The 41,589-nt window shown below is 62.5% G+C and carries 38 protein-coding genes and 1 pseudogene (1 of these 39 only partly in view); 14 read left to right on the top strand and 25 right to left on the bottom strand.

Annotated elements, in window-relative coordinates; genetic code table 11:
* Together KZZ07_RS20295 and KZZ07_RS20300 are read right to left on the bottom strand one after the other, a co-directional pair.
* Positions 1-2,182, bottom strand: the 5' portion of a protein-coding gene (locus KZZ07_RS20295; protein ID WP_255564483.1) for an ATP-binding protein. The gene continues 317 nt to the left of window position 1, outside the view; the window shows 2,182 of its 2,499 coding nt (coding positions 1-2,182); the start codon lies at positions 2,180-2,182; the stop codon falls past the left edge of the window.
* 34 nt (positions 2,183-2,216) lie between these two features.
* Entirely contained in the window at positions 2,217-2,738 is a 522-nt protein-coding gene (locus KZZ07_RS20300; RefSeq protein ID WP_370631210.1) for a putative pterin-binding protein, read from the bottom strand.
* 247 nt (positions 2,739-2,985) lie between these two features.
* Here KZZ07_RS20300 and KZZ07_RS20305 point away from each other — a divergent pair, with 247 nt between their 5' ends.
* Positions 2,986-3,600 (top strand): response regulator transcription factor, encoded by a 615-nt coding sequence (locus KZZ07_RS20305; protein WP_219516756.1) that lies wholly within the window; start codon positions 2,986-2,988, stop codon positions 3,598-3,600.
* Here KZZ07_RS20305 and KZZ07_RS20310 read toward each other — a convergent pair.
* Positions 3,597-4,583 (bottom strand): catalase, encoded by a 987-nt coding sequence (locus KZZ07_RS20310; protein ID WP_219516757.1) that lies wholly within the window; start codon positions 4,581-4,583, stop codon positions 3,597-3,599. The genes KZZ07_RS20305 and KZZ07_RS20310 overlap by 4 nt on opposite strands.
* Before the next feature lie 11 nt (positions 4,584-4,594).
* On the bottom strand, positions 4,595-5,980 hold the full coding sequence (locus tag KZZ07_RS20315) for a c-type cytochrome (RefSeq protein WP_219516758.1): 1,386 nt from the start codon (positions 5,978-5,980) through the stop codon (positions 4,595-4,597).
* 94 nt (positions 5,981-6,074) lie between these two features.
* Between KZZ07_RS20315 and KZZ07_RS20320 the strand changes: the two genes are divergently transcribed.
* Positions 6,075-8,207 (top strand): peroxidase family protein, encoded by a 2,133-nt coding sequence (locus tag KZZ07_RS20320; protein WP_219516759.1) that lies wholly within the window; start codon positions 6,075-6,077, stop codon positions 8,205-8,207.
* A 102-nt stretch (positions 8,208-8,309) separates the two neighbouring features.
* Here the strand turns inward: KZZ07_RS20320 and KZZ07_RS20325 are convergent, their stop codons facing one another.
* Genes KZZ07_RS20325 through ectA form a run of 4 tightly spaced genes read right to left on the bottom strand, consistent with a single transcriptional unit; the run spans position 8,310 to position 12,020 of the window.
* On the bottom strand, positions 8,310-9,743 hold the full coding sequence (locus tag KZZ07_RS20325) for an aspartate kinase (protein WP_219516760.1): 1,434 nt from the start codon (positions 9,741-9,743) through the stop codon (positions 8,310-8,312).
* Positions 9,744-9,747: 4 nt separating this feature from the next.
* Positions 9,748-10,149: an ectoine synthase gene (locus tag KZZ07_RS20330; RefSeq protein WP_219516761.1), complete on the bottom strand. Its 402-nt coding sequence runs from the start codon at positions 10,147-10,149 to the stop codon at positions 9,748-9,750.
* Between the two features lie 5 nt (positions 10,150-10,154).
* Positions 10,155-11,441 (bottom strand): diaminobutyrate--2-oxoglutarate transaminase, encoded by a 1,287-nt coding sequence (ectB, locus tag KZZ07_RS20335; protein WP_219516762.1) that lies wholly within the window; start codon positions 11,439-11,441, stop codon positions 10,155-10,157.
* Positions 11,442-11,489: 48 nt separating this feature from the next.
* Entirely contained in the window at positions 11,490-12,020 is a 531-nt protein-coding gene (ectA, locus tag KZZ07_RS20340; RefSeq protein ID WP_219516763.1) for a diaminobutyrate acetyltransferase, read from the bottom strand.
* A 211-nt stretch (positions 12,021-12,231) separates the two neighbouring features.
* Between ectA and KZZ07_RS20345 the strand changes: the two genes are divergently transcribed.
* Positions 12,232-12,714 carry a MarR family winged helix-turn-helix transcriptional regulator gene (locus KZZ07_RS20345; protein WP_219516765.1) on the top strand — a complete coding sequence of 161 codons (483 nt, stop codon included), beginning with the start codon at positions 12,232-12,234 and terminating at the stop codon, positions 12,712-12,714.
* Between the two features lie 22 nt (positions 12,715-12,736).
* Here the strand turns inward: KZZ07_RS20345 and KZZ07_RS20350 are convergent, their stop codons facing one another.
* Positions 12,737-13,210, bottom strand: a complete 474-nt coding sequence (locus KZZ07_RS20350) for an RrF2 family transcriptional regulator (RefSeq protein ID WP_219516766.1) — start codon at positions 13,208-13,210, stop codon at positions 12,737-12,739.
* A 123-nt stretch (positions 13,211-13,333) separates the two neighbouring features.
* Here KZZ07_RS20350 and KZZ07_RS20355 point away from each other — a divergent pair, with 123 nt between their 5' ends.
* The 9 genes from KZZ07_RS20355 to KZZ07_RS20395 all read left to right on the top strand — a co-directional run bounded on the left by KZZ07_RS20355 (position 13,334) and on the right by KZZ07_RS20395 (position 22,575).
* On the top strand, positions 13,334-14,962 hold the full coding sequence (locus KZZ07_RS20355; protein WP_219516767.1) for an ABC transporter ATP-binding protein/permease: 1,629 nt from the start codon (positions 13,334-13,336) through the stop codon (positions 14,960-14,962).
* Positions 14,959-16,605, top strand: a complete 1,647-nt coding sequence (gene cydC, locus KZZ07_RS20360; RefSeq protein ID WP_219516768.1) for a thiol reductant ABC exporter subunit CydC — start codon at positions 14,959-14,961, stop codon at positions 16,603-16,605. Before KZZ07_RS20355 ends, cydC begins: the two co-directional genes overlap by 4 nt.
* A gap of 156 nt (positions 16,606-16,761) precedes the next feature.
* Entirely contained in the window at positions 16,762-18,375 is a 1,614-nt protein-coding gene (locus KZZ07_RS20365) for a cytochrome ubiquinol oxidase subunit I (RefSeq protein WP_219516769.1), read from the top strand.
* 5 nt (positions 18,376-18,380) lie between these two features.
* Entirely contained in the window at positions 18,381-19,544 is a 1,164-nt protein-coding gene (gene cydB, locus KZZ07_RS20370; RefSeq protein WP_219516770.1) for a cytochrome d ubiquinol oxidase subunit II, read from the top strand.
* A 16-nt stretch (positions 19,545-19,560) separates the two neighbouring features.
* A complete protein-coding gene (locus tag KZZ07_RS20375) occupies positions 19,561-20,022 on the top strand; it encodes a DsrE family protein (protein WP_219516771.1) in 462 nt (153 codons plus the stop codon).
* A gap of 13 nt (positions 20,023-20,035) precedes the next feature.
* Positions 20,036-20,173 (top strand): cytochrome bd-I oxidase subunit CydX, encoded by a 138-nt coding sequence (gene cydX, locus KZZ07_RS20380; protein ID WP_043143396.1) that lies wholly within the window; start codon positions 20,036-20,038, stop codon positions 20,171-20,173.
* Positions 20,174-20,278: 105 nt separating this feature from the next.
* Positions 20,279-20,719 (top strand): DsrE family protein, encoded by a 441-nt coding sequence (locus KZZ07_RS20385; protein ID WP_219516772.1) that lies wholly within the window; start codon positions 20,279-20,281, stop codon positions 20,717-20,719.
* Positions 20,720-20,883: 164 nt separating this feature from the next.
* Positions 20,884-22,203 (top strand): NAD(P)/FAD-dependent oxidoreductase, encoded by a 1,320-nt coding sequence (locus KZZ07_RS20390; RefSeq protein ID WP_255564484.1) that lies wholly within the window; start codon positions 20,884-20,886, stop codon positions 22,201-22,203.
* 12 nt (positions 22,204-22,215) lie between these two features.
* Positions 22,216-22,575, top strand: a complete 360-nt coding sequence (locus KZZ07_RS20395; protein WP_219516775.1) for a DUF5368 domain-containing protein — start codon at positions 22,216-22,218, stop codon at positions 22,573-22,575.
* 475 nt (positions 22,576-23,050) lie between these two features.
* Here the strand turns inward: KZZ07_RS20395 and KZZ07_RS27805 are convergent, their stop codons facing one another.
* The 13 genes from KZZ07_RS27805 to KZZ07_RS20460 form a co-directional block, all read right to left on the bottom strand.
* Positions 23,051-23,365 carry a GDP-mannose 4,6-dehydratase gene (locus KZZ07_RS27805; protein WP_255564489.1) on the bottom strand — a complete coding sequence of 105 codons (315 nt, stop codon included), beginning with the start codon at positions 23,363-23,365 and terminating at the stop codon, positions 23,051-23,053.
* Positions 23,362-24,336: a sensor histidine kinase gene (locus KZZ07_RS20405; RefSeq protein ID WP_219516776.1), complete on the bottom strand. Its 975-nt coding sequence runs from the start codon at positions 24,334-24,336 to the stop codon at positions 23,362-23,364. The genes KZZ07_RS27805 and KZZ07_RS20405 overlap by 4 nt, the downstream gene beginning before the upstream one ends.
* Positions 24,333-25,007, bottom strand: coding sequence for a response regulator transcription factor (locus tag KZZ07_RS20410; protein ID WP_219516777.1), 675 nt, complete (start codon positions 25,005-25,007; stop codon positions 24,333-24,335). The genes KZZ07_RS20405 and KZZ07_RS20410 overlap by 4 nt, the downstream gene beginning before the upstream one ends.
* Entirely contained in the window at positions 25,007-26,482 is a 1,476-nt protein-coding gene (locus tag KZZ07_RS20415; protein WP_219516778.1) for a DUF4153 domain-containing protein, read from the bottom strand. The genes KZZ07_RS20410 and KZZ07_RS20415 overlap by 1 nt, the downstream gene beginning before the upstream one ends.
* A gap of 505 nt (positions 26,483-26,987) precedes the next feature.
* Positions 26,988-27,587 (bottom strand): ANTAR domain-containing response regulator, encoded by a 600-nt coding sequence (locus KZZ07_RS20420; RefSeq protein WP_255564485.1) that lies wholly within the window; start codon positions 27,585-27,587, stop codon positions 26,988-26,990.
* Positions 27,580-28,740, bottom strand: coding sequence for a transporter substrate-binding domain-containing protein (locus KZZ07_RS20425; protein WP_219516779.1), 1,161 nt, complete (start codon positions 28,738-28,740; stop codon positions 27,580-27,582). Before KZZ07_RS20425 ends, KZZ07_RS20420 begins: the two co-directional genes overlap by 8 nt.
* A 15-nt stretch (positions 28,741-28,755) precedes the next feature.
* Entirely contained in the window at positions 28,756-29,889 is a 1,134-nt protein-coding gene (locus tag KZZ07_RS20430; RefSeq protein ID WP_219516780.1) for an AAA family ATPase, read from the bottom strand.
* A gap of 65 nt (positions 29,890-29,954) precedes the next feature.
* Complete coding sequence (locus tag KZZ07_RS20435; protein WP_219516782.1) at positions 29,955-30,998, bottom strand: aliphatic amidase; 1,044 nt, start codon at positions 30,996-30,998, stop codon at positions 29,955-29,957.
* 45 nt (positions 30,999-31,043) lie between these two features.
* Positions 31,044-31,745 carry an urea ABC transporter ATP-binding subunit UrtE gene (gene urtE, locus KZZ07_RS20440; RefSeq protein WP_219516784.1) on the bottom strand — a complete coding sequence of 234 codons (702 nt, stop codon included), beginning with the start codon at positions 31,743-31,745 and terminating at the stop codon, positions 31,044-31,046.
* Positions 31,746-31,747: 2 nt separating this feature from the next.
* A complete protein-coding gene (locus tag KZZ07_RS20445) occupies positions 31,748-32,476 on the bottom strand; it encodes an ABC transporter ATP-binding protein (RefSeq protein ID WP_219516786.1) in 729 nt (242 codons plus the stop codon).
* Positions 32,477-32,478: 2 nt separating this feature from the next.
* On the bottom strand, positions 32,479-33,585 hold the full coding sequence (gene urtC, locus KZZ07_RS20450; protein ID WP_219516788.1) for an urea ABC transporter permease subunit UrtC: 1,107 nt from the start codon (positions 33,583-33,585) through the stop codon (positions 32,479-32,481).
* Between the two features lie 10 nt (positions 33,586-33,595).
* Positions 33,596-34,465, bottom strand: a complete 870-nt coding sequence (gene urtB / locus KZZ07_RS20455) for an urea ABC transporter permease subunit UrtB (protein WP_219516790.1) — start codon at positions 34,463-34,465, stop codon at positions 33,596-33,598.
* Positions 34,466-34,543: 78 nt separating this feature from the next.
* Positions 34,544-35,779: a transporter substrate-binding domain-containing protein gene (locus KZZ07_RS20460; RefSeq protein WP_219516791.1), complete on the bottom strand. Its 1,236-nt coding sequence runs from the start codon at positions 35,777-35,779 to the stop codon at positions 34,544-34,546.
* A gap of 884 nt (positions 35,780-36,663) precedes the next feature.
* Here KZZ07_RS20460 and KZZ07_RS20465 point away from each other — a divergent pair.
* Both KZZ07_RS20465 and KZZ07_RS20470 read left to right on the top strand, forming a co-directional pair.
* On the top strand, positions 36,664-37,992 hold the full coding sequence (locus KZZ07_RS20465) for a purine-cytosine permease family protein (RefSeq protein WP_219516794.1): 1,329 nt from the start codon (positions 36,664-36,666) through the stop codon (positions 37,990-37,992).
* 73 nt (positions 37,993-38,065) lie between these two features.
* The gene (locus KZZ07_RS20470; RefSeq protein ID WP_219516796.1) at positions 38,066-39,085 is read left to right on the top strand and encodes an alpha/beta fold hydrolase; all 1,020 of its coding nucleotides are present in this window, start codon (positions 38,066-38,068) and stop codon (positions 39,083-39,085) included.
* Positions 39,086-39,642: 557 nt separating this feature from the next.
* Here the strand turns inward: KZZ07_RS20470 and KZZ07_RS20475 are convergent.
* The 3 genes and pseudogenes from KZZ07_RS20475 to KZZ07_RS20485 all read right to left on the bottom strand — a co-directional run.
* Positions 39,643-40,340: pseudogene (locus tag KZZ07_RS20475) on the bottom strand (transposase); the annotation flags it as partial.
* A gap of 91 nt (positions 40,341-40,431) precedes the next feature.
* Positions 40,432-40,839 (bottom strand): hypothetical protein, encoded by a 408-nt coding sequence (locus KZZ07_RS20480; RefSeq protein WP_219516797.1) that lies wholly within the window; start codon positions 40,837-40,839, stop codon positions 40,432-40,434.
* 204 nt (positions 40,840-41,043) lie between these two features.
* A partial coding sequence (locus KZZ07_RS20485) for a hypothetical protein (protein WP_219516799.1) occupies positions 41,044-41,589 on the bottom strand: 546 nt, incomplete at its 5' end.

Below are 41,589 nucleotides of genomic sequence, written 5' to 3' on the forward strand. Positions count from 1 at the left end.
AGCAGAAGCGGGCAATGACCTGCGCCAGCTCCTTTTTCATCAGCGGCTTGCCCAGGAAATCCGACATCCCACCCGCGATAAACCGGTCCTTGGCCTCGGGCAGGACATTGGCCGAGAGCGCCACGATGGGCGCGTCACGGTTCGGCCCCTGCCCGTCCCGGATCGCCCGGGTCGCGGCCAGCCCGTCCATCACCGGCATCCGGATGTCCATCAGGATCAGGTCGAAACACCGCGCCCCTGCGGCCACCACCGCCTCTTGCCCGTTGCGGGCGACGCTGACGTCATGCCCCATCAGGCTCAGCATGTCGCGCGCCAGGTCCAGATTGATCTCGTTGTCCTCGACCAGGAGAATGCTGCAAGGTCCCGCCGGGGCGCACCCCGTTCCGGTCCGGTCCGCGTTATGCGGGGCCCGGGCGGCCCGCACCGGCAGACGCAGCCAGAACACGCTGCCTTCGCCCAGGGTGCTTTCGGCACCGATCTCCCCCTGCATCGCACGCACAAAGCGCCGCGCGATCCCCAGCCCCAGCCCCGTGCCCGGAAGACCCTTGTCCTGCGTGCATCCGCTGGTCTGGAAATCCTCGAAAACCCTGTCGAGATCCGCCTCGGCAATGCCGATGCCGGTGTCGATGATTCGGATCTCCAGCCAGAGCCCCGCCTCGGCCCCTGGCTGGTCCAAAGGTTTGACCTGCTCGATCTCGACCTGGACATGGCCGTCGCGGGTGAACTTGATCGCGTTGCCGATGAGGTTGACCAGCACCTGCTGCAGGCGCGAGGCATCGACACGGATCCAGTCCGCCGGCGCCCCGGTCCAGGCCCAGTCCAGCGTGTTGCCATTGGCCTCGGCCGCGCTGGTCTGGCTGTCGATGATGTCCTGGACCAACCGGCCCGGATCGACGACCTCGGCCCGCAGGGCGGTCGCCCCGGATTCGAACCGCGCGATGTCCAGAACCGCATCCACATGCGACATCAACAGCTTGCCGGAGACGGCCATGTTGTGAACATAGCGCGCCTGCGCCGGGGTCAGGTCGGTTTCCTCCAGCAGCGAGAGATTGCCCAGAACGCCGTTCAGCGGTGTGCGGATCTCATGCGTCATCATCGCCAGAAAGTCCGCCTTGGCCTTTTCGCCGGCCAGCGCCTTGTCCCGTGCCTCGACCAGCTCGTTCTCGGATGAGACGCGGTGCGAGATGTCGCGCAGGAACCCGACGATGATCTCTTCGCTGCCGGTCCGGGCGGTCTCCAGCGCCAGTTCCGCCGGGAACACCTCTCCGGTGCTGCGCATCGCGTCCAGCCGAACGCGCCCGCGCCCGACCACTCGCCGTTCGCCCCCCGCGCGCATCCGCGCCATGCCTGCCTCATGCGCGTCGCGCAGGTGGTCAGGCACGATCAGCCCGCCGATGTTGCGGCCGACGACCTGCTGCGCATCATACTTGAAAATCCGCTCGGCGGCCGGGTTGAACTGCTGGATCTTGCCGCTCAGATCGGCCACCAGCACCGCGTCCAGCGAGGTGTCGAGAATGGTGTTCAGCCGGGAGTAGGCGGCGGCCAGCTCATGCCCCCGCCGTTCGGTCTGGCGCGAGGCGTTCTGCGCGTGGCGCAGAAGAAAGATCAGCACCATGACCAGGACCGCCGTCAGCAAACCCAGCCGCATCAGCGTGACGGCGACCGAAATCCGCTGGAAATCGGACTGCCGCGCGAAATGGTAGAGGCCGGAGGTGGCGAGATCCCGCAGGTCGGCGCGGCTTTGGCCAAAGGCGGATTCGATCCGCGGCAGGCCCGCGGCCAGCTCGGCCCGGGGTCCGTCGATCAGCGGCACCAGGTCGTCCAGGGTCCGCCGGATGCGCTGCATCGGCTCCGCGAACTCCGGAAGGTCGCGCAGCGATTCATACAAGGCGCCGGTTTCCAGCGTTGAGATCCGGCTGTAGAAAATATCGAACTCTTCGATCAGCCGGTCGAGGTCGGGCTCTGGCTGGCGCCGGGCGGTGTCCAGCGCATGGCGCATTTCCAGAAATTCGACCTCTGCCTGGGACAGGGTCCATTGCACGTTGTCGGAATTGGCAGAGTTCAGCAGACGCAGGTCGCGGACGATTTCGACCGCCAGAAAGCCGATGGCGACCATGCAGATCAGCGCGACCCCGAAAAAGATCGCACGCCCGCCCCGCAGGAAACGGTTGCGCCTGCTCATGCCCGGTCCGACAGCGCGCCCATCCCCGTCCCGATCAGTCCAGGACGGTCATGCGGTCAAGCTGCCAGATGCTGCGGGCATAGATGACCTCTGTCCGGTAGGTGCTGGAAGAGGCATAGGGATAGATCAGCCAGAGCGGCCCCTTGTCCCGGCGCGACATGGTCTTGCCGTCCATTGCATAGGCCAGGATCGGCCCGCCCTCGACCGCGTCCGCAATGGGCACGGTGACCGCGTAGTCGTTGATGGCCCGGGCGTCGATTTCCTGGCCCTCGGCGCCAAGGTAGTCCAGCAGGTCATCCAGCGCGACACCCGTGAATTCCGAGGTGCCGGCCGTCCAGATCGTGTCCGTCGTGATGGTGGTTTCGCCGATGTCGCGCAGCATCTGCAGATCCAGACGCGCCCGACCTTCGCCATTGGTGCGGGCAATCGTGCCCTCCACCGTCAGGATGACAGGGCCATGGGGTTCGGGCAGATGTTCGGCCGGTGCGGCGCCTGCCAGGGTAAAGGTCAGGAAAAGAGCGGCGCTGGCGGACTGCACATTAGGAAACGTCATCATGAATCGGGTCCCTCGGGGTTTGAAATGGATCTTGGCACAGACCCTTTAACAGAGCATGTGTGTTTTGGGATGTGTGGACTATCCATCGGGATAGGCAATTGTCGGGCCCCTGTGCTGTTGCAGGGGCCTCCTGCCCAAAGGCGTCGGGCCGCCTCCTTTCGTTCAAAGTTCCGGCAGGGCGCGGCGCTTAACTCCGCACTTACGGGCCTGCCCTATCGTGGCACTTCACGCTGCAAGGACTCAGCCCATGCGAATACTGATTGCCGACGATCACGACCTCTTGCGCGACACGCTGGTGGCCTTCCTGGGCGCGACCGACGGGTTCGAGATCGGCACCGCCGCCAGCTTTCCCGAGGCATGCGCCCGCATCCGCGAAGACGAGGTCTATGACCTCGTGCTGCTGGACTACAAGATGCCCGGAATGCAGGGGCTGGACAGCCTGCGCGAGGCGATGGACATGGCGGGCGGCCAGCGCGTCGCCCTGATCTCGGGCCAGGCCACGCGCGAGATCGCGGAGCAGGCGCTGGAACTGGGCGCGGCAGGGTTCGTGCCCAAGACATTGCCGGCGAAATCGCTGGTCAACGCGGTCCGCTTCATGGCGATGGGTGAGAAATACGCCCCCATCGACTTCATGACGCAGGCCGACAACAGCATCAGCCCGGCCCTGGCGCTCAAGCTGACCCCGCGCGAACTGGACGTGCTCAAGGGGCTGGGACAGGGGTTGTCAAACAAGGAAATCGCCCGCGACCTGGGACTGACGGAACCGACAATCAAGCTGCATATGAAGACCCTGTACCGCAAGCTGGAGGTGAACAATCGCACGCAGGCGGCGCTGGCCGCACGCGAGGCGGGGGTGTTCTAGGCCCGTGGCCCGCGCGCCTCTGCCATGACGCGGTAGACCTCGCGCCGCGCACGGTTGATCGCCCCCAGCGGGCGATGCGCGGGCAGGCTCATCCAGGGCGAAAACCGCATGGCCTCGACCCGGGCGTTCCGGTCGGCGCTGTTCTCTTGCCGGGGCAGCACGATCTCGGCCAAAGGCACGAAATCCGCGCCGGCGGCCTCCCAGTCGACGCGCGCGTCCTCGACGGGCTGGCGGGCGGGATCGTCCTGCACCACCACGCCAAAGGTAAAGCGTGCCTCTCCCTCGCCCATCGCCTGCCAGAGCCGGGTGCCCAACCCGTCCGGGGTCTGCGCGGGTTCGGCAGATGCGCCCTGCCCCACGGCCTTGTATTTCACCACCAGTTCGCCCAGCCGGTAGGGCGTCGTGCTGTGATAGGTCAGTGCCAGCAGCGATCCGGCGCGCCGCCCGGCAAAACCGCGCGCCGCCCGCAGAATGCGCCGCTGAAAGAGGCCCAGCATGACCAGCCCCCGCACAGCGCGCAGCAGACGCAGGGGACTGGCCCCCTTGCTGCGCAGCGCCTGCACCGGCAGGAAATGGCGATTGAAGGGCATGTAGTCCTGCATGTCCTTGCAGAAGTAGACCGGGTGATCGACCAGCACAAAGTCCTGTTCCCTCACATGTCCCTGCCCCGGCTGCAGTTTCATCCCCGGTATATCCAGCAGCTTGATCGCCATGCCGCGCACGTCGCGCGCCCGGTCGTCCTGTTGGCCGCCGTTGGACAACCGCACCAGGCAGGGGTGGTCGGCGCCCGGCTGGAACACCCCCTGCGCCAGCGATGACGGCAGATCCGTCCGCACCCGGAACCGCCCGTGCAGCAATCCGTGGTGCTTGGCATGCTGGCCGCGTTTCACCACGCCATCCCGCCGCCAGAGCGTCTGCAGGTTGGCGCGTGTCAGGCGCAGGATCTGCGCCGCTTCGCCGTTCGGAATGCGCTCTGGTCCCATCCCCCGCCCCTTCAGAGCGACTTGAGATAGTCGAGCAGCAGCGCCTTTTCCGCCTCGGGCAGCGCAGTCCCCCAAAGATGCCCGCCATTGCCGTTGCCGGTCAGCGTCGTGTCCAGTTCGACCCCGGTTTCGCAGGTGAAGCCAACCCTCTCCGGGTCCAGAACGGTGCAACCCCGAAAGAAGGTGACGGGCCGCGCCTCGGGCGGAGACAGCAGGTCGGCCAGCGTCGGGACAGAACCGTTGTGCAGATAGGGCGCGCGCATCCAGATCCCGTCCAGCGGCATGTTCGCGTAGCCGTCCGTGGCGCGGTAGTTGTGGAATCGCCATGAATACTTTTGGCCTACGCGGCTGAAATAGCTGACCATTTCCGCATCGAACAAATCGGTGCGCTGCGGGTCTGTGCCCAGGATCGCCTGCGATGTCACCTGGCCCAGGCTGGGGCTGCCGGGATCGTGGCAGGTGTCGCAGCCCTCACGCTCATAGATCGCGCGTCCCCGTGCCACACGGTCCGCGTCCAGCGGCAAGGGCCAGTCCGGTGACGGGAAGTCCAGTAACCAGTCCGAGACGCGCTCGATCGACTGCCGTTCCAGCAGCCAGTCCGCCGCGCCCCCGGCCAGCGCCGCCGAGATGTTGCGTTCGTCCAGAGAGCGGTTGTTGCCATCCCAGTGAAACCAGCCGTCGGTGCGCAGCCGTTGGTTCCAGATAGAAGGGAAATCGACCACGCCGACGCGGCTGTCACCCGAAGGATTCAGCCCCCAGCGTTCGCGCCAGAAATTGCCCGCGTCCGTGCGCCCGGGTCCGTGGGGCGGACGCCGGTCCATCCAGGCCAGCCGCGCCTCCAGCGTCGCGACCTCCTCTGCCAGCCGGGGAAAGACCACGCGGCGCAGGACCTGCCGGTCGAACCAACCCAGCGGGCGCCCGTTGGCCTCTGCCGCGTCGATCACCGCGTCGGGGGTCAGCCTGCGGTCCTGCGCGGCGCCGGTCAGGAACCGGATATAGGCCTGGATATCCAGGGCGTTGTTGGGCGCGCCCAGCACCAGATGCCGCGCGCCGTCCAGTTCGTAGGTCGAGACATGGCAGGTGGCACAGTTGAAACCCACGCGTTCAACCCCGATGCGGCGCACCGAAACGCCGATGGGCAGATCCTCGCCCTCTTCGCTGAGGAACCCGAACCCGGCGTAGCCCTGCGGGATTTCCTCGGCAAAGATCGTGGGCAGTTCACGCCAGATGGCAAAGGGGAACCCGTCGACCTCGGCCCCGATGGAGCCGTACTTGAAATGCGCGACCACGTCCTCGAAATGCGTGGCCGGCCAGGGTTTTATGGTCAGGCGCTTGTATTCCAGGAACAGCGCGGATCCCAGAAGGGCCAGGAAGACGATGAGCAGAAGCTTTTTCATGATACATCTTTGACGTGAAAAAATTTGGACATAACCCCTTAAAGCTGCCACACTTGGGCCCATTAATGAAGGTTTTATTGAAAGGGGCGCGACGATGGACACGGCCTCGGCGGATGCACCGCACAAGGGATTTCGCATCGATTGGGCGGTTTGGCGCCGCACCTTCCTGCAACTGACCTGCCTGCTGGTGGGGGCGATGATGTTCTATCGCGGGTTGCTGAACCTCTTTGGCTATCCCAGCCCTTGGGTCTCTCTGTTTCCGGGCACACCGGTCCTTGGCGCGCTCTGCCGGGTGCCGGAATACTGGGAGCGCTGGACGCTGGGGCCAATCTTCATGGGGGGCGTGTTCGGCATCGTGCTGATGTGGCGCGAGCTGCGCATCGGCTGGTGGATCTTCACCGCGCTGAATTTCCTTGTCGGCTTCTGGTTCATCTTCATTCTCGAGGACATCTGGCAGCACCACGTCCTGCCGCATATCGTCTTTTCCGCCGTCTTCCTGCCGTTCTACCCGGGCATGAAACGCTCCGAATGGCTGGCGGCGCGGATCAACGGCCTGTTGGCCCGGATCGCGGAACTGGCCCTGTCCCAGCTGACCCGCCCCTGGGTCGCGCGGCTGGTCGAGGCGGTGCCGGCCCTGCATCGCCGCCTGAACGCCCTGCTGATCAACCGGATCGTGATGCAGGCCCGCCCCCGCCCGCATCCCTTCTCGACGATGGCGCCCTTTACATCCTGGTCCAGCCTGACCGACAGGACCTGGGCGGGCCGGCACCTGGGTGTCAGCGAGATCGACCAGGACAATCTGCCGGGATGGAAGGGTGAGGCCGGGTTGAAACCCCTCTTTGAGCGCCCCGACGGAACACAGGTGCCCTGCCCCAAGTCCACCTGCCTCTTTCCCAGTTTCGCCCAATACCTGACCGATGGGTTCCTGCGCACGGTGCCCGAAAGCATCGGCGGCGACATCCCCGTCCCGGACCGGCGCAAGCGCAACACCTCGAACCATGAAATCGACCTCTGCCCGCTCTATGGCCGCACGCCGGAACAGACCCGCCTCCTGCGGGTGCCAGAGCCGGGCCATGCCCACCAGGGGATGCTGCGCTCGCAGTGGATCGGAGAAGAGGAGTTCCCCGAGTTCCTCTTTGCCGATGGAGAGATCCGGCCCGAGTTCGAGGGGCTGGACCCGCCGCTGGGCCTGACCGACCTGCTGAAATCCTGCGCCTCGGACGATGCGGCCACCGCCGCCGGGGCCCGCGCCTTTCGCGACGCGCTGTTTGCCGTGGGCGGCGACCGGGTCAATTCCGTGCCGCAGGTGTCGATGATGAACACGCTTTTCCTGCGCGAACACAACAGGCTGGCGCGCGAGATCGGCGCGCGGCAGCCTGACTGGGACGATACCCGCGTGTTCGAGACCGCGCGCAACGTGGTCGTCGTGCAATTCATCAAGATCGTGGTCGAGGATTACATCAACCACATCGCGCCCTTCGCGCTGCACCTCATGGCGGATCCGTCGGTCTGCTGGCATGCGCCCTGGAACAAGCCCAACTGGATCACGACCGAGTTCAGCCTGCTTTATCGCTGGCACGCGCTGATCCCCGATGCGATCACCTGGGGCGGGACGGAACACCCGGTGGGCCTCAGCTATTTCATGAACAACCTGCCGCTGATCCAGACCGGGCTGAAACGCGGGTTCGAGGACATGAGCGCCCAGCCCGCGGCGCGCCTTGGTCCGCGCAACACCAATGACAGCCTGCTGAATATCGAATGGGATTCGATCCGCCAGGGCCGGATCTGCGAACTGGCCTCTTACAACCGCTACCGCGACTACCTGGGTCAGGCCCCGGCAAAGGCATTCGACGAGATCAGCAGCGATCCAGAGGTGGCGGCGCAACTGGCGCGCGCCTATGGCTCTGTCGACGAGGTGGATTTCTTCACCGGGATCTTCTGCGAGGACCGGGTGCCCGGATCGCCCCTGCCCCGCACCATCCTGTCCTTTGTCGCGCTGGACGCGTTTTCGCAGGCCTTGCCCAACCCGCTGTTGTCGGAACATGTCTTTCCGCCGCCGCCCGGGTTTGACGATGACCCGGAGATGGAGCACCCGACCTTCACCCGCTACGGCTGGGAGCAGATCGGGGCCTGCGGTTCGCTGAGGGACATCATCGCGCGCAACGTCGCGGCGCCGGAAACGCTGGGTTTCATCGGCATGACGCGGCCCGACTGGCAGGGCGACTGAGCCGCCGCCGTGCCGCCAGGAAAAAACCCGCCCCTTGCGGGGCGGGCCTTGTTTCAGTCGGGCCGCGTATCCGCAGCCGCTATTGTCGGTCGGTCTGGCGCCTCAGGCGACCAGCGCGACCTTCGCCTTGTCACCATCCGCCTTTTCCTCATCGAAAAAAGCGTCATGCAGGCTCTTGATGGCCTTGGCCATATCGCCCCGTTCAAGAATGAACTGGGTGTCCACGTTACGCGGTCCCTGGCTTGCGCCGACCGAGTAGATGCCCGAATTCGCAAAGCTTTCCAGCCCGCGTTGCAGCACCGACAGGCCGCTGAGGTCACGGCCCACGACCGACACCAGCGACAGCTTGCGCGTCTTGATCTCGGCATGGGGGTAACGCTCTGCCAGGTCGGTTTCGACCCGGCGCAGCGATTTCAGCGAGGTGTCCACGTAGTGCGTCACCGTGTTGGCGTTCGACACCTTGGAGACGATGCGCACGTTGTGGCGCGTCAGCGCGTCGAGGATCGAGGCGTCATAGCCCTTCACCCCCACCATGTCCTGTTCGAACACCTCCAGCGCGATCACGTCGAGGCCGGTCACAATCTCGACACCCGGCGTCTCTGCCGGCTGGTCGTCGATCAACGTACCCGGATCACCCGGATCGAAGGCATTGGTGACGCGCAGCGGCACATTCGCCTGGCGCAGCGTCTTGGCCGCCGAGGGGTGGATCGCCTCCATCCCGAGGTTCGCCATCTGGTCGGCCACGTCGTAGTTGGTCCGGCCCAGCTTGCGCACCTTGTCTGCGCCGACGATCTTGGGATCGGCGGAGGACAGGTGGAATTCCTTGTGGATGATCGCCTCGCGCGCGCCGGTCTGGGCGGCAAGCTCCGAAAAGGTCACCTCGGAATAGCCACGGTCGAACTCGCGCATCAGGCCTTCGCGGCACTGCGCATAGCCGGTCACGATGGGCATCTCGGTCTCGGGGTCGATCCCGTCCATGCCACGGTCCAGCCGTTCCTGCAGCGTCACCTCGCCATCGTCGCGCCAGCCGGTCAGGTCGACCAGCCGCGCGTTGACGCCGGCACGTTGCAGCAGCAGCACCGCCACATGGGCCGAATGCGCCTCACCCAGGCCGGACAGCAGCTCTCGGATGTGCAGCAGATGCGCGTTCAGGCGGAAATGCCCGTAGGAACACAGGCGTTGCAGGTCGATCAGGCAGTTGCGTGCGCCCTCGATCCGTTCCTGGACAAAGTTGGTGGCCTGCTCGATGTCGCCGGGGTGGTCAAGGACCGCCTCGTGCGCCTCGATCATGGCGTCGCTCACGCGACTCAGCGCCTCGTGCCAGCCGTGATCGTCCTCGGCATTGGCGAACCGCGCATAAACGCCGTCTTCGCCGGTTTTCTTGTGTTCCAGCAGCAGGTTGGTGATGCCACCAAAGGCCGAAACAACAAAGACACGACCATAATGCGCCTCGCCGTCCTTGAGGAACAGCGTGTCGCGCAGGTCGGCGAGGCGGGACATGCTTGTCCCGCCGATCTTTTCAACAGTGTGGGTCATAGGTTCAGGCCTCCACCTCCTCGGGGGCGGCATAGGATCCATCTTCGCGGTGCACTTCCTTGCCGGTCACCGGCGGATTGAAGCAGCAGGCCATCCACAGTTCTTCATCGGCCCGCAGCGTATGCTTGTCGTGCTCGTTGAGCGCATACATGGTGCCCGGTTTGATCTGGTGAGTCTCACCGGTCTTGAGATCGGTGATCGACCCCTTGCCTTGCATGCAATAAACGCTCTCGAAGTGGTTCTTGTAATGGAACGTATGTTCCGAACCGGCTTCGAGAATGGTGATGTGGAACGAGAAGCCCATACCGTCATCGGCAAGCAGCATGCGAACGCTGGTCCACTGCGCGTCCGACACGACACGGTTTTTCTCGTTCGTGCTGATTTCTTCGAAATCTCTGACGATCATGACTGTTACTCCGCTGCAATCTTCTGGGTCGACAGGACGGATCGCGCCGCGTCGATCAGGATGTTCAGACCATCCTTGAGTGTTTCATCCGGGGTGGTGAGCGGGGCCAGCACCTTGACCACCTCGTCCTCGGCGCCCGAGGTTTCGATGATCAGGCCGTTTTCAAAGGCCTCGGCGCAGATCGCCGCAGCCAGGTCGCCCGAGCCCACGTCCACGCCACGCATCATGCCACGGCCCTTCAGTTTCGCGTCGGGGATCATCGAGGCGATGGTCTCCAGCCCGTGCTCAACCGTCTGCGCGCGGCGCTTGATGTCCTTCTGGAACTCGTCGTCGCTCCAGAACTTCTCGATCGCCACGCGGGCGGTCACGAAGGCATGGGTGTTGCCGCGGAAGGTGCCGTTGTGTTCGGCGGGCTTCCAGATGTCCAGCTCGGGCTTGATCAGCAGTGCGGCAAAGGGCAGACCCATCCCGCTCAGCGATTTGGCCATCGGAATCAGGTCCGGCTCGATGCCCATCTCCTCGAAGGAGAAGAAGGTTCCGGCCCGGCCACAACCTGCCTGGATGTCATCGACGATCAGCAGGGCGCCATGTTCCTTGGCAAGGCGTGCGATGCCCTGCATGAATTCCTTCGACGCGGCGTTCAGACCACCCTCGCCCTGAACGGGCTCGATGATGAAGGCCGCCGGCGCATCGACGCCCGAGGAAGAGTTGCTCAGCATCTGGTCAATGATGTCGAGGCTGTCGACATCCTCGCCAAAGGCGCCTTCGAACGGCATATGCGTGGTGCCCGACAGCGGCGTGCCGCCGCCCGCCCGCTTTCCGGCGTTGCCGGTCGCGGCCAGGGCACCCATCGTCATGCCGTGGAAGCCGTTGGTGAAGGCGATCACGTTTGTGCGCCCGGTGACCTTGCGGGCCAGCTTGATCGCGGCCTCGACGGCGTTGGTGCCGGTCGGGCCGGTCATCATGACCTTGTGGTCCATGCCACGCGGTTTCAGGATCACCTCCTCGAATGTTTCAAGGAAACGCGCCTTTTCGCCGGTGTGCATGTCCAGGCCATGCGCGATCCCGTTCTGCGACAGATGATTCATCAGCGCGCATTTCATGTCGGGATCGTTGTGGCCGTAGTTCAGCGAGGAACAGCCAGCGAGAAAGTCGATGAAGGTCCGCCCGGCGGCGTCGGTCATCTCCGAGCCAAGCGCGGTGGTGAACACGGTGTCGAAGTTGCGGCAATAGCTGCGCGCTTCCGACTCCCGTCGTTTGAAGATCGTCGGGTGAAAGGTCTGGGAAGACATTGTTGGTCTCTCGTTCTGTGTGAGGAATGTGGGCGAAGGGCGCGGGGCTTAGGCCGCCTGCGCCATCTCTTCGGCCACCTTGATGGTCACGAGGTTCTCGGTCTTGTGCCGTTCGTCAAAGTGCAGCGACTGCGTGTAGTAGGGCTGCACGTCGAGGCCACGGCCCATGCGGCGCGCGAACTTGCGGAACAGCGCCCAGGAGGCGTCGTTGTCACCGGTGATCGTGGTCTGCATGCGGGTCACGTCCTCGCAGAGGTCGCGGTCCAGGATGGTCTGAAGCATCAGGCCACCAAGACCCATGCCGCGCGCCTTGTCGGACACGGCGACCTGCCAGACGAACAGAGTATCGGGATCACTGGGCAGCACATAGGCGGACACCCAACCCACGATCTCCCCATCCAGTTCGGCAACAACGCAGGTGTCGGCAAAGTGATCGCACTGCAAAAGGTTGCAGTACATCGAGTTTTCGTCGAGCGGCTTGCACGAGCGTACCAGCTCCCAGATCGCCGACCCGTCTTCTGCTGTCGGGACACGCAGGTTGGGCAGGGACGAACGGGCGATATCGCGCGGATGTTGCATAGGATGAAGTCTCCTCGTTTGCTTTGGATGTCGAAATAGCGTGTCGGCCCTGACATTTCAACTGGCAAAGCAATTTTTATCGGATTTCCGCCAAATATGGCCTCAGAGGCTCCCCTTTCGGCCCTATTTAGCTTAGGATGGCGAAGCACTATGGCCTTGAATACCCCGTGAGAGACCTATATCGTTAGTTATGCTAATCAATGGAACACTGATGGACCGTGTTGACACCTGCCTGATCGCAATCCGCCGAATCCTGCGCGCGACCGAACTTTACGGTCGTGAGCTGAAACAGACGTCCGGCATCACGGCGGTCCAGTTCCGTGTCCTTCAGATCATTTCTGAACGCAGCCACGCGACGGCCAAGGAAATCTCTGTCCGGATGCGCGTGTCACAGGCCACGGTGACCTCACTGGTGGACAAGCTGGTGCGCCAGGACATGGTTGTCCGTGAGAAATCCGAACAGGATCGGCGCCAGACCAACATTCACATCACGCCCAAGGGCCGCCGGACGCTGGACGAGGCGCCCGACCCGCTGCAACAGCGGTTCGTGCGCAAGTTCGATGCCATGGAGGACTGGGAGCAATCCATGCTGGTCTCCAGCCTGGAACGGGTTGCGGCGATGCTGGACGCCGAGGATCTCGACGCCTCCCCCGTGCTCGACACCGGAGAGCTCAAGCGCACGCTGGATCACTGAGTCGACCTGCTGCCGGAACGGGTCAGACCGTTCCCGGCCGTCCGCAGCTGTCCGGCAGGTGCGGACCCGCGGACAAGAGTTCGACCAATCCGCAATTTCCGCGCACCAGGTCATCCAGCGTTACCATGTCCAACTCGTGATAAAACGCCTCGAGCGCGCGCGTGACGTAGCTGCGCAAACGGCACACGCCGGTCAGCGGACAGGTGTTGTTGTCCGGGTCGAAACACTCGGCAAAGGGAATGTCGGTCTCGAACAGGCGAAACACCGCCCCGATCGAAATCCGGTCCGCTGGCCGCGCCAGCCGCAGCCCGCCCGCGCGCCCACGCACCGTTTCGATGAACCCGTCGGCCTGCAATTGCTGCACCACCCGCGCCACATGATTGAGCGAGGCATTGCAGTCACGCGCGATGTCACAGGTCCGCACCAGCTCGCTGGCGTTGACCGCGCAATACATCAGAACGCGCGCGGCAAGATTGGTTCGTATGGTCAAGCGCATCTTGTCTCTCTTGATTGCCCCCTCTTTATTCCGCATCTTCGATGTCGATTTCTTTGATCCAGATCAGGTCACACGCGCCTTCGATGCGTTAGGGCCGGTTGAGAGATAAGAAAACACGCGCGAATGAGACAGGATTCAAGGACAAGGGCAGAGCGGTCCAGCCGCATCGGCGCCGCGCTCTCGCTGGGCGCGGCCTTGGTCTGGCCGGTTCAGGCCGTATTGATCGCCCGCGTTCTGGCCGATCTGCTGACCGGATCGACCGGGCTGTCGCCGTTCTGGGCCGCGTTGGGGTTCCTGGCACTGGCAGGTTTGCGAGGCTTGCTGGACATGACGGCGCAGCGGATGTTGTCGGCTGCCGCCTCGACGCAGATCCATGCCTTGCGGACAGAGATCCTGACGGTGGAAACCGCCGCCGCCGCGCCGTCGCACAGCGGAGGCGCCGGGGCCATCGCCGCCCTACTCACCGAAAAGCTGGAGGCGCTGCGCCCCTATGCCCTGCGCTATCGCCCGGCCCACCTGCGCTCGACCGTTCTGCCCCTGCTGATCCTGGGCATTGCTGCCTGGCACAGCTGGGCTGTGGCACTGGTGCTGCTGATGGCGGGGCCGCTGATCCCGGTCTTCATGGCGCTGGTCGGCTGGGCCGCGAAAGAGGCCAGCGCCCGCCAGATGGGCGAAATCGGCGCCCTGAGCGACCTCCTGGCCGACCGCCTGGCGGCCCTGTCGGACCTGCGCCTGATCGGAGCGGGCGGCGCCGTGGTGAACGGCTTTGCCGGGGCCTCGGAGGAGTTGCGCAACCGCACGATGGCGGTGCTGCGGATCGCCTTCCTGTCCTCCACCGTGCTCGAGCTGTTTTCCGCCCTGGGCGTCGCCATGATCGCGGTCTGGGTCGGCTTTTCGCTGCTTGGGGAACTGTCCTGGGGCACCTGGAGCGCGCCGCTGACGCCCTTTGCCGGCATCTACCTTCTGCTGCTGGCGCCCGAGTTTTTCCAACCTCTGCGGGACCTTGCCGCCGCCTGGCACGACAAGGCCGGTGCCGATGCCGTCAAGGATGAGTTGGACCACTGGCGCGAGGAAACCCGCCCGCAACGGCTGGGGCGCGGAGTGTATGACGATGGGCCCCGGTTCGATGGCCTGCGCTGGCAGGGGCTGACCCTGACCCGCGAGGGCCGCGCCTTGTCCTGGCCCGACACGGCCATTGCGCCGGGCGACAGTGTCGCCATCACCGGCGCCAGCGGCGTGGGCAAGACCACGCTTTTGCGCCTGCTCGCCGGGTTGGAGGCGCCCGACAGCGGGACGATCCATCTTGGTCAGACCCCGCTGACCGACGACACCGCCGATGCCTGGCGGTCGCGCATCGGCTGGATGCCGCAAGCCCCGCATTTCCTCAACCGTTCCCTGCGCCACAATATCGCCTTCGGCGCCCCGCTGGACCCGAAGACGCTGGATCGCGCCCGGCTGGGCGCGGTGCTGGCCGCCCTGCCCAAAGGAACGCTGACGCCGCTTGGCGAACGCGGCGCGGGCCTGTCTGGCGGAGAGGCGCGGCGCGTCATGCTGGCCCGGGCGCTGCATGGGGCGCCGGATGTCGTGCTGGCGGATGAGCCCACCGCCGACCTCGACGCACAGACCGCCAGGGACGTGATCGAGGGGTTGATGGGCTTTGTCGCGCGGGGCGGCACGCTGATCGTCGCCACGCATGACCCGCGCCTGTCCTCGCGCATGGCGCGCAACCTGGCGCTGGAGGACGGGGCATGAAGGCGCTCGCCCGGATCGCCCGCCTGCTGCTGGAGGGAGAGCGCCGCGCCTTCCTGCGCGGCTTTGCGCTTGCGGTGACGGTGCTTTTGATGGGCGTGGCCCTGCTGGGCCTGTCGGGCTGGTTCATCACCGCCGCCGCCGCCGCCGGGTTGGCCGGGTTTGGCGCGGTCTTCAATGTCTTCGGCCCCTCGGCGATGGTGCGTTTCCTCGCGCTCGGGCGGACGGCGGCACGTTATGGCGAACGCCTGGCAACCCATGACGCCACCCTGCGCGCCCTGTCCCGTCTTCGGGTGCGGCTGTTGCAGGGCCTGCTGACCAGCCCCTATCGCGCGCTGGAACGGTTGCGGGCCAATGCCTTTCTCAACCGGGTGACGGCGGATATCGACGCGCTGGACGGCGTGGCGCTGCGCCTGTTGCTGCCGGGGCTGGCAGGCATGGCGGTCATCGCGCTGGCCGCGCTGGCACTTTGGGTCCTGGTACATCCGGCGATCGCGCTGGTGGTCGGGCTGGGATATGCCATTCTGCCCAGCCTGGTTTTCATTATTGGCCAAAGGCTTGCACGGACATCTTCACGCCGGGCCGAAGCGGCGATGCAAGCCACGCGCAGCCGGATGATCGACCTTGTCACCGCGCGCGAGGACCTGACCGTCTTTGGCCAGCTTCAGGCCGCGCGCAATCATGTGGCTGATGCCATCGCCCGCCATGCCTCGGCACAGGACGGGCTGGACAGGCTGGAACGGCGCATGGGCTTGGGGCTGGACCTGATCGGCGCGGGTGTCACCGCGCTGGTGCTGGGGATTGGCGCCAGCCTGGCGCAGGCCGGGCGGATCACGCCCGCCGAGGCGGCCATCGGCATCTTCGTCGCGCTGGCGTTGGGGGAAACTGTCGCCCCGGTGCGCCGTGCCCTGACCGAGATCGGCCGCATGATCCCTGCCGCCCGCCGCGTCGCCCCCGCCCTTGTCACACCGCCGGACGACAGGTGCGACACGACGCTCGACATCCCGATCCTGCGGCTTGACCAGGTCACCTTCCGGCGCGGCGATGGCGCACCGCTGTTTGCCCCCCTCGACCTGTTGCTTGGCCCCGGCGAGACACTCGCCCTGACCGGCCCCAGCGGCTGCGGCAAGAGCACCGTTCTACTGATGGCCGCCGGGCAGCTGGCCCCCAATGGCGGCCGCGTGACCTATGGCGGGCAACCCGTCACCGATCTGCCCGACGAGATCCTTCACCAGCACATTGCGATGGTGCCGCAACGCCACGCGCTGATCGCGGGCACAGTGGCGGAAAACCTGCGCCTCGCCGCCCCTGAGGCCCCCGAGGACAGGCTTTGGCAGGCCCTGCGGGTGGTCCATCTGGACCGGACGCTGGCCGACCGGGCGGGTCTGGACACAAGGCTGGGTTTTCGCGGCGTGGGCCTGTCGGGGGGAGAGGCACGGCGGCTGGTCCTGGCCCGCGCCCTGCTGCGGCGCCCCGCGCTCTTGCTGCTGGACGAACCGACCGAAGGGCTGGACAGCGCCACCGCAAGCGCCGTTCTGACCGGGCTGCGGGCCGCCCTGCCCCAGACAGCGATCCTGATGGCCGCCCATCGTCCGGAAGAGACGGATCAGCCCGACCGCATCTTGCCGCTGACCGGCGCAACCTGAAGCTGCTTTTCGCGCCCAGCGCTCTCTCGAATTTATTCCGCTTTTATGATACGACTTTTGATCCAGATCAACAACACATAGCACATCAGGAATATAACTGCCGTTAATCCGCGTCGTGGATGCGGAATTACCTGCAAAGCTCAAGGGAGCCCAATCATGGAGATCGGACTGGTCGAGCTGTCGCGTCTGCAATTTGCGATGACGGCCATGTATCACTTTCTCTTCGTACCGCTGACGCTGGGCCTGTCGATCCTCGTCGCGATCATGGAGACCGTCTACGTCATGACGAACCGCCCCATCTGGCGGCAAATGACGAAATTCTGGGGCATGCTGTTCGGGATCAACTTTGTCCTCGGCGTCGCCACCGGCATCACGATGGAATTCCAGTTCGGCATGAACTGGAGTTACTACAGCCACTATGTCGGCGACATCTTCGGCGCACCGCTGGCCATCGAGGGCCTCATGGCCTTCTTCCTGGAGGCGACATTCGTCGGTCTCTTCTTCTTCGGCTGGGACAAGCTGAGCAAGGTGCAGCACATGGTTGTCGCCTGGCTGGTGGCCATCGGCTCGAATTTTTCCGCGCTCTGGATCCTGATCGCCAACGGCTGGATGCAAAACCCGGTCGGCGCCGCGTTCAACCCCGAGACCATGCGGATGGAGATGACCTCTTTCTTCGACGTGGTCTTCAACGAAGTGGCACAGGCGAAATTCGTGCACACCGTCAGCGCGGGCTATGTCACGGCAAGCGTTTTTGTCCTGGGGGTTTCGGCGCTCTACCTGCTGCAGGACCGGCACAAGGATCTTGCCCGCCGGTCGATTGCCGTGGCCTCGGCCTTCGGCCTCGCCTCGGCGCTGTCGGTGGTCGTGCTGGGTGACGAATCCGGCTATTCGGCCAGCCACACACAAAAGATGAAGCTCGCCGCCATCGAGGCGATGTGGGAAACCCATGAGGCACCCGCCCCCTTTACCGCCATCGGTTTTCCCGACAAGGAAGCGCGCGAAACCCACTACGCGGTGGAAATCCCCTGGGTCATGGGCCTGATCGGCACCCGCAGCCTGACGCAGGAAATCCCCGGCATCAACGACCTGGTGGACGAGGCCGAAGAGCGCATCCGCGACGGTCTGATCGCTTATGACGCGCTGATGACCATCCGCGAGGAACGCGACGCGACCTCACCCGAGCTGCGCGAAACCTTTGAGGCGCACTCCGAGAACCTGGGCTTTGCCCTGCTCCTCAAACGCTATGTCGACGATCCCCGCGACGCGACAGAGGCGCAGATCAAGCAGGCCGCAAATGACACGATCCCCGGCGTTGGTCCGCTGTTCTGGGCCTTCCGGATCATGGTGGCGCTTGGCTTCAGCTTTATCGCGGTGATGCTCTACTTCTTCTACCGGACATCCTTCCGGCAGATGCAGTTCCCGCGCTGGTCGCTCTATGCCGCTGTCGCCATCATCCCGACGCCCTGGCTCGCGGCAGAGCTGGGCTGGTTCGTGGCAGAGTTCGGCCGCCAGCCCTGGACCGTGGACGGGGTGTTGCCCACCGCGCTGTCGGTCAGCCACCTGAGCGTCGCCGAGCTGCTGATCTCGCTTGCCGGCTTCGTGACCTTCTACACGGTGCTCTTCGTGATCGAGATGAGCCTGATGGTGAAATACATCCGCAAGGGTCCGTTCCAGGACGTGGCCGAAACCGAGGCCTGGCAGGAACGTCACATCCACCGTCTGCGCACGCATGACGGCCAGGGTCCCTTTGCGAAAACACCGGCGGAGTAAAAGACATGATCCTGTATGAGATGATCGACTTCGACACGCTGCGTGTCATCTGGTGGGCGCTGCTGGGCGTTCTGCTGATCGGCTTTGCCCTGACGGACGGCTTTGACATGGGGGTGGGCGCCTTGCTGCCCTTCGTGGCGAAAACCGATGTGGAGCGGCGCGTCGTCATCAACACCGTGGGCCCGGTCTGGGAAGGCAACCAGGTCTGGTTCATCCTTGGCGGGGGCGCGATCTTTGCCGCCTGGCCGCCGCTTTACGCGGTCTCCTTCTCGGGGTTCTACCTCGCGATGTTCGTGGTGCTGGCGGCGCTGATCGTCCGGCCCGTGGCCTTCAAGTACCGTTCCAAACGCGACGGCGCGGCTTGGCGCGCGCGCTGGGACTGGGCGCTCTTCGCGGGTGGTGCCGTCCCGGCCCTGCTCTTTGGCGTGGCCGTGGGCAACGTCATGCTGGGTGTGCCCTTTTTCCTGACCGATGACCTGATGCCGATGTATGATGGCAACTTCGCGGTCAAGTTTCTGGGCCTCCTGCGTCCCTTCGCGTTGCTGGCGGGAGTCGTGTCGATCTCTATGCTCTTGATGCATGGCGCGGCCTGGCTGAACCTCAAGACCGAAGGTCTGGTTGCCGCCCGCGCCCGCCGCTTTGGCGGGATTGCGGGGCTCGTGGCGGCCGGGGGCTATGCGCTGGCCGGGCTCTGGCTGGCCCTGGGGATCGACGGGTTTTCCTTCGTGAACGACGTCGCGCCCGACGGCCCGTCCAACCCGCTCTATTCCGAGGTGACGCGCGGCGGCAGTTGGCTTGCGGCCTATGCCGAGCGTCCCTGGATCGCGGTCGCCCCGGTCATGGGCTTCCTCGGCATCGCCCTGGCCCTGCGCGGGCTGGTGTCAGGCCGCGAGGTGACCACGCTCCTCTGGTCGAAACTGGGGATCACGGGGATCATCGCCTCTGTCGGGCTGACCATGTTCCCCTTCATCCTGCCCTCGACCGTGGACCCGAACAGTTCGCTGACGGTCTGGGATGCGTCGAGTTCGCACCAGACCCTGTTCATCATGCTGGTCGTCACCGCGATCTTCATGCCGCTGATCCTCATGTACACCGCCTGGGTCTACAAGGTGCTCTGGGGCAAGGTCACCGAGGATGACGTCACCGGCAATTCCGACACCGTTTACTAAAACAAGGAAGAAACCAATGAAACGCTTGATCACATTTGTCGCCGCTGCCGCCTTGGCGCTGAGCGCCGTCATGACCTCTGCCCCCGCCGCCCTTGCCGAGGAGGGCAAGCCCGGGTTGTTCGTCAACCTGACCACGGATGACACGTGGTCGGCCGCCAAAGCGATCATGTTCGCCCACCAGAAGGCGCTGAAGAACGGGCACGAACCCGTGGCGATCTGGCTGAACGTGCGCGCCGTCTACCTGGCCGACAAGAAACGGCCCAGCCATATTCCCGGACCGATGGCCAAGGACGGCACCTCGATCCAGGACATGCTGACGGCCTTCATGGCCGATGGTGGCCAGGTCATCATGTGTTCCGCCTGTTCGGCCGCCGCCGGCCTGACGAAGGCCGATTACATCGACGGTGTCACGATGGGCAGCTGGCCGGTGGTCGAAGGACTGCTGTTCGATCCCGACGTCAAGACACTCGCCTGGTAAGAGGAGACAAAACATGTGGTATTTCGCCTGGCTTCTCGGCCTGCCGCTGGCCGCCGCCTTTGCCGTGTTGAACGCGATGTGGCTGGAACTGCGCACCGACGCCTGTTTCACCGAAGAGGGCGACTGCCCCGTGGGTGACCACGACCACTGATCCCGAGACATCCGCCGTCAATCGTCCCGACGGCGGATTTCCCCACCGGGGCGGGTCACCCCGACCTGCCCCGGTCCCCAACTCCCAAACCTGACAGGAGGTCTCATGAAGACCCTATTGACTGCGGCCACGCTGGCCGTTGCCGCACTCGGTTTGCCTGCTGCCGCGCAGGAGGCGCCCGATACGCTTGTCACAATTCTGACCGCGCCCGAGCCCCAGACGCAGCTAATGGCGATGGTGCTGACCATGCAGGCCCTGGGTCAGGGCAAATCCGCCCATGTCCTGCTCTGCGGTCCGGCCGGCGATATGGCGCTGAAAGAGGCACCTGACAGCGCCACCGCAGCACAGCCGCCCAAGGCCATGTCGCCCCAGGGGCTGATGCAGATGATCATGACCAAGCCGAAGGCCAAGGTCGAAGTCTGCGCCATCTACCTGCCCGGCAAGGGCGCAACCGCCGAGGTTCTGCTGGACGGCGTGACCGTGGCCGACCCCGGCACGATGGCCGCCGCGATCATGGCGCTCAATGCCCGCGTGACCAGCTACTGAGCCCGCGCCCTGCACTGGTCGGGTCCGGACCCTGCGGTTCGGACCCGTTTTCATGACCGGATTGCCCGCGAAAACCCGCCTCACACATTCAACTTTCTTGACCTGAGTCAATGTCACGGCCTGCGGTTATATTCACAATCCCGCACGTGACTCGGAGGAGCTACATGACAGAATCATCTTTCACACCGTCGCGCCGCGGGTTCCTCGCCCTGGCCGCCGGGGCGAGCGCTCTGGCCGCGGCGGGCACCGCCGAGCGGGCGCAGGCCCAGACCACCACCAATGCCAGAATCGTCATCATCGGCGCGGGCGCAGGCGGCACGGCCCTGGCCAACCGGTTGGTGCGGCGACTGAACGGCGCCCGGATCACCCTTGTGGACCCAAGCGTGGATCACCTCTACCAGCCCGGCCTGTCGCTGGTGGCCGCCGGTCTCAAACCCGCAGGCTACGTCGTCTCGAAAACGACCGACTGGCTGCCGCGCGGCGTGACCCTTGTCACTGAGGCCGCCGCCGGGATCGACCCGGAGACGCGCACCGTGACCACCACGGGCGGCACCGCCCTGCCCTATGACTTCCTCGTCGTGGCGCCCGGCCTGGTGCTGGATCACGACGCCATCGAGGGCTTCTCGCTGGACATGGTGGGCGAAAACGGCATCGGCGCGCTCTACGCCGGGCCGCAATATGCCGCCGCCACCTGGAAGGCCGCGCAACGGTTCACGGAAACCGGCGGCGTGGGGATCTTCACCCGCCCGGCGACAGAGATGAAATGCGCCGGTGCGCCGTTGAAGCACACCTTCCTGATCGACGACATCGCCCGCACCAACGGCACGCGCGGCAAAGCAGAGTTCCTTTATGCCGCACCGCAAGACTCGCTGTTCGGCGTGCCTATCGTGGCCGAGAAGGTCCGGATGTTGTTCGGCGACCGGGGCATCGACACGGCGATGCATCATACGCTGAAAGCCATCGACGCGGGCGCCAGACAGGCCACCTTTACCGATGCCACAGGCGCCGATGTACAGATGGACTATGACTATATCCATGTCATCCCGCCGCAACGCGCGCCAGAGGTGATCCGACAGTCGGGCCTGTCATGGGCGGACAAGTGGACCGATCAGGGCTGGGTCGAATGCGACATGGCCAGTCTGCGGCACCTGCGCTTTGACGATATCTGGGCGCTTGGCGACGTGGCCGGCGTGCCCAAGGGCAAGACCGCGGCCAGCGTCAAATGGCAGGTGCCGGTGGTCGAGGACGGTCTGATCGCCGCCATCGAGGGCCGCGCGCCGACCGAGACCTACAACGGCTACACCTCTTGCCCGATGATCACCCGCGTCGGTCGCGCCATGCTGGTCGAGTTCGACTACAACAACGATCTGGTGCCCTCCTTTCCCGGTGTGATCGCGCCGCTCGAAGAGCTCTGGATCAGCTGGCTGATGAAGGAGGTCGCGTTGAAGGCCACCTACAACGCCATGCTGCGCGGCCGGGCCTGAGGAGGACAAGACATGAAAGACCTGACATTCGGCACCATCCTGGCCGTCTTCGAAGAGATCTTTGGCACGGGGCTGTTCTGGGGCATGGTCGTGGTGGCCGTGCTGGTCACGCTGGCCTATCTCTACGTGCTGATCCGCGACCGCAGCATCAGTTGGCGGAAATTCCTGCTGGCGCAATTGTCGATGCCCCTGGGCGCCGTGGCGGCGGTCTGGTTCGTGCTGCGCATGACCCATTCGCACCTGTCCAACATCGGCGGGCCGGTGGACGTGATCCTCTTGCTGGGGATTGCAGGGGCCGGGGCCGTCGGGCTGGCGATCCTCGTCTACACGGCGCAGTCGCTGATTACGGGCCCCCGGGCAGAGGATCGCTGATCCCGCTGCCCAGGCCGGGCCGAAAGGCGACCCCTACCCCCCTTTCGGCCCGTGTTTCTTGTCCGGTGCCTTGCGGCCCCGGGAATGCACCGTCAGCAGGGGCAATTTGTGATCGTAGATCCCCGGCACGACACCGTCGCCGCCCGGCAAAGACTCGATCCGGCGGCAGCCAGTCATCGACCCAGCCCAGAAGCGGCGGAAGCGTACCCTCCACCCCGGACTGGCCGGGCAGAGGCGCCAGGATCGGCAGAAAGAAACACAGGCTGATCCCCTAGGACAGCGACGAGACAAGGCCCAGTGCAACATAGCCCCAGCAGCGGGTCTGGATGAAATTTGACACGGCCCGCGCGTCATCGACGCGGGTATGCGGGCCCTCGACACTGAACAGTCGCGGAACAGTCGCGCGACCCGGGTAGCCAATCCGCGCGTGCGTCGCATCCCGATAAGCAACGCCTCTGTCACGCGCTTGCTTTCATCATAGGATGACCGCGCCCGGGTAAGTTTCGGGCTGCGGCGTCACAACCGGGTCGCCATAGACCTCGGACGTGGAGGTGTAGCAGAACCGCCCATCGTCCTTGAGGTAGCGCAGCAGGGTGATGGCGCCGACGATATTGGCCGAGATCGTGGGTTGCGGATCGCTCATGTACCATTGCGGCGAGGCCGGCGACGCCAGGTGATACACCTCGTCGAAGGAGCTGTCCGAGGTGAAATTCTCGACGTCGCATTCGACAAAGGAAAAGCGGTTATCGCAGGTCGCGCCCCTGCCCGCCTCCGCCTGGCCGGCGCTCAGCGCGCGGCGGGCGCGAAACCGATCCGCAGTCGCGTGCCCTGCTCTGCCGGCATCAGCCGGATGGTCGCGCCGTGGGCGGTCAGCAGGCTGCGGACGATGGCCAGCCCCATGCCGGTGCCCCCCGCGCCGCGCCGCGTGGTAAAAAACGGCTCGAAGACACGGGCGGCATTGCCCGGTGAAATCCCCGCCCCGTCGTCCTGCACCTCCAGGAAGGCTGCGCCGCTCTCGGTTCCCGCGTGCATCAGAACCTGGCATGCACCGTGTTCGCCGGCGTTGCGCAACAGCTGGCCCAGGACGATCCGCATGCCCGCCCCGGCAATCGGCAAAGGCACGGCGCCCCCTTCGACCCGCAAGGCCAGACCCGGGTGTTCCGTGCGCAGGTCGGGCAGCAGATCTTCCAGCACGGACCAGCCGAGGTAGCGCGTCTCGCGCGCGCGGGCGACCTCGCGGAGCGCGGCTAGCTGGCGTTCGATCTGGGTGCAGGCGCCCTCGACCTCGGCCACGAGAGCGGCATCCTCGCGCCGCAGCGCTCCGCCATCCTCCAACAGCTCGCTGGCCGCGCGGATGCCCGAGACGGGCGTCCGCAGTTCATGCGTGACCTGATCGGTGAAGGCACGGATCGTCGCCTCTCGGTCACGCAGGGTCTCGGCCATCGCGATCACCCGGCGGGCGGTGGCGTGCAGTTCATGGGTGCCGAAATGGCGCGGCGGTGCCGGGGTGCCCCCCCTTTCCTGCGCCTCGGCATAGGCCTCTAGCGCGTGAATGGGGCGCAGCAGCAACCGCACCAGCAACCAGCCCAGCACCGCCGTCACCAGCGTGATCGACAGCGCCAGCAGGATCGCCGCGTTACGGAACCCGATCACCGGCCCCAGGTAACGCAGCGCCACCAGTCCCGCGAAAGACACCACCAGCGTCCCGCCCAGGGCACCCCCAAGGACAAAGGCCAGCGAGGGCCGCCAGTGCCCGTTCATCGGCAGGGCCCCATGCGCATCCCCTGCCCGTGCACCGTCTCGACCGCCTCGGCACAGCCCGCCTCGGCCAGCTTGCGGCGCAGGTTGCGCAGGTGGCTGTCCAGCGTCCGGTCCGACACCGCGCTTTGCGCCCCCCAAAGCGCGGCGACAAGCTCGGCGCGCGGGGTCAGGCGGGCGGGCTCCTGCATCAGCCACGCCAGCAGGCCGAATTCGGTTGCGGTCAGCGCGATATCGGCGGCGCCAAAGCGGCAGTGCCGCGCATGGCAATCCAGCGACAACCGCCCCCGTTCCAGCCGCGCAGGCACCGCCCCCCGCGCCGTGCGTTTCAGGATCGCCGCCACCCGCGCCACCAGTTCGCGCGGGCTGAAAGGCTTGGTCACATAGTCGTCGGCCCCAAGTTCCAGTCCCAGAATGCGGTCGATCTCGTCATCGCGCGCGGTCAGAAAGAGGATCGGCACCTCGGATCGCGTGCGGATGCGGCGGCAGGTTTCGAACCCGTCCATCTCGGGCAGGCCCACGTCCAGCACCACGAGGTCCGGCGCCTCGCGCGCGGCATGGGTCAGCGCCTGTTGCCCGTCGCCGGCGGTGATGACCGCGTGGCCCGCCCGTTCCAGCGCCAGCCGCACCAGTTCACGCAGGCGGGGATCGTCGTCCACGATCAGGATCTTCATCAGGGCCGCTCCACCATCACGCCTTGAACATAACGGCTTGCGCGCCAGGTGCGAAAGCCCCAACCCCGCCAGTCCTCGACCTCCGGACGAGAGATCCGGCACGGCCCCAACTGGACCGAACGCCCGGTGACCCGGCCCAGGCCGCTTTCGACGATCGGCCCTGCGGCCATCGGGCCCAGACCGCAGAGATACCACAGGTCCGGCTTTGCCCGGGTCACGTTCTGTGCCGCGATCACCTGGGCGAAGTTCACCATCGCGCAGAGGTAGAGCGTTGCCAGCCCCAGGAGACCGCTCCGCAGCAGCAACCAGCCGTTCGACCGCGCGCGCAGCACCTGCCACAGCGCCAGGCCCAACCCCGCCGCCACCAGCGCCATCCAGATCAGCGCATGCAGCCGCAGGTAGGTCAGCCCAAAGGATTCGACGTAGAGGTCCAGCCGCAGTGCCGCCGCCCCGCACAGCACCATGTTCTGCACCAGCCAGAGCAGCAACAGCGGTCGGATCATGCGGTGTTCTCCAAGAAAGGGCCGCGCCGCCAGCGCAAATCCCCCCGCCAGCACCGCCGCCACCAAAAGCGGATAGGCGCCGCGATGCGCGTATTCGGCCAGGGTCATGCCCTGGGGCAGATCGGCGCCCCCCAGCAGGATCGAGACATCGGTGAGGCTCTGCACCGCGATCAGCAGGTTGAAGACCGCGAGCGCCCGCAGGACCGAGCCGGGGTTAAGCCACCCGGGCGCAAGCGACGGCAAAACCGGGCGACGGTCCCGAAGGGGGACCGGCGCCAGGAACGGGCCGACAATCACCGCGATCCCGCCCCAGAAGACGATGCGCTGCGCCAGGTGCCAATAGTCCAGGTCGATCCGCACAAGCTGCGCCAGCACCGGGTTCGCCTGCATCAAAAGCGCCACCAGCACGAGCGCGCCGCCCAGAGGCAAGGCCCAGTCCCGCAACAGCCCCCGCACCAGAGGAACGGGTGCCTCCGCCAGCGTCCGGCGCATCGCCCCCAGGCGGCGCGGGTCAAACTGTGCCAGCCAGGCCAGCGGCAGTCGCGCCAGGAAGACGCCCGTGGCGCGCGACAGCGCCGCCAGCGGCGTCCCCGGATGATGCGCCCATGTCAGTGCCCCCCCCAGCCCGACCAATAGGAAGGCCAGAGAGAGCGGTTGCAAATGCTCGACCGCCGGCAGCGCCGCGACCAGGAACAGACCCACGGGACGCCACCCTGCCCCTGTCCCCTGCAGGCCCCAGGCCAGCAGGGCCGCGACAAAGATCACCACCGAGAGACCGGGCGCCCTGCCCCAGAACAAGAGGTCCGCCAGCGCAACCAGTGTCAGCACCGCAACAAGACGCCCGGGGAGCCGCGCCCCGCGATGGGTGTCCCCGCCGCCGCCCTGCCTTGGCGGGGTCGCGCCCTCGTCCAGCCACCAACCGTCCTTTGCCAATGCATCTGGCAGCCCGGGGAGGCTCAATTGCCTGTCCATGTCCCAATCTCCTGTGTGTCGGAATGGGGCCAGGATGGCCTTGGCCGCGTGCAGGACTTGCGCGCAAGATGTGCAGATTTTGTGCAGAGGGATGACGACTCAGGCCGCATCACTGGTCGAAAATGGTATCCAACGGCCAGGTGCGCAGGGCCTTTGTCTCTTTCGTGGAGCAGACGCGGAAGCCATTGTGCTGGCCCGGCTCCGTGATCCGTTCGGACCCGTGGGGACAGTGCCGCGCTTCGGCGTGGCCCTGATCTTCCCCACTGAAGTGCTCCGCTCCTTCGCAGTTGGCGCAGACTTTACGTCTCGGTGAGGGATTTGGGGCAGCAGGTCACACGGTGCGTCCACGGGTGGCGCAAACGCAAAAAGCCTCCCGCAAGAGAGGCTATTAAGTGCTTGATGTCGTGAGTGAGTTTCATTTCGGGGGCTCGTAACCGCCGCTATCTGCCAACGGTCACCTGTTGAAGCGCATTTCTTTCGGTTCGAATTCGAGTGGGTCCCGAGCCTAAACGTCACCCATATTGCTCAGTATACTCTCGGCGTTGATAATGGATTGCGCGATCTCGGTCGTCGTCGATCTCTTCGTCATTGCCTGTTTTCGTATCAGATCATAAGCCTCACGTTCCGTAATTCCACGATGCCGCATCAGAATGAATTTTGCGTCGTTCACTTTCTGGACATTTTCAAGTTTGCTCCGAACCTTTTTCAATTCCTTCTCAAACCGCAATTGCTCTTGATGAAACCTGCGCGCCATAAGCATACTGCTCAGAACACCTGCAGCGCGCACCGGTTTCATAAGAACGGAATGCGCGCCTATCTCGAAAATCAAATCCAGAACCGAAGGATTTTCATACCCAATGATCGCAATTGTCGTCGGGGGCTTCTCGTTACTGTTGATGAAAGAGGTCAGGCGCTGAGCCGTTTGATCCGTGACATCCACGAAAATAAGATCGAACTTTTCGGGAAGATTCTTTGGCATCGGCCACATATGTTCGAAGTTGCAGCCAATCCGGTTCACTTGTTGTAACAGTTCATCTGCGCTTCTATCCCGCGGGTGCACAACAAGTGCATGGAGGTCTCGAATGTCCTGAATCGGATCACTCATTTTCGCGCCCACTTGCCGCCACCTTCAGGGTTCGGAAACTCCAATCATGAATGGCAGGGAAGACCAGATAGGGGTCGGGCTTGATGGCACGTCGGACTTTGGATTCGACGACAAATTCGCCGGTCTCATCAACCTTTGCAATTCTGGACTGCAAATAGGTATGGTTGTTGTCCGGGTCGATCTTGATCTGTCCCTGGGGCGCATCAAAGCTCGCGCCCAGCAAGGCCTCGCGCAAACATTCTGTTTCCAACTCGCCCGTTTCATCAAGCGCCTTGGCGAACATGTGAACCTGGCTATAAGCGGCCTCACAGCAACTGGTGACATCTACCGTTGATCCGAACTTTTCCTCATAGGATTTCAGGAACCGTCGGTTCGCAGGGGAATTGATGGATCGAAAATACGGTGCGGCGGTTATATGCCCCGCCGACGCCTCGGGTCCGATCGCGTCAATTTCGCCTTCGTTCATGGTGAGACTGGCAATGGGACACAGGCGCCCGTTGCCGCCGGCCGCATGATACGCCTTGACAAATTCTATACAGGACTGGCCGACAACGGTCGCGAATACGACATCCGGCTTTTTTTCCATGATGTCATCGATGACGGAAGCAAAATCCGCACCCTTCGCTTCAAGGTCGAAATACGCCTCTCCCAGAACCTCGCCGCCGCCTTGGCGCAAGATATTGCGCATCACCCGGTTGGATTCCCTGGGGTAGATGTAGTCGGAGCCGACAAAATAGAACCGGTTGCCGTAGGCCTTCATCAGGTAGTTCGCAAGCGGAACACTGTTTTGGTTTGGACAGGCCCCCCCATAGATCACATTGGGCGAATACTCGAAGCCTTCATAAAGCGTCGGATAGAAGAACAGCGCGTTGCGGCGTTCGACTACAGGCAAGACTTCCTTGCGGGACGACGATGTGTAACATCCAAAAATCACGTTGATCTTGTCTTCGACGATCATTTTTTCGGCCAGTTCACCGTACCTCTGCGTCACCGATTCAGGCTCGTATCGTACGGGTTCGACAGGTCGACCACGGACACCACCACTTGCATTGATCCGGTCGATGGCCAGAAGCGCACCGTGCAGCTGCGACCGTTCGATGATCGACGTTACCCCGATCTCGGAGAACAGAAGGCCGACTTTCCAACTCTTCAAAGATCCATTCCCTTCTCAGCGTTGCCCAAATGACACGGTGTCGTTTTGGCAATCGGCCTTGATCTTCACAATGACACTTCCGTCCGGCGGGGAAAAGTCTCCATGGTCCCCCAACAGGTAGCCCGCGAGGGGGAATTCAAGATGGCGCCGCATGGCACGCCGCAACCCACGAGCACCAAAACGCTTGTCGTACCCTTTCAATGCGATAAAGTCCCTTACTTCCGGGGAAATCTCCAGCCACAGGTCATGTTTCTTCAACCGCCTGTTGAGCCGCTCCATCTCCACGTCGACAAGTTCAGGTATCTTGTCGAACCCGATCCAATTGAACGTGTCGATGTGATCTATGCGATTGACCAGCTCCGGGGGGAAACGATCAAGCAGCGCATTCATCACAATATCATTTGCCCGTTCCCTGTGAGATTTTTCCCTTTGCGTTATTCGCGACCAGAACGCGCGGAATCCCGGAACCCGATCATCAAGCGCCATCAACTCTCGTGCGCCGAGGTTTGAAGACATGAAGATGAGGCTGTTTCTGAAGGAATAAGTGCGCTCACCCGAGGCCACAACAAGCAGCCCGTTGTCGAACACGTTCATGAGCGCAAGGATGACCTCATTGCTGGCTTTCTCCAGTTCATCGAAAAGAACCAGCCCCGGCAGGTTGCGCGTCCCCTCGATCTTTTCCTGATCCAGGATCGTCGTGCCTTCCTTAGAACCGACGTATCCGGGCGGTGCCCCGGTGATTGCTGCAGAATAATGCTCTTGCGACAATGTGTTCATGTCAATCCGGCAATACGCATCCGCATCGCCGTACAGCGCCCGGGCGATTGTGCGAACGGTTTCCGTCTTGCCAACGCCTGTCGGTCCGCAAAACAGCACGGACGCCAAGGGTTTGCGCGGATCACCGATGTCAGCCCGAACAACCTTGAGAATCTCCATCACCTGTTCAATGGGCTCTTCCTGCCCGATAATCGAGGCGCGCAGTTCGGCCTCTATTCTTTCCAGGTCGAAAGAGAATCGAGATGCGAGCGTCGTTGCCGAATGGCTTCGATCACCAACAGTCCTCACGCTTGAGGCGTTTTCGTCCCTGAGCGCGGCGGCGAGTTTTTCTCGCCTTTGCATGTCATGCATTCGATCTGTCAGTAGTGGCATTTGCTCTCTCACGAAACCAGGGTGACGGGGCAGTCACCATCAACCGCCCCGTCAATTGCGTCTGTTCAGTCCGCTTCTTTTTCCTTGGCACCGGTCGGAAGGCCCCCAACCGGACAGCAGGCAACGCCAATCGTCGTGCGTGTAAAGGACTCGACGTGTTCGCGCGTGGCCTCCGCATCGTTGACCCAGTTGCGATAGAACTCGAAGGGGCATTCAGCGACGCCCTTGTCACCGTCGCCCGAGGCGTGGATGCCCGTGTATCCACGGTGCAGCAGCTTGAAGAGGTGGTTCTGCGACTGGTCGTTGGCACGCGCATCGCGGATTTCCGGGATCGAGAGCTGGGCGTACTGGATACCCATGTCCTCTTCGCCGCATTCGCCCAGCGTGCGCCCGTCGAACCCGATGATCGCCGAATGGCCGAAATAGCTGTAGACACCATCGAAACCGGCGGCATTCGCCACGGCGACGTAGCTGTTGTTCGCCCAAGCCATGGCCTTGGCCATGATGACCTGCTGCTCTTTGGCCGGATACATGTAGCCCTGGCAACGAACAATAAGCTCGGCCCCCTTCATCGCGCAGTCTCGCCAGATCTCGGGGTAGTTGCCGTCATCACAGATGATCAGACTGATCTTGAGGCCCTTCGGACCCTCGACAACGTAGGTCTGATCTCCCGGATACCAGCCTTCGATCGGATTCCACGGCAGGATCTTGCGATACTTCTGAACAATTTCGCCCTTGTTGTTCATCAGGATCAGAGTGTTGTAGGGGGTTTTCTTGGGGTGTTCCTCGTGACGCTCCCCGGTCAGGGAGAACACGCCCCAGGTGTTGGCCTTGCGGCAGGCGCGCGCAAACACCTCGGTCTCGTCACCCGGCACACTCGCGGCCGTTTCCATCATCTCGTCGGGATCGTACATGATGCCCTGGGTGCTGTATTCCGGGAAGACGACCAGATCCATGCCCGGAAGGCCCTGCTTCATGCCGATGATCATGTCCCCGATCTTTTCGGCGTTTTCCATCACCTCGGCCTTTGTGTGCAGGCGCGGCATTTTGTAGTTGACGACCGCGACGCCTACCGTGTTGTCGCTGCTTGAAATGTCACCGTGTCTCATGGTGTTACCTTTCCTGTTTGGTGTTTTGGTGAGTTGTGGGTCTGGTCAGAAAGTCAGGTGTTTCTCGGCGTCTTCGTCAGCCAAATCGTCCGTCTTTCCGCTGAGAACGACCCGTCCCTTGTCGAGCAAGAGAAAACGGTCCGATGCTGATTTTGCGAATGGCACGTTTTGCTCGACCAGGATTATGCTCAGCCCTCGTTCCCGATTGAGCCAAACAATCGCATCCTCGATCTGCTTCACGATATTTGGCTGGATGCCTTCGGTTGGCTCGTCGAGGATGAGAATCTTGGGGTCCATCGCGAGCGCTCTTGCGATGGCCAGTTGTTGCTGCTGACCGCCGGAAAGATCGCCGCCACGGCGCCCGATGAATTCGTCCAGAATGGGGAACATCTCGAACAGGTAGTCGGGGATCTCCCGCTTGCCGTCCGGCCGCGCGAAGGTCCCCATGAGGATATTTTCGCGGACTGTGAACTGGGGAATGATCTCGCGGCCCTGCGGAATGTAGCCGATCCCAAGCCGAGACCTCTGCGACGTGGAAAGACCCAGGATATCCTGATCGTCGAAGGCAAGGCCGCCCTCGCACCGATCCGTCAGCCCCATGATGGTCTTGAGAAGTGTAGTCTTGCCGACACCGTTGCGCCCCAGCACGGCAAGGAATTCTCCGGGTGACAGGTCGAACGACACGCCCTGCAGGACCGGGCTTTTGCCGTAGTAGGAATACAGCTCTCTTGCTTTGATGCTTGCCATGATCAGTGCCCCAGATACGCTGTCTTCACGTCTTCGTTTGCCTCGATCTCTTCGATCGAGCCCTCGGCGAGCATCGCCCCGCGGTTCATCACGATGATCCGGTCGGCCACGGACCGGACGAAAGACATGTCATGCTCGACCACGATCAACGAATGATTGGCGCTGAGGGATCGAAAGATCTCGGCGGTGCGTTCGGTTTCCTGGATTGTCATGCCGGCCGTCGGCTCATCCATCAGGATCAGCTTGCTGTCCTGTGCGATCAGCATCGCAATCTCGAGCCACTGGGTTTCACCGTGAGACAGGTTTCCGGCCAGCTCGCTTCGCTTTGCCCCCAGGTCGACCAGGTCGAGGATCTGTTCGGTTTCCCTGCTGTCGGTCAGTGCAAAGCGGGTAAGTGCACTCCAGATTCCGGGACGTTTCGAGCGGGCAATGGACAGGTTTTCGTCAACTGTCAGATCCTTGTAGACCGACGGCACCTGAAACTTCCGTCCAACGCCACGACGGGCACGGCGAAACTCAAGCATGTGGGAGATTTCGACACCATCCAGGTGAATGGAGCCACCGGTGGGCTGTGTCTTGCCACATATCAGGTCGAGCGTCGTTGATTTCCCTGCCCCGTTCGGGCCGAGCAAACAGAGGATTTCTCCTTCCCTGACCGAAAAACTCAGACCGTCAACAGCGCGAACCCCGCCGAATTCCACATGGAGGTCAGTAACTTGCAATCTGTCCATGATTACCGCTCCTGATTTGTTTCAAGGGGAGTGGTCGAGAGCGGTTCGACGGCGTGCCCGGGGCGCGCCCGACCGACCGTGCGAAGTTTCTGCGCACCTTCCACAAGCAGGCCGAAGATCCCGCGGGGCATGAACATGACAACCAGCACGAAGATCACGCCGAGGATGAGGTGCCACCCTTCGACAAAGATATCCGAGAGGCGCCCCTCGAGCATGTTGACGACGATGGCCCCGAAGGCCGCTGCGATGACGGATTCCCGACCTCCGACGGCACACCAGATCACGATCGCCAGACTGAAGGACACGCCCATGTAAGTTGGCGATGCGAACTCCAGAACCAGCGTGTAGAGCATGCCTGCCCACCCGGCGAGCGCCGCGGAAATGCAGAATACCAAGGTTTTGTAATTGGCGACGTTGTATCCGAAGAACCGGGTACGATCGGCATCTTCGCGAATGGCCCGCAGAACGAGTCCGAACTTGCTGTGCGTCAGGTAGACACCGATCGCCAGAGCCACGGTCACACAACCGGCCACGAGATAGTAGAATCCCATGCTGTATGGATCGAAGGCCCAGCCGAACAAGGTCATCTGCGCGAGCCCGGTCAGACCATTCTGCCCGCCCGTGAGCCCTTGTTGGTTGATGACCAGAAGCTGGAACGCGACCAGGAAGGCCAGTGTGATGATCGCCACGAACACCCCTGCAATTCGCGCACGGAACATGAAAATTCCGATCAAGCCGCCGATAAACGCGGGGATGAGCAGCCCCGCCAGCAGGGTGAACGCAAGGGAATTGAAGGGAACCCAGAACAGCGGAAGTTCCGAAACGTTGTTCCAGGACATGAAATCGGGCAAGCCCGAACTGGCGCGCAGTTTCAGATGCATGGCCATTGCATAAGAGCCCATGCCGAAGGTGGCAGCCTGGCCCAGGTTGAGCAGACCTGTAACGCCCCAGGACAAGGCAAGAGCCATGGAAACGATCGCCAGGGCAAGATACCGGGCGAAAGTATTCAGCTCGAAGCCGTCATAGTTCATGACCGCTGGCACACCGAAAGCGATAACAACCGCGAATATCACGAGGGCCACCAGCTCGAATTGGAATTTGGATGACATGCCTGTGTCCTCAGCGACGTGTTTCAGTTGGGAAAAGCCCGCGCGGGCGGAATCGGATCAGCAGAATGATGCCCGCCAGAACCGCGATGCGGCCAAGCGTGTCATTGATCACGATCGAGAAAAGCGCCGTTGCCTCACCGATCAGTGCCGCTGCGACGGCAGAACCGACCAGGCTGCCCAGCCCGCCAACGATAACGACAAGGAAAGCATCGACGACCAACCCTGTTCCCATCGTCGGGATGGTGCTGAACAACGGCGTGATAAGCGCCCCGGCAATTCCTGCCAAGCCCGCACCATATGCGAAGGTGATCGAAAATATCCGTTTCGATTCAATTCCGTAGCACTCGGAAATGTCACGGTTCTGGATCACTGCCCTCAGCTTCATGCCAAATTCGGTGCGCGTCATCAGCCGCCAGGTCACGAACAGGACGGCGATCGAAAAGAAGATCACGAAGATCCGGTAATTCGACATGATCAGGGGACCGATTTCCGTATTTCCGGACAGGATTTCCGGTCCCTTCACGAACCGCGACTCCGCTCCGATCCCGAGGCGCACCAGCTGCTGAAGAATGATCCCGATACCCCAGGTCGCAAGGATTGTATCAAGCGGCCGGTGGTACAGTTTCTGCACGACGGCCTTTTCAACGATCAGTCCCACAAGGGCGACGGCAATAAAGACGATGGGAAGTGCTGGCAGGATACCTATCCCAACATGTGTCTGCAAAGCCCAGGTGACATAGGCCCCGAGCATCACAAACTCGCCATGCGCCAAGTTGATGACCCCCATCGCGCCATAGATAATCGCCAAACCGAGAGCGATCATGAGCAGGATCGAGGCCATGCTCAGACCGGCGAAAAGCTGGTTCGCAATAACGTCCATAAGAAAGCCTTTCCCATTGGCCCGGCTCGTTTTTCAGAGCCGGGCGCTGCCTGTTTTTCTTGGATGGAGTTGGTTTGGTCAGGCTTTGACCAGGCCCTCACCGGTACAGGTCTGGCCTTCGTAGGCGGCATAGGGCCTCGGAGCGATCCGCTCCTTGGATTCAACCAGAACCTCGGCCTGACCGTCGGTCTTCCACTGCCCGATTTTGGGCCAAAGATGCGTGTGCAGGTTTTCGTCGATCAGAACCTCGCCCTGCGGGGCATTCAACGTCAGGCCAACAGCCGCATCACGAATGGTTTGCGGCGTGATGTTCGCGGGATCGACTTTTTCAAGCGCCGCCTTGAACTGGTAGACTTGGAAGTATGCGGCCTCGCTCACGAAATGAGTCACCTGGTCGCCGCCATAGCGGGATTTGTAGGCTTCGACGAATTTCTCGTTCTCCGGAGTGCCGTGCCCCATGAAGTACGGCGCAGACGAGAAATGGCCCGCGGCCGCCTCGCCACCGATTGCCTTTACCTCGACTTCGGACCGGGTCAGGCTGACAACGGGCATCTGCGACGGATCGAGTTCCGCAGCATGATACTGGCGCGCGAATGCGACGTCAGAATCCCCGACAACGGTTGCAAAGATGACGTCCGGCTTTTCCGCGCGGATCCGGTTGATGACCGAGCTGAAATCCGAGTGGCCAAGCGGCACATATTCTTCGTTCACAACCTCGCCGCCGTATTTGGCAAGCAGGGTCTTGCAGTAGTTGTTTTCTTCTTTCGGATACACATAGTTGTTGCCGATCATGAAGAAGCGCGGACCAAAATTCTCGATGGCCCAGGGGATCAGGTCGTCTTGCTGCTGGTTCGGAACGGCGCCGCCGTACATGACGTTGCGCGAGCACTCCCGCCCTTCGTACAGGGTCGGATACCAGTAGAGGTTGTTGCGCTGCTCGGTGACCGGCAGAACAGCCTGGCGGCTCGCCGAAGTGTAGGACCCGAACACGCTGACGCATTTGTCACGGATCATCAGGCGCCGGGCACGGTTGGCATAGGTTGCCGGGTCGGATGCAGGATCTTCGATGATCGGGCGCAGCTGGCGGCCATGAATGCCCCCCGAGGCGTTGATCTCTTCGATCGCCATGAGCGCGGCATCATGCAGAGTGCTCTCCACAACGGCCACCGCGCCCGTCAGCGAAAACAGCAAGCCGACAGGAATATCTGCGCCCTGCGCAAGAGCCCGGCCGGACGAAGCCAACAGTGCGGGTGTCGATAACATGCCCGCTGTGCCAACAGCCCCCATGCCCCCGAGAAAGTCACGACGTTTCATTCAATCTTCTCCTCTGTTGTTTCCGAGCGGCTGCATCTGTCGGCAACAAAAAAGGCCCTCCGATGCGGTGCAGTCACCACGCTCGGAGAGCCTTTTTGCTCGATATATTTTTAGACTCGCATTTGAGCCTGTTTCGATAGTTCAGGATCGACTCAAACTTTGCAAGTATTAATTTATACGGGTTTTCAACATGTTAAAATAATATTCATGTCCCAACATCGCTTTGACACACGATTTTGAGAGCAGAATTTCCGGTACCGCACGGGAACAGAACAAGAGATTCGCGACGTTTTTCCAGCAACCGCCAAAGCAATCAACCGAAGCCCTGAACCTGGTTTCGGCACTGGTTGGGTGGACGCCCGGACATGCTTGGATCGCGCGAGTCACATGATCGGCTGGGTCGTTCTCGACTTGGATGCGCTCGGTTTTCAGACATGGCCAGCTCGCGCCACTGATAGATCGCTTAAAAATGCGGCAAACCAAGGCGTGACCCGTCAAAACTGCAGTCTTTCAAATTCAACATTTGCAATTTGTCTCGAATCACTTAACGTGAATTCACCCAAGTCCAAAGGCGTGCTTGGGTTTCAGAACGGCAGTTGAGCCCCGATTTCAGTCGATAAACAATCGACTGGTTGGGGCTTTTTTTGTTTTGCGGCATGAGCTTGCCGCGAAATTGCAAAGGTTTGAAAGCAAGGCAAAAAAAACCGATCCATACACATCGACCCGACGCAATCCGCTGAAGCTTTCTGCGTCGTCCGGGTTGGTGGACGAAACAATCACAACAAATGCGAACACCGTCCGCTTGGGCGCCCATCGGCAACGCCGTCGGGTGAAGGATGATTTTTGCCTGAAGAACCAGCCTGAAACGACAGAGAGGTATCAAAATGTCTTCACCACACCGTCACGTCGAGCCGGAAGCGCTCGAACATATCGAAGAGAACATCGATCACGCCCTGGGCGAGGAATATGAACACGACCCCGTTCCGCCCGGGGCCCGGCGCAGCATGTTCTCGGTCACGATGGTCTGGATGGGCTTCCCGATGATCATCACCGGTGCGATGACCGGTTCGATCCTGGTACTTGGCATGGGCTTCAGCAATGCGCTGAAGGCGATGATCATCGGTAACCTGATCATGCTGGTCTATGTCGGCGCCCTTGGCTTGCTGGGCTCGCGCAAGGGTCTGAACTTTGCCCTGCTGGCCAGCATCGTGTTCGGGCGCAAGGGCTATGTGTTTGCCTCCGGTCTGCTGTCGACACTGTTGTTGGGCTGGTACGCGGTGCAGACCGGGATCACCGGAGCCTTGGTCAGCGGCACCTACGGCCTGAACTACGTCGTCATGACAACGATCGCAGGCGTGTTGTATATCGGCATTACCTTCATCGGGGTCAGGGGCCTGCACCTGATCGGAACGGTCTCGGTTCCGCTGTTCGTGGTGCTCGGCCTGTGGGTCGCCAGCGATGCCGCCTCCACCACCACCTGGGCCGAGATCATGGCCTATCCCGGCAACAACGGGGTCGCCAGCATGTCGATGGGGGTGGGCCTGACAGTTGTCATCGCGCTGTTCATCGACGCCGGCACCGTGACTGCAGACTTCAACCGCTGGGCCAAGGACGATGCCAGTTCGCTGGTTGCCACATTCAGCGCCTTCCCCTTTGCCAACCTGATCGCCATGCTTGTGGGTGGCGTCATGACCGCGGCGCTGGCCGTTCCGGACGCCAATCCCTTTGGATCCGACAACATGTTCGGCTACATGAACGCCCAGCAGATGACCTGGCTCAGCGTTCTGGCCTTTGCCTTCCTCTATGCAAACCTCGGCTCGGTCTGTGCACACTGCCTGTACAATGCCGCAACTGGCTGGTCGCGAATCCTGGGCAGCCATATGCGCCTGTTCGCCATCTTGCTGGGTGTCGTCGGGATCTTGATTGCCGCAACCAACGTCTGGGCCTTTTTCATCGAGTGGCTTTCGCTACTGGGCATCCTCGTGCCGCCGATTGGTGCTATCATCCTGATGGACCAGTTCGTGGTACGCAAAGGATCCGAAATTGATACAGACTGGCGTGGCACGGCCTTTCTGGCCTGGGCTTGCGGTTCGATCGTGGCTTTCTTGGTTGAATGGTACGCACCGCAGCTCTCGACCGCGATCTCGGCCGGCATCGTCGGCGCCATCGCCTATCTGGTCCTGAGCAAGATGGCCGGCACCAAGGCTGCCTGATCCACGACACCACCATTCAGCGGCGCGGCCACGGTCGCGTCGCCCCCCCCCCTGCCACCTTTAGGAGACCACGATGACCCTAGACTATGAAATCTTCGACCTGGGCGATTTCCAATTCCAGCGCGGTGCGACGATCCGGGACTGCAAACTTGCCTACAAGACCTTCGGCACCTTGAACGAAGCCAAGGACAACGTGATTGTCTACCCGACCTGGTATTCGGGACAGCACTACGACAACGAATGGCTTGTCGGTCCCGGCATGGCGCTGGATCCGGACAAGTATTTCATTATCATCCCCAACATGTTCGGCAACGGGTTGTCGTCGTCGCCGTCGAACACGCCCGAACCCTATAACGCGGATCGTTTTCCGCAAGTCACTGCCTATGACAATGTCAGGGCCCAGCACCGGCTTGTGACTGAAAAGTTCGGCATCGAAAAGATCAGAATGGTCACCGGATGGTCGATGGGCGCGTTGCAGACCTTTCACTGGGCCGCCATGTATCCCGACATGATGGAAACGATCGCGCCGTTCTGCGGGTCGGCCAAGTGTTCGCGCCACAACTTCGTCTTTCTGGAAGGGGTCAAGGCGGCGCTTTGCGCCGATGCCGCCTGGGAAAACGGGCGCTACAGGGAAAAGCCGGAAAAGGGCCTGCGCGCCATGGCACGGGTTTATGCCGGTTGGGGGTTCTCGCAGGATTTCTACCGGGCCGAGCTGGACCTTGAGACGCTGGGCTTTTCCTCGCTCGAGGACTTCCTGATCGCCTTCTGGGAAGGTTTCTTCCTGCCCAAGGACGCGAACAACCTGCTGACCATGGCCTGGACCTGGCAGAATGGCGATATCAGTGACAACGAACTGTACAACGGCGACTATAAAAAAGCGCTGGGGGCGATCAAGGCCAAGGCATATGTCATGCCTGGTCAGACCGACCTGTATTTCCCGCCTGCGGACAGTGAGAACGAGGTTGCCAACATGCCCAACGCCGAATTCGTCCCGATCCCATCGATCTGGGGTCATTTCGCGGGCGGTCCCGGCACCAATCCGGACGATGTGAAATTCATCGACGACAAGCTCAAGGAGCTTTTGGCAAGCTGACCGTCAGAGGAGCGCCAAAGCCGGGGCGGCATCAAATCGGTGCCGCTTCGGGTGCATCTAGCCAGGTTGACCAGAAGCCGGACGCTGCCCGCACCGTCGGATTGGATTGAAGAACACAGGACTGGGCCGTCGAACAGCGACACAACGCCGGTACGGCGATCCTCGTTGCCGTCTGCCTCCGTCTAGCTCGTGAGGGTAGCAGGCAGTCGGACTGGCTACGAGGCTCCTGCGATGTGCAGGAGTTCACCCTCTGACTGCGCGAGCCCCCCTTACATTCCCCGGGCAGCCTTCCAGGGGAATGGCGCGCGAAAGATCCGCTGGCCGATGTCTCCGGCGAAGAACCGGCCATTCGACCGGTCTCGGGCGAGGGGCCGAGAAAAAGCAGTTCTGGCAAGGAAATGTCCTGCACCTCGTCCACTACGGCAGGGGTGAAAGGCGTTGGCGCGTTGCCCTGGCAATGCGTGTTCAGCATCCGGACGCGGGTGCACTTGCCCTGCCCCGTCAGGAGGCCGCGCGCGCCAGCGAAGACGTCCCACTGATCGACTCGTCGGGACGCCGCCACGCGCCCGTTTCCGGCCACGCCGTCGCTTCACAGACAGGCCTTCCTCGCAGTAGATGCGATACAGTTTCTTGTGGTTCATGGTCATGCCCTTGCGTTCCAGCAGGACGCCGATCCGGCCCCTCTCGGGACATCACTTCGTGATGCCCTGCCGGGCAGCGGGATACCCAAACCGACGCCGCTTGCCGGCGATCTCCTGCATCTCCTTTCGGATCTCGGTGCAATCCGGCGGGCGTTCTCGCCGGACAGTCTTGGGATCAACACCGACCAGCCTGCAGGCCCCCTCTCGGCAGATTTGCTACGCAAATCGCCTGCCGGGCAATGGGACGCTGCGAGATATCATGATCCCGCATCACCCGGAGCGCCGCGTCTCGCCGCTTGGTCAATGTCGTCAGTTCTTTCCCAGCAGATCCTTCAGCGCGACGTTGTCCAGCATGATATCGGCCAGCAGGCGCTTGAGTTTAGCGTTCTCGTCTTCGAGCGCCTTCAGTCTGGCGGCCTCAGACACTTCCATCCCGCCATACTTGGCCTTCAGCTTGTAGAACGTCGCGGTGCTTAGACCGTGCCTGCGGCACAGTTCGGCTGTCGGCATCCCTGCCTCCTGCTCTTTGATCATCCCCCTATCGGGACATTGCATTCGCAATGCCCTGTCGGGCAATGGATGATCTGCGCCTCGGTAAAACGGCTCTTTCGCATTCGTCTGCTCCTTCAGAGTTGGCGCAGACTCTACATTACGGTGAGGGATTTCGCGAGGAGCAGGTCAAATTCAATACACTGCCTCCGCCTATCAGTTGATTGGCGAAATAACAGGGAGACTCAAGCAAAGCACATCTATCCACTCTTGCTGCGTCAAGACAGCAACGTGAAATACTTTTTGCCCACTTCGCACTCCCATGCTCACCTTGTGAAATTCATCGATTAGCGCGCTTTCTTCGGAGAAACCTACACTGGGTACAATCCCGCTGGGTTCACTTGAAGTCCAACCCCAAGGAACATCCAGTAGGTACGACTCATTGCAAATCCGCACCGATAGCACGCCCGCCCCAAATGATATTTTGTATTTCTCCCTGCCTGGGAAATAGAAATCCTCTATGTCGATATCAAGCCCATCCGGAAAATAGTGGATCGAATCCAAATTAATTCGACTACCCAAGCTGCGCCCGGATTCCAAAGGATGCAAATCGTATTGGGTCACTCTGGGAACCTAAACTTTTCGTTGGGTCTGCTTGGATAGTGCAGATCTACTGTCCAGGCGCTTTTCGATCCAGCCCGATTGTTTCTAGTACTTCCACTTCTTAGCACTTTCGTTCCTCCACCAGGTAGCGGCCCGCGGGTAATGCTTATTCCATTGCCGTTAACCTGATGCGTCACAGATTTACCGGGAGCAATTGGGAGACTATCAAAAAATTTCGCGTGCCGCCTTTTTGCCACCGGGTTTTTCCAAAATGTTTCGCCCTGTGTTGACCGCTCGGTCTTGCAAGCCAGAAACGGTCTTACCGAGCGAGGAGAGCCCAGGGCGCACCATCCCGACCCTTCCCATACCTAACCCGATTCCCATCAACCCGGCTTCCGTGGTGTCGGCAGGGACAACAGATTGCAGTCCAACAAGAGCGTTTAGCTCCAGCATTAGAAGGTCGGCTTGGGTAATCGGTGATTGCCCCGGTGTCGCACCACAGTCTCGCACCGAGTTGCACCCCGTTGTCGGAGCCTGATTGGCAGGGATCCCTGCAATCTCATTTTGGAGGTGCTTTATTTCCGCATCTATTGACCCAGCAGTTTCATCATAGAGAGGAAGAGGCTCTGTTTCATCAATACGGGCCTGATCCTCTTCGGAACATGCCCCACCGCAGGCATTGCCATTGGGGTCCTGACCTGCCCCTTTTTTCAGGGCCAGTCGTAAGTCGAGCTTGTTCCCCTTTTGCGTGCCATCATTCGGCGGCGTGAG

It is taken from the genome of Mameliella sp. CS4, from assembly GCF_019392335.1.
GTDB lineage: Bacteria > Pseudomonadota > Alphaproteobacteria > Rhodobacterales > Rhodobacteraceae > Antarctobacter.

Bases quoted from the DNA above. Each gene is read 5' to 3' on its own strand.
- cydB (WP_219516770.1), top strand. From the start codon at position 18,381: ATGATCCTGTATGAGATGATCGACTTCGACACGCTGCGTGTCATCTGG.
- urtE (WP_219516784.1), bottom strand. From the start codon at position 31,745: ATGGCAAGCATCAAAGCAAGAGAGCTGTATTCCTACTACGGCAAAAGC.
- urtC (WP_219516788.1), bottom strand. From the start codon at position 33,585: ATGTCATCCAAATTCCAATTCGAGCTGGTGGCCCTCGTGATATTCGCG.
- cydX (WP_043143396.1), top strand. From the start codon at position 20,036: ATGTGGTATTTCGCCTGGCTTCTCGGCCTGCCGCTGGCCGCCGCCTTT.
- KZZ07_RS20410 (WP_219516777.1), bottom strand. From the start codon at position 25,007: ATGAAGATCCTGATCGTGGACGACGATCCCCGCCTGCGTGAACTGGTG.
- ectB (WP_219516762.1), bottom strand. From the start codon at position 11,441: ATGTCTTCCCAGACCTTTCACCCGACGATCTTCAAACGACGGGAGTCG.
- KZZ07_RS20320 (WP_219516759.1), top strand. From the start codon at position 6,075: ATGGACACGGCCTCGGCGGATGCACCGCACAAGGGATTTCGCATCGAT.
- KZZ07_RS20355 (WP_219516767.1), top strand. From the start codon at position 13,334: ATGAGACAGGATTCAAGGACAAGGGCAGAGCGGTCCAGCCGCATCGGC.
- KZZ07_RS20305 (WP_219516756.1), top strand. From the start codon at position 2,986: ATGCGAATACTGATTGCCGACGATCACGACCTCTTGCGCGACACGCTG.
- KZZ07_RS20390 (WP_255564484.1), top strand. From the start codon at position 20,884: ATGACAGAATCATCTTTCACACCGTCGCGCCGCGGGTTCCTCGCCCTG.
- KZZ07_RS20415 (WP_219516778.1), bottom strand. From the start codon at position 26,482: ATGGACAGGCAATTGAGCCTCCCCGGGCTGCCAGATGCATTGGCAAAG.
- KZZ07_RS20470 (WP_219516796.1), top strand. From the start codon at position 38,066: ATGACCCTAGACTATGAAATCTTCGACCTGGGCGATTTCCAATTCCAG.
- KZZ07_RS20405 (WP_219516776.1), bottom strand. From the start codon at position 24,336: ATGAACGGGCACTGGCGGCCCTCGCTGGCCTTTGTCCTTGGGGGTGCC.
- urtB (WP_219516790.1), bottom strand. From the start codon at position 34,465: ATGGACGTTATTGCGAACCAGCTTTTCGCCGGTCTGAGCATGGCCTCG.
- KZZ07_RS20395 (WP_219516775.1), top strand. From the start codon at position 22,216: ATGAAAGACCTGACATTCGGCACCATCCTGGCCGTCTTCGAAGAGATC.
- KZZ07_RS20365 (WP_219516769.1), top strand. From the start codon at position 16,762: ATGGAGATCGGACTGGTCGAGCTGTCGCGTCTGCAATTTGCGATGACG.
- KZZ07_RS20445 (WP_219516786.1), bottom strand. From the start codon at position 32,476: ATGGACAGATTGCAAGTTACTGACCTCCATGTGGAATTCGGCGGGGTT.
- KZZ07_RS20430 (WP_219516780.1), bottom strand. From the start codon at position 29,889: ATGCCACTACTGACAGATCGAATGCATGACATGCAAAGGCGAGAAAAA.
- KZZ07_RS20465 (WP_219516794.1), top strand. From the start codon at position 36,664: ATGTCTTCACCACACCGTCACGTCGAGCCGGAAGCGCTCGAACATATC.
- KZZ07_RS20345 (WP_219516765.1), top strand. From the start codon at position 12,232: ATGGACCGTGTTGACACCTGCCTGATCGCAATCCGCCGAATCCTGCGC.
- KZZ07_RS20460 (WP_219516791.1), bottom strand. From the start codon at position 35,779: ATGAAACGTCGTGACTTTCTCGGGGGCATGGGGGCTGTTGGCACAGCG.
- KZZ07_RS20325 (WP_219516760.1), bottom strand. From the start codon at position 9,743: ATGACCCACACTGTTGAAAAGATCGGCGGGACAAGCATGTCCCGCCTC.
- KZZ07_RS20350 (WP_219516766.1), bottom strand. From the start codon at position 13,210: ATGCGCTTGACCATACGAACCAATCTTGCCGCGCGCGTTCTGATGTAT.
- KZZ07_RS20300 (WP_370631210.1), bottom strand. From the start codon at position 2,738: ATGATGACGTTTCCTAATGTGCAGTCCGCCAGCGCCGCTCTTTTCCTG.
- KZZ07_RS20375 (WP_219516771.1), top strand. From the start codon at position 19,561: ATGAAACGCTTGATCACATTTGTCGCCGCTGCCGCCTTGGCGCTGAGC.
- KZZ07_RS20315 (WP_219516758.1), bottom strand. From the start codon at position 5,980: ATGAAAAAGCTTCTGCTCATCGTCTTCCTGGCCCTTCTGGGATCCGCG.
- KZZ07_RS20330 (WP_219516761.1), bottom strand. From the start codon at position 10,149: ATGATCGTCAGAGATTTCGAAGAAATCAGCACGAACGAGAAAAACCGT.
- cydC (WP_219516768.1), top strand. From the start codon at position 14,959: ATGAAGGCGCTCGCCCGGATCGCCCGCCTGCTGCTGGAGGGAGAGCGC.
- KZZ07_RS20310 (WP_219516757.1), bottom strand. From the start codon at position 4,583: ATGGGACCAGAGCGCATTCCGAACGGCGAAGCGGCGCAGATCCTGCGC.
- KZZ07_RS20385 (WP_219516772.1), top strand. From the start codon at position 20,279: ATGAAGACCCTATTGACTGCGGCCACGCTGGCCGTTGCCGCACTCGGT.
- ectA (WP_219516763.1), bottom strand. From the start codon at position 12,020: ATGCAACATCCGCGCGATATCGCCCGTTCGTCCCTGCCCAACCTGCGT.
- KZZ07_RS20435 (WP_219516782.1), bottom strand. From the start codon at position 30,998: ATGAGACACGGTGACATTTCAAGCAGCGACAACACGGTAGGCGTCGCG.
- KZZ07_RS20420 (WP_255564485.1), bottom strand. From the start codon at position 27,587: ATGAGTGATCCGATTCAGGACATTCGAGACCTCCATGCACTTGTTGTG.